The sequence below is a fragment of the Mesorhizobium loti genome, from assembly GCF_003148495.1.
GTDB classification, from domain to species: domain Bacteria; phylum Pseudomonadota; class Alphaproteobacteria; order Rhizobiales; family Rhizobiaceae; genus Mesorhizobium; species Mesorhizobium loti.
Genome location: NZ_QGGH01000011.1, coordinates 110,053 through 161,590 on the forward strand (window position 1 = coordinate 110,053; position 51,538 = coordinate 161,590).

79 protein-coding genes and 1 pseudogene (1 of these 80 cut by a window edge) are annotated in these 51,538 nt (G+C 62.0%); 50 read left to right on the top strand and 30 right to left on the bottom strand.

What is annotated here, in order from left to right; translation table 11 throughout:
* From C8D77_RS28290 to C8D77_RS28335, 10 genes are all read left to right on the top strand, one after another.
* Window positions 1-200 carry the 3' portion of a hypothetical protein gene (locus C8D77_RS28290; protein WP_146211822.1) on the top strand. Its footprint begins 247 nt before the window's first position, so the window shows 200 of its 447 coding nt (coding positions 248-447); the start codon falls outside the window, past its left edge; its stop codon occupies window positions 198-200.
* Between the two features lie 104 nt (window positions 201-304).
* A complete protein-coding gene (locus C8D77_RS28295; protein ID WP_146211823.1) occupies window positions 305-634 on the top strand; it encodes a hypothetical protein in 330 nt (109 codons plus the stop codon).
* A 38-nt stretch (window positions 635-672) separates the two neighbouring features.
* Window positions 673-975, top strand: coding sequence for a hypothetical protein (locus C8D77_RS28300; protein ID WP_109670444.1), 303 nt, complete (start codon window positions 673-675; stop codon window positions 973-975).
* 48 nt (window positions 976-1,023) lie between these two features.
* Window positions 1,024-1,458 carry a hypothetical protein gene (locus C8D77_RS28305; protein ID WP_109670446.1) on the top strand — a complete coding sequence of 145 codons (435 nt, stop codon included), beginning with the start codon at window positions 1,024-1,026 and terminating at the stop codon, window positions 1,456-1,458.
* A gap of 31 nt (window positions 1,459-1,489) precedes the next feature.
* Window positions 1,490-1,798 (top strand): hypothetical protein, encoded by a 309-nt coding sequence (locus C8D77_RS28310; protein ID WP_146211824.1) that lies wholly within the window; start codon window positions 1,490-1,492, stop codon window positions 1,796-1,798.
* On the top strand, window positions 1,795-2,007 hold the full coding sequence (locus C8D77_RS28315) for a hypothetical protein (RefSeq protein WP_109670450.1): 213 nt from the start codon (window positions 1,795-1,797) through the stop codon (window positions 2,005-2,007). The genes C8D77_RS28310 and C8D77_RS28315 overlap by 4 nt, the downstream gene beginning before the upstream one ends.
* Window positions 2,004-2,264 carry a hypothetical protein gene (locus C8D77_RS28320; RefSeq protein WP_109670452.1) on the top strand — a complete coding sequence of 87 codons (261 nt, stop codon included), beginning with the start codon at window positions 2,004-2,006 and terminating at the stop codon, window positions 2,262-2,264. Before C8D77_RS28315 ends, C8D77_RS28320 begins: the two co-directional genes overlap by 4 nt.
* Window positions 2,257-2,748, top strand: coding sequence for a hypothetical protein (locus C8D77_RS28325; protein WP_146211825.1), 492 nt, complete (start codon window positions 2,257-2,259; stop codon window positions 2,746-2,748). Before C8D77_RS28320 ends, C8D77_RS28325 begins: the two co-directional genes overlap by 8 nt.
* The gene (locus C8D77_RS28330) at window positions 2,745-3,545 is read left to right on the top strand and encodes a phage regulatory protein/antirepressor Ant (RefSeq protein WP_109670456.1); all 801 of its coding nucleotides are present in this window, start codon (window positions 2,745-2,747) and stop codon (window positions 3,543-3,545) included. Before C8D77_RS28325 ends, C8D77_RS28330 begins: the two co-directional genes overlap by 4 nt.
* Window positions 3,542-3,841: a DUF4326 domain-containing protein gene (locus C8D77_RS28335; RefSeq protein WP_109670458.1), complete on the top strand. Its 300-nt coding sequence runs from the start codon at window positions 3,542-3,544 to the stop codon at window positions 3,839-3,841. Before C8D77_RS28330 ends, C8D77_RS28335 begins: the two co-directional genes overlap by 4 nt.
* An 18-nt stretch (window positions 3,842-3,859) precedes the next feature.
* Here the strand turns inward: C8D77_RS28335 and C8D77_RS28340 are convergent, their stop codons facing one another.
* From C8D77_RS28340 to C8D77_RS28425, 19 genes are all read right to left on the bottom strand, one after another.
* Window positions 3,860-4,129: a hypothetical protein gene (locus tag C8D77_RS28340; RefSeq protein ID WP_109670460.1), complete on the bottom strand. Its 270-nt coding sequence runs from the start codon at window positions 4,127-4,129 to the stop codon at window positions 3,860-3,862.
* Window positions 4,130-4,131: 2 nt separating this feature from the next.
* On the bottom strand, window positions 4,132-4,407 hold the full coding sequence (locus C8D77_RS28345) for a hypothetical protein (RefSeq protein ID WP_109670462.1): 276 nt from the start codon (window positions 4,405-4,407) through the stop codon (window positions 4,132-4,134).
* Complete coding sequence (locus C8D77_RS28350; protein WP_109670464.1) at window positions 4,404-4,643, bottom strand: hypothetical protein; 240 nt, start codon at window positions 4,641-4,643, stop codon at window positions 4,404-4,406. Before C8D77_RS28350 ends, C8D77_RS28345 begins: the two co-directional genes overlap by 4 nt.
* A complete protein-coding gene (locus C8D77_RS28355; protein ID WP_109670466.1) occupies window positions 4,640-5,812 on the bottom strand; it encodes an MT-A70 family methyltransferase in 1,173 nt (390 codons plus the stop codon). The genes C8D77_RS28350 and C8D77_RS28355 overlap by 4 nt, the downstream gene beginning before the upstream one ends.
* Entirely contained in the window at window positions 5,809-7,116 is a 1,308-nt protein-coding gene (locus C8D77_RS28360) for a class I SAM-dependent methyltransferase (protein WP_109670468.1), read from the bottom strand. The genes C8D77_RS28355 and C8D77_RS28360 overlap by 4 nt, the downstream gene beginning before the upstream one ends.
* Window positions 7,116-7,637 (bottom strand): HNH endonuclease, encoded by a 522-nt coding sequence (locus tag C8D77_RS28365; protein ID WP_109670471.1) that lies wholly within the window; start codon window positions 7,635-7,637, stop codon window positions 7,116-7,118. The genes C8D77_RS28360 and C8D77_RS28365 overlap by 1 nt, the downstream gene beginning before the upstream one ends.
* 3 nt (window positions 7,638-7,640) lie before the next feature.
* Window positions 7,641-7,988 (bottom strand): hypothetical protein, encoded by a 348-nt coding sequence (locus tag C8D77_RS28370; RefSeq protein WP_170136839.1) that lies wholly within the window; start codon window positions 7,986-7,988, stop codon window positions 7,641-7,643.
* Complete coding sequence (locus C8D77_RS28375; protein WP_245951893.1) at window positions 7,985-8,830, bottom strand: hypothetical protein; 846 nt, start codon at window positions 8,828-8,830, stop codon at window positions 7,985-7,987. The genes C8D77_RS28370 and C8D77_RS28375 overlap by 4 nt, the downstream gene beginning before the upstream one ends.
* Window positions 8,830-9,195, bottom strand: coding sequence for a hypothetical protein (locus C8D77_RS28380; protein ID WP_146211826.1), 366 nt, complete (start codon window positions 9,193-9,195; stop codon window positions 8,830-8,832). Before C8D77_RS28380 ends, C8D77_RS28375 begins: the two co-directional genes overlap by 1 nt.
* A gap of 32 nt (window positions 9,196-9,227) precedes the next feature.
* On the bottom strand, window positions 9,228-9,593 hold the full coding sequence (locus C8D77_RS28385; protein WP_170136840.1) for an HNH endonuclease: 366 nt from the start codon (window positions 9,591-9,593) through the stop codon (window positions 9,228-9,230).
* Entirely contained in the window at window positions 9,590-9,910 is a 321-nt protein-coding gene (locus tag C8D77_RS37745) for a hypothetical protein (RefSeq protein ID WP_170136841.1), read from the bottom strand. The genes C8D77_RS28385 and C8D77_RS37745 overlap by 4 nt, the downstream gene beginning before the upstream one ends.
* A 1-nt stretch (window position 9,911) precedes the next feature.
* Window positions 9,912-10,337, bottom strand: coding sequence for a hypothetical protein (locus tag C8D77_RS28390; RefSeq protein ID WP_109670477.1), 426 nt, complete (start codon window positions 10,335-10,337; stop codon window positions 9,912-9,914).
* Complete coding sequence (locus tag C8D77_RS28395; protein ID WP_109670479.1) at window positions 10,327-10,530, bottom strand: hypothetical protein; 204 nt, start codon at window positions 10,528-10,530, stop codon at window positions 10,327-10,329. The genes C8D77_RS28390 and C8D77_RS28395 overlap by 11 nt, the downstream gene beginning before the upstream one ends.
* A gap of 10 nt (window positions 10,531-10,540) precedes the next feature.
* The gene (locus tag C8D77_RS28400; RefSeq protein WP_109670482.1) at window positions 10,541-11,233 is read right to left on the bottom strand and encodes a hypothetical protein; all 693 of its coding nucleotides are present in this window, start codon (window positions 11,231-11,233) and stop codon (window positions 10,541-10,543) included.
* Window positions 11,234-11,301: 68 nt separating this feature from the next.
* Entirely contained in the window at window positions 11,302-11,748 is a 447-nt protein-coding gene (locus C8D77_RS28405) for a hypothetical protein (protein ID WP_146211827.1), read from the bottom strand.
* A complete protein-coding gene (locus C8D77_RS28410; RefSeq protein WP_109670486.1) occupies window positions 11,654-12,577 on the bottom strand; it encodes a DUF1376 domain-containing protein in 924 nt (307 codons plus the stop codon). The genes C8D77_RS28405 and C8D77_RS28410 overlap by 95 nt, the downstream gene beginning before the upstream one ends.
* Window positions 12,578-12,662: 85 nt before the next feature.
* Window positions 12,663-12,890, bottom strand: a complete 228-nt coding sequence (locus C8D77_RS28415) for a hypothetical protein (RefSeq protein WP_109670488.1) — start codon at window positions 12,888-12,890, stop codon at window positions 12,663-12,665.
* 120 nt (window positions 12,891-13,010) lie between these two features.
* Window positions 13,011-13,577, bottom strand: a complete 567-nt coding sequence (locus tag C8D77_RS37325; protein ID WP_146211828.1) for a hypothetical protein — start codon at window positions 13,575-13,577, stop codon at window positions 13,011-13,013.
* On the bottom strand, window positions 13,546-13,785 hold the full coding sequence (locus C8D77_RS28425) for a helix-turn-helix domain-containing protein (protein ID WP_109670492.1): 240 nt from the start codon (window positions 13,783-13,785) through the stop codon (window positions 13,546-13,548). Before C8D77_RS28425 ends, C8D77_RS37325 begins: the two co-directional genes overlap by 32 nt.
* 75 nt (window positions 13,786-13,860) lie before the next feature.
* On the opposite strand from C8D77_RS28425, the gene C8D77_RS28430 reads away from it, so the two are divergent.
* From C8D77_RS28430 to yacG, 38 genes and pseudogenes are all read left to right on the top strand, one after another.
* Window positions 13,861-14,475 (top strand): helix-turn-helix domain-containing protein, encoded by a 615-nt coding sequence (locus C8D77_RS28430; protein ID WP_146211829.1) that lies wholly within the window; start codon window positions 13,861-13,863, stop codon window positions 14,473-14,475.
* Window positions 14,476-14,791: 316 nt separating this feature from the next.
* Window positions 14,792-15,889, top strand: coding sequence for a hypothetical protein (locus tag C8D77_RS28435; protein ID WP_109670496.1), 1,098 nt, complete (start codon window positions 14,792-14,794; stop codon window positions 15,887-15,889).
* A complete protein-coding gene (locus C8D77_RS28440; RefSeq protein ID WP_109670499.1) occupies window positions 15,879-16,223 on the top strand; it encodes a hypothetical protein in 345 nt (114 codons plus the stop codon). Before C8D77_RS28435 ends, C8D77_RS28440 begins: the two co-directional genes overlap by 11 nt.
* Before the next feature lie 9 nt (window positions 16,224-16,232).
* Entirely contained in the window at window positions 16,233-17,348 is a 1,116-nt protein-coding gene (locus C8D77_RS28445; RefSeq protein ID WP_109670501.1) for a hypothetical protein, read from the top strand.
* A 110-nt stretch (window positions 17,349-17,458) separates the two neighbouring features.
* A complete protein-coding gene (locus tag C8D77_RS28450) occupies window positions 17,459-17,779 on the top strand; it encodes a hypothetical protein (RefSeq protein WP_146211830.1) in 321 nt (106 codons plus the stop codon).
* The gene (locus C8D77_RS28455; RefSeq protein ID WP_109670505.1) at window positions 17,776-18,048 is read left to right on the top strand and encodes a hypothetical protein; all 273 of its coding nucleotides are present in this window, start codon (window positions 17,776-17,778) and stop codon (window positions 18,046-18,048) included. Before C8D77_RS28450 ends, C8D77_RS28455 begins: the two co-directional genes overlap by 4 nt.
* A complete protein-coding gene (locus C8D77_RS28460; protein ID WP_109670508.1) occupies window positions 18,045-18,302 on the top strand; it encodes a hypothetical protein in 258 nt (85 codons plus the stop codon). Before C8D77_RS28455 ends, C8D77_RS28460 begins: the two co-directional genes overlap by 4 nt.
* The gene (locus C8D77_RS28465) at window positions 18,299-18,679 is read left to right on the top strand and encodes a VVA0879 family protein (RefSeq protein WP_109670510.1); all 381 of its coding nucleotides are present in this window, start codon (window positions 18,299-18,301) and stop codon (window positions 18,677-18,679) included. Before C8D77_RS28460 ends, C8D77_RS28465 begins: the two co-directional genes overlap by 4 nt.
* Window positions 18,676-19,017 carry a hypothetical protein gene (locus C8D77_RS28470; RefSeq protein ID WP_109670512.1) on the top strand — a complete coding sequence of 114 codons (342 nt, stop codon included), beginning with the start codon at window positions 18,676-18,678 and terminating at the stop codon, window positions 19,015-19,017. The genes C8D77_RS28465 and C8D77_RS28470 overlap by 4 nt, the downstream gene beginning before the upstream one ends.
* Window positions 19,017-19,199, top strand: a complete 183-nt coding sequence (locus C8D77_RS28475; RefSeq protein ID WP_109670514.1) for a hypothetical protein — start codon at window positions 19,017-19,019, stop codon at window positions 19,197-19,199. Before C8D77_RS28470 ends, C8D77_RS28475 begins: the two co-directional genes overlap by 1 nt.
* Window positions 19,192-19,431, top strand: a complete 240-nt coding sequence (locus C8D77_RS28480; protein ID WP_109670516.1) for a hypothetical protein — start codon at window positions 19,192-19,194, stop codon at window positions 19,429-19,431. Before C8D77_RS28475 ends, C8D77_RS28480 begins: the two co-directional genes overlap by 8 nt.
* A 113-nt stretch (window positions 19,432-19,544) precedes the next feature.
* Window positions 19,545-19,673, top strand: coding sequence for a hypothetical protein (locus tag C8D77_RS38865; RefSeq protein ID WP_281277048.1), 129 nt, complete (start codon window positions 19,545-19,547; stop codon window positions 19,671-19,673).
* Between the two features lie 14 nt (window positions 19,674-19,687).
* Entirely contained in the window at window positions 19,688-20,092 is a 405-nt protein-coding gene (locus tag C8D77_RS28485) for a hypothetical protein (RefSeq protein WP_146211831.1), read from the top strand.
* 15 nt (window positions 20,093-20,107) lie between these two features.
* Window positions 20,108-20,470: a hypothetical protein gene (locus C8D77_RS28490; protein ID WP_146211832.1), complete on the top strand. Its 363-nt coding sequence runs from the start codon at window positions 20,108-20,110 to the stop codon at window positions 20,468-20,470.
* Complete coding sequence (locus C8D77_RS28495) at window positions 20,467-21,012, top strand: hypothetical protein (RefSeq protein ID WP_109670523.1); 546 nt, start codon at window positions 20,467-20,469, stop codon at window positions 21,010-21,012. Before C8D77_RS28490 ends, C8D77_RS28495 begins: the two co-directional genes overlap by 4 nt.
* Complete coding sequence (locus tag C8D77_RS28500) at window positions 21,009-21,629, top strand: hypothetical protein (protein WP_109670525.1); 621 nt, start codon at window positions 21,009-21,011, stop codon at window positions 21,627-21,629. Before C8D77_RS28495 ends, C8D77_RS28500 begins: the two co-directional genes overlap by 4 nt.
* A complete protein-coding gene (locus C8D77_RS28505; protein ID WP_109670527.1) occupies window positions 21,626-21,976 on the top strand; it encodes a hypothetical protein in 351 nt (116 codons plus the stop codon). The genes C8D77_RS28500 and C8D77_RS28505 overlap by 4 nt, the downstream gene beginning before the upstream one ends.
* A complete protein-coding gene (locus C8D77_RS28510) occupies window positions 21,973-22,275 on the top strand; it encodes a hypothetical protein (RefSeq protein WP_109670529.1) in 303 nt (100 codons plus the stop codon). The genes C8D77_RS28505 and C8D77_RS28510 overlap by 4 nt, the downstream gene beginning before the upstream one ends.
* Entirely contained in the window at window positions 22,276-22,545 is a 270-nt protein-coding gene (locus tag C8D77_RS28515; protein WP_109670531.1) for a Y16D family protein, read from the top strand. It begins immediately after the preceding gene.
* Between the two features lie 92 nt (window positions 22,546-22,637).
* A pseudogene (locus C8D77_RS28520) lies at window positions 22,638-23,086 on the top strand (Ros/MucR family transcriptional regulator).
* Window positions 23,087-23,287: 201 nt separating this feature from the next.
* Complete coding sequence (locus C8D77_RS28525; protein ID WP_109670533.1) at window positions 23,288-23,569, top strand: hypothetical protein; 282 nt, start codon at window positions 23,288-23,290, stop codon at window positions 23,567-23,569.
* The gene (locus tag C8D77_RS28530) at window positions 23,569-24,270 is read left to right on the top strand and encodes a hypothetical protein (protein WP_109670535.1); all 702 of its coding nucleotides are present in this window, start codon (window positions 23,569-23,571) and stop codon (window positions 24,268-24,270) included. The genes C8D77_RS28525 and C8D77_RS28530 overlap by 1 nt, the downstream gene beginning before the upstream one ends.
* The gene (locus tag C8D77_RS28535) at window positions 24,267-24,887 is read left to right on the top strand and encodes a hypothetical protein (RefSeq protein WP_109670537.1); all 621 of its coding nucleotides are present in this window, start codon (window positions 24,267-24,269) and stop codon (window positions 24,885-24,887) included. Before C8D77_RS28530 ends, C8D77_RS28535 begins: the two co-directional genes overlap by 4 nt.
* Window positions 24,884-25,069, top strand: a complete 186-nt coding sequence (locus tag C8D77_RS28540; RefSeq protein WP_109670539.1) for a hypothetical protein — start codon at window positions 24,884-24,886, stop codon at window positions 25,067-25,069. Before C8D77_RS28535 ends, C8D77_RS28540 begins: the two co-directional genes overlap by 4 nt.
* A 12-nt stretch (window positions 25,070-25,081) precedes the next feature.
* Window positions 25,082-25,384: a hypothetical protein gene (locus tag C8D77_RS28545; protein ID WP_109670541.1), complete on the top strand. Its 303-nt coding sequence runs from the start codon at window positions 25,082-25,084 to the stop codon at window positions 25,382-25,384.
* On the top strand, window positions 25,381-25,851 hold the full coding sequence (locus C8D77_RS28550) for a hypothetical protein (protein ID WP_109670544.1): 471 nt from the start codon (window positions 25,381-25,383) through the stop codon (window positions 25,849-25,851). The genes C8D77_RS28545 and C8D77_RS28550 overlap by 4 nt, the downstream gene beginning before the upstream one ends.
* A gap of 196 nt (window positions 25,852-26,047) precedes the next feature.
* Entirely contained in the window at window positions 26,048-27,166 is a 1,119-nt protein-coding gene (locus C8D77_RS28555) for a site-specific integrase (RefSeq protein ID WP_109670546.1), read from the top strand.
* Window positions 27,167-27,260: 94 nt separating this feature from the next.
* Window positions 27,261-27,710 carry a hypothetical protein gene (locus C8D77_RS28560; RefSeq protein WP_245951894.1) on the top strand — a complete coding sequence of 150 codons (450 nt, stop codon included), beginning with the start codon at window positions 27,261-27,263 and terminating at the stop codon, window positions 27,708-27,710.
* On the top strand, window positions 27,707-28,024 hold the full coding sequence (locus C8D77_RS28565) for a hypothetical protein (RefSeq protein ID WP_109670549.1): 318 nt from the start codon (window positions 27,707-27,709) through the stop codon (window positions 28,022-28,024). The genes C8D77_RS28560 and C8D77_RS28565 overlap by 4 nt, the downstream gene beginning before the upstream one ends.
* A gap of 240 nt (window positions 28,025-28,264) precedes the next feature.
* Window positions 28,265-28,459, top strand: a complete 195-nt coding sequence (locus C8D77_RS28570; protein WP_109670614.1) for a hypothetical protein — start codon at window positions 28,265-28,267, stop codon at window positions 28,457-28,459.
* Window positions 28,460-28,587: 128 nt separating this feature from the next.
* On the top strand, window positions 28,588-29,880 hold the full coding sequence (murA, locus tag C8D77_RS28575) for a UDP-N-acetylglucosamine 1-carboxyvinyltransferase (RefSeq protein ID WP_109670551.1): 1,293 nt from the start codon (window positions 28,588-28,590) through the stop codon (window positions 29,878-29,880).
* Between the two features lie 205 nt (window positions 29,881-30,085).
* Window positions 30,086-30,520, top strand: coding sequence for a DUF2948 family protein (locus tag C8D77_RS28580; protein WP_109670553.1), 435 nt, complete (start codon window positions 30,086-30,088; stop codon window positions 30,518-30,520).
* A gap of 7 nt (window positions 30,521-30,527) precedes the next feature.
* The gene (gene hisD, locus C8D77_RS28585) at window positions 30,528-31,820 is read left to right on the top strand and encodes a histidinol dehydrogenase (protein WP_109670556.1); all 1,293 of its coding nucleotides are present in this window, start codon (window positions 30,528-30,530) and stop codon (window positions 31,818-31,820) included.
* 6 nt (window positions 31,821-31,826) lie between these two features.
* A complete protein-coding gene (locus tag C8D77_RS28590) occupies window positions 31,827-32,312 on the top strand; it encodes a UPF0262 family protein (RefSeq protein ID WP_109670558.1) in 486 nt (161 codons plus the stop codon).
* Window positions 32,300-32,770, top strand: coding sequence for an arsenate-mycothiol transferase ArsC (locus C8D77_RS28595; protein ID WP_109670560.1), 471 nt, complete (start codon window positions 32,300-32,302; stop codon window positions 32,768-32,770). Before C8D77_RS28590 ends, C8D77_RS28595 begins: the two co-directional genes overlap by 13 nt.
* A gap of 199 nt (window positions 32,771-32,969) precedes the next feature.
* Window positions 32,970-33,188 (top strand): translation initiation factor IF-1, encoded by a 219-nt coding sequence (infA, locus tag C8D77_RS28600; protein ID WP_006200926.1) that lies wholly within the window; start codon window positions 32,970-32,972, stop codon window positions 33,186-33,188.
* Window positions 33,189-33,209: 21 nt separating this feature from the next.
* On the top strand, window positions 33,210-33,839 hold the full coding sequence (locus C8D77_RS28605; protein WP_023809261.1) for a Maf-like protein: 630 nt from the start codon (window positions 33,210-33,212) through the stop codon (window positions 33,837-33,839).
* Window positions 33,836-34,033 carry a DNA gyrase inhibitor YacG gene (gene yacG, locus C8D77_RS28610; RefSeq protein WP_023809262.1) on the top strand — a complete coding sequence of 66 codons (198 nt, stop codon included), beginning with the start codon at window positions 33,836-33,838 and terminating at the stop codon, window positions 34,031-34,033. Before C8D77_RS28605 ends, yacG begins: the two co-directional genes overlap by 4 nt.
* A gap of 16 nt (window positions 34,034-34,049) precedes the next feature.
* Here yacG and melA (C8D77_RS28615) read toward each other — a convergent pair whose 3' ends face one another.
* The 6 genes from melA (C8D77_RS28615) to melA (C8D77_RS28640) form a co-directional block, all read right to left on the bottom strand.
* On the bottom strand, window positions 34,050-35,423 hold the full coding sequence (gene melA / locus C8D77_RS28615) for an alpha-glucosidase/alpha-galactosidase (RefSeq protein ID WP_109670562.1): 1,374 nt from the start codon (window positions 35,421-35,423) through the stop codon (window positions 34,050-34,052).
* Between the two features lie 19 nt (window positions 35,424-35,442).
* Entirely contained in the window at window positions 35,443-37,110 is a 1,668-nt protein-coding gene (locus C8D77_RS28620) for an ABC transporter ATP-binding protein (protein ID WP_109670616.1), read from the bottom strand.
* 10 nt (window positions 37,111-37,120) lie between these two features.
* On the bottom strand, window positions 37,121-38,260 hold the full coding sequence (locus C8D77_RS28625) for an ABC transporter permease (RefSeq protein ID WP_109670564.1): 1,140 nt from the start codon (window positions 38,258-38,260) through the stop codon (window positions 37,121-37,123).
* A complete protein-coding gene (locus C8D77_RS28630; RefSeq protein WP_109670566.1) occupies window positions 38,261-39,268 on the bottom strand; it encodes an ABC transporter permease in 1,008 nt (335 codons plus the stop codon). It abuts the gene before it with no gap.
* A 134-nt stretch (window positions 39,269-39,402) separates the two neighbouring features.
* Window positions 39,403-41,487: an ABC transporter substrate-binding protein gene (locus tag C8D77_RS28635; RefSeq protein WP_109670568.1), complete on the bottom strand. Its 2,085-nt coding sequence runs from the start codon at window positions 41,485-41,487 to the stop codon at window positions 39,403-39,405.
* A gap of 135 nt (window positions 41,488-41,622) precedes the next feature.
* On the bottom strand, window positions 41,623-43,089 hold the full coding sequence (gene melA / locus C8D77_RS28640; RefSeq protein WP_109670570.1) for an alpha-glucosidase/alpha-galactosidase: 1,467 nt from the start codon (window positions 43,087-43,089) through the stop codon (window positions 41,623-41,625).
* 75 nt (window positions 43,090-43,164) lie between these two features.
* Here melA (C8D77_RS28640) and C8D77_RS28645 point away from each other — a divergent pair, with 75 nt between their 5' ends.
* Window positions 43,165-44,211 carry an AraC family transcriptional regulator gene (locus C8D77_RS28645; RefSeq protein ID WP_215732087.1) on the top strand — a complete coding sequence of 349 codons (1,047 nt, stop codon included), beginning with the start codon at window positions 43,165-43,167 and terminating at the stop codon, window positions 44,209-44,211.
* A gap of 27 nt (window positions 44,212-44,238) precedes the next feature.
* On the opposite strand, the gene C8D77_RS28650 is transcribed toward C8D77_RS28645, so the two are convergent.
* The 5 genes from C8D77_RS28650 to C8D77_RS28670 form a co-directional block, all read right to left on the bottom strand.
* A complete protein-coding gene (locus tag C8D77_RS28650) occupies window positions 44,239-46,266 on the bottom strand; it encodes an aldo/keto reductase (protein WP_109670572.1) in 2,028 nt (675 codons plus the stop codon).
* 35 nt (window positions 46,267-46,301) lie between these two features.
* Window positions 46,302-47,396 (bottom strand): ABC transporter ATP-binding protein, encoded by a 1,095-nt coding sequence (locus tag C8D77_RS28655; protein ID WP_109670574.1) that lies wholly within the window; start codon window positions 47,394-47,396, stop codon window positions 46,302-46,304.
* 11 nt (window positions 47,397-47,407) lie between these two features.
* Entirely contained in the window at window positions 47,408-48,244 is an 837-nt protein-coding gene (locus C8D77_RS28660; RefSeq protein ID WP_109670621.1) for a carbohydrate ABC transporter permease, read from the bottom strand.
* Entirely contained in the window at window positions 48,241-49,101 is an 861-nt protein-coding gene (locus C8D77_RS28665) for a carbohydrate ABC transporter permease (RefSeq protein ID WP_109670576.1), read from the bottom strand. Before C8D77_RS28665 ends, C8D77_RS28660 begins: the two co-directional genes overlap by 4 nt.
* Before the next feature lie 157 nt (window positions 49,102-49,258).
* Entirely contained in the window at window positions 49,259-50,530 is a 1,272-nt protein-coding gene (locus C8D77_RS28670) for an ABC transporter substrate-binding protein (RefSeq protein ID WP_109670578.1), read from the bottom strand.
* 85 nt (window positions 50,531-50,615) lie between these two features.
* Between C8D77_RS28670 and C8D77_RS28675 the strand changes: the two genes are divergently transcribed.
* Window positions 50,616-51,509: a helix-turn-helix domain-containing protein gene (locus C8D77_RS28675; RefSeq protein ID WP_206438773.1), complete on the top strand. Its 894-nt coding sequence runs from the start codon at window positions 50,616-50,618 to the stop codon at window positions 51,507-51,509.
* The last annotated feature ends 29 nt before the right edge of the window (window positions 51,510-51,538 follow it).

A 51,538-nucleotide genomic window follows, 5' to 3' on the forward strand; every position in this document is an offset into this window, starting at 1 on the left:
AGAGCCTGCCGCGCTGGCTGACCTTCGAGGCGATATCAGGCTGGGTTGTCTGGCCGAGGAGCTACGATGCGCCGCAGCCGCGCCGGAAGATCGCGAGGCCGACCGGGTTTCCCGCGATCGGCCTTCCTCTCGAAACCTCCCACGGAATCGGGTGCCGAAGCGCCAGAGAGGCTTCTTACGTAGCGCCGATGTATGGCTGACGAAAGAAGCCGAGTGGCGTCAGCACAGGTATTTTCGTTGGTGCCACTTGTAACCATTTTGGTTACACGCTATGTTCCTCTCAACACCAGATGAGGACACGGACATGAACGCCACTGCAATGATCGCACCTTGGGCCGACAAAACCAGCCACGCCTATGCGCATGGCTTTGACCAGGGCTTCAAGGGCCGCACGTTCCGCAATCCCTGCGCCGGCAACCCTGCCGGGACCGACAACCACTATTTCGGGTTCCTTGCTGGCGAGACCGCCAAGGCCAAGGGCTTCCTGACCCGCGAGGATTACGAGGCCCACGAAGCCGCCGACGATGAGCCGGGCGAAACGGTTCGCGCGTCCGAAGTCCACACCTATGGCCCCGGCTCGACCTGTTCGCACGGCATCCGCTGGCCGTGGGCTTGCAACGATTGCGACGCCTGAGCCCTTCCCCACCCCCTTGCATCTGGAGAACGACGACAATGGCTAGCGACGAATTCGAAAGCCGACAGGTGCGCAGGCAGTTTGAGCGCAAGGCGAAGTTGAATGGGCTTGGTCTGTTGGTCTTGCTCGATGCGCCCCTGACTTACGACTGGAACGGCCACAAGGGCATGGAAGTCCAGAGCGCCGGCATGTCGGACATCGAGGTTGCTGGCCGTGTCCGCATGCTGATGCGTGACGACTGGAACCACGAGGAAATCTGCACCCTCGCTCGGGACCGTATCATGGGCTTGTCCAAGCGCCTCGCGGAGTTGCGCGCAGCCATCGCCAAAGCCACGTCCTAGCACCCCTCTCACGCAACCAAGAACACACCGCAGACCGGAGACAGGGCAATGACGACAGGAAACCTTGGATACGCTGATGGCGACACGTGCAACCGCGAAGGTTGCATGGGAACGATCGCGTTCCACGCCTCGGAGAATTGCTCCTGCCATATCAACCCGCCGTGCTTTTCCTGCACGTCAGTCACCGCTTTCTGCCCGGTCTGCGAGTGGGAAGAAAAGGACGATCCGCTGGTCGTTCAGGAGATCGCGTCCATCCATTTCGGATCGGGCTTTGCCTACGTCGAGCGCAAGAAGCGCGTCCTTGATCCGACCAAGATTGATTACCTGATCGAGATGCACAGCAGCGCCTCACAGAAGGTGATCGGCGTCTATCCCGAAGGCACCAGCCGACAGGAAGTCGAAGCCCGCGTCAAGGGCACCTTCGGCGGGCGCTTCAACTCATTCAAGGACGGGCGGTTCGAATACATCGCCTACACCGACTGAACCACACCGCAGACCGAGAAGGAACGAGACGATGACGACGGCAGATGACGACAAGTTCCCACTCACCGCTGAGGAAGCTGAGAGCCTTTTGGCTGAAGGCGAGTACGTTCACAATTTCATGCAAGCTGGTTTTGCGATCCTTGGTTGCGACTATGGCCGCGCCGAAGCAATCGCCGCCTTCAAGGCTGCAAAGTCCATCGAGATTGGGGGCGACGGCTGCAAGGGCATGAAGCATCCGATCGTGGTGTTTGGCCCAGATGGCAGGCATTCGTTCTTCGCTGCTGACATGGCCAAGGTTGAGGCTCTTGAGGCCTCCCGAGCCGCTTCGGTGCCGGCATGAACGCCTTCCACCGTACCTCTCACTTAATGGCAGAGACACTGGCGGAAAAGCTGGAGTGTCCCTATTGCGGCGCGACGAAGGGTCTCCGCTACAAGCACCGTGGCTACGGGCCGGTGCCGCCCGAAGTGACGTGCGAAGGGTGTTTCACGCCGCGCGATGACGGCCCGACGTTCGATGATCTGCCGGAAGTCGTGGCGGTGCCAGCATGAACGCCGCCCGCTTCAACAACGCCCTCAGAATCCTCCTCTCCCTTGACACCTCCGACCTCATCAATGGAGGAGTAGTCGACCAGAACTGGGGAACGGCGGAAGCTTCATCGCGCGATCAGGTGCGCGCTTTCCTTTCAGATCCAGTCCGTGAAGCGCTCCGCATGCCGGATGCGAACTTTGATCGGCTGTTTGCGCTGGTCGAGAGCCGGCAGCCGGAGAGCAAGTCAACCCAAATCAGGAGCGTTTCCCATGTCTGATCAACAGACGCCGCCTCGCCCAACTCGCCTCACTCCCGAAATGGCGTTGCGTGCCGGGCGCGTCGTTGCCGAGCAACTGTCGAAGGACGGGCACATCGAGCCGCGCCAGTTCAACGACGCTGCGGCAGATATCGCCAGGCATGGCCGGCCCCACATGGACGGCTACAAACTGGCGAAGGCCCTCGACGATGACGAGGGCTGGGATTGTGACATGCAGATGGTCGAAGCGCTCGACGACTTTTCACACGCCGCCGACAAGGAAATCAAGGCAGCACAGAAGGCCTGGGCAGAGGCTAACGACATCAAGCCGCCGTTCCCAGTCGGCACCAGCGTCATCGCGAGGTGGGGCGGCGACGATTACCCGGGCACGATCGACCAGGTGTTCGGCTACGGCGTGGCGCAATATGCGGTGAAGGCCGACGGCGAGACTGGCACGACGCGCATGATCGTCGATTATGAAAACGTGCGGGAGGCAGTTCTATGATCGAGTCGACCGACATTGCCCAGGCGCAGCAGCCGCGCTACATGGACCCGACTCCGGTCGTGTTCGAGCGCAACGGCGAGGTCTACGCCAACAGCCGTGACGTGGCAGCATATTTCGAGAAAGAGCACCGCCACGTGCTCGACGCCATCGACAACTTGATCAAGGCCGAACCGAACTTGGGTCTGCTGAAGTTTCGGCAGACCCCATATGTTGAGGCGCAGAACGGTCAAACCTACCGCTCCTATGAAATACACCGCGACGGGTTCACCCTGCTCGCGATGGGATTCACCGGGCCGAAGGCGCTGCGCTTCAAGATCCGATACATCGACCGCTTCAACGAAATGGAGGCTTCGCTTCGCAAGAGCGCGCCACCGATTGTCGACCTGAATGATCCATCCTCCCTCCGCACCCTGCTCTTGAGCTATTCTGACCAGAATATCGAACTCAAAAAGGAGGTCGACCAGCTGCGCCCCTCGCATGAAGCGCTGGAGCGCATTTCCGAAGCCGATGGCTCGTTTTGCATCACCGATGCGGCGAAAGCGCTCCAGATGCGTCCGAAAGACCTGTTCGCGTGGTTGCGCCAGAACGGCTGGATTTACCGGCGCTCCGGCTCGGCGCACGATCTCGGCTACCAGTCCAAGACCTCATCCGGATTGCTCGAGCACAAGATCACCACGGTCTTGCGCGGCGACGGCTCGGAAAAAGTCACGGAACAGGTGCGGATCACAGCAAAGGGCATGACAAGGCTGGCGGTTTTGATCAAGCCGGCGGTGCGACTCATCGGAGAAAAGCAGTGAGCGGGCCAGTTCGCGTCCAGCTTTCGCGTGCCAAGGGCTGGCGCATGCCAGAGAACACCGTGAGCGTGGCGCGACCGCACAAATGGGGAAACCCGTACAAGGTCGGATCAATCGACCCTCGCTCGGGCGGCGTGATGGACGCCGATACGGCAGTCGAGAGGTATCTGGCCAACATTCTTCGCAACGGCCGGGAATCTGAAATCATCGGCGAACTGCGCGGCAAGAACCTCGCCTGCTTTTGCCGACTTTGCGATCCCTGCCACGCTGATGTGCTGCTCGAACTCGCAAACGTCTAGCAGCCCCGGCAGCGCGCGTCAGTCGCCGCTCTTCCCGTCACATGTCCGAGGCTTGCCGCGCTCATCCTGCCCAGGCTCTGGCGGCGTGGCGTTCGATTTCGAGGCTTCCCGCGCCAAGAGCCTGGTGCATCGCACGCAGTGCTTGAAATCACCAGGCTCAAGCAGCCAGCCAGCCGCTGCATCCTGCGCGCCACAAAGCGAGCGAGCCAGGCCGGCGCCGACGCGGCGGAAATAGTGTGCGCTGGCGCGCGGTGCCTTCGATGCCCAGCCCTCGCGAAATGCTGCCATCGCTATCTGCTCTCGACCTGGATCACTCGACCCTTTCGAAAAATGCGGTTCGCTTCGACTCGGGCGCTGGTGATCACTACGCCCTCGCGGCGCATCCTGCCGTTGAAATAGCGCAGCAAGCTAGCGGTGACAGCCCTCCATGCTTCAACTTCGGTTGGGTAGACCATAGGTTTGCCGCCGGGAGCGAGAACCGGCTCGGCCTGACCGTCCTCTGCGAAGCGCAGCATGGCAAGAAATCCGGTCGGCGTTTCGCGCGTAAACCCTGCAAAGCAGTTCATACATTCCGCCTTCCGAAATTGGCATCGAACTCTTTGAGCCAGGCCGCGCCCTTTGCTGACGCCTGATACCGCCGCGCATTCTTCGGATCACGATCGAGGAAGCCATTGTCGTGAAGCTTCAGGCAGGAGCGGATCGAACACGGCCGGATGGCGAGGAACCATGTCCCGCCGATCGATGCGCGCAGGATCGCCTTTTGCGATGGGCCGGGCGCATAGACCTTGCCGACATAGGTCATGGCTGATCGCCTTCGATGATCTCGCCCGTCTCAGGGTCATGCGGCGGCAGTTCCGCCTCCAAGCCCCATGCCGACCAATTTGGCCGCGCCGGACCGCGCCGGTTCAACTCGATCTTCGGCGTGTTCGGCCAAAGCTTGTCGATCCAGTCGAGGAACAGTTCCGGCTTGGCCGAGTGTTCGCCGCTCGGCGCCATGATCGCTTCGCCTTCGAACCAGGAAGGAAGTTTCGGATCGTACATATCGGGCGCGACCGGATTTCCGCGCGTGGCGACGAGCAGAATCTCATGCTTGCCGCGGTTCCAGTAGCCGGTGATGATGCGCTCTTTCAGCCAGGCGAACGAGGTGACGTAGCGGGCGTCGGTCTTGACCGGACGGAGATTACCTACCTCCGCATCACGCTCCAGCACCGCAAAGCCCCATGCGTCGAGGACGCAAATCGCCTCGATCAGCATCGGCGCCGTGGCCCACAGGAACAGTATGCAATCGTCGGCCGCGATCGACGCGACGTCGCGCGCCATGATCGCGTCGAGGCTGGATGTCGGGTAATGGTTGTCGGCGGCGCGATCCATGCCGGTTTCTCGGCTGTATGGCTCGAAGCGCCATTCCGGGTCGGCCAGGATCAGCCCGAACTTTTGGGTCGGCAGCGCGCGCTGCGATGCGGCGAGCTCCGCCTCGCGCTGGTCGCGCGACATGCGTTTCTCGCCGGCCTTGAGCAGATTGACCGTGACGCGCTCGTTCTCGATTTCGATCCGATTGCGCCAGTCGCCGACCATGGCTTCGAACTCGCCTTCGGGAACCGCCGCCATCTTCTGGGCTCGCGCCGACATCTTGCGATCGACGCCGACGTCGGAAAGCGTGGGCTGCTCCGGAACCTGTCCCCTCGAGGCACTTGTTTTCGGGCGGCCTCCCGGGTTGAGGCCGATCGTGGTCTTCTGCGCCACGATCAATTCGCCCAGCCGGCGCTCGGCGCGAATCCTGATCTCGGCCGCGTCGACCTCCATCTGATGATTTTTCGCTTGCCTGGCATAGGCGCGCATCGCCTCGGCCTTGTCGTGGAAGTCCTTCACCTCATCGATAGACTTTGCGCTGGCGAGCGCCATGCAGGCTGCGTCATAGCGAACGAGCGATGAAACGGGCGAGGCGTCGCCGATTGTTTGCGTGCGGATCATGCTGCCCTCCCAAAGATCATAAGCCCGGTTGGAATATTGGTGCCTGCTTCTGCAAAGCTCCCGACCGGCAAATCCCGCCACCTGCCTTTGAGTTCGCCGTGATCGTAGTGAGCCGTCGCCGGGAGAACGGAAATAAGCTTGCCGCCAGGCTTCAGAAAATCCGTAGCGTGACGAACGTGCTTGACGTAGTGGCGCCCATAGAATGGCGGGTTCATCACCACGAAATCGAACTCTGGCTTTGCCGGGCATTCCAGGAAGTTGGCTGTCAGGACGTTGTGACCCTTGGCCCTCGCTTCTGCGGCGCGGCCGGCGTGGACTTCGATTCCGAGCGACAGGCAACCCCGATCGCGCAGCTCATCCAATATCCGACCATCACCGCATGATGGCTCCAGAACACGATAAGGAGGAGCTTCCCGGCGCGAATATTCGGTAGGCCGATAAATGCCCACCTCGGATAGCGCTTCGTCTATTACCGCCTTCGGCGTCCAGTAGAATTGCAGGTCTTTGGAAACAGAAGTGCCGGTGCGCTTTGGCGCATTCTCTTCCTCGGCATCCGGCAAAACCTCGCCATAGAACTCTGCAAGCGCGCGGTTGATGTCTACCAGCGTGTCGGGAGGGAAAATGACATGCCCGTTGCCGTTCCTGAACTTCCGCACATGCAGGCCACGAACGGTTGCATCGCCGTCAGTCTCCCGAGTGTAGGAGTGCAGGCCGTCAACCTCGGCGAAGTCGACATGCTCTGCCATCGGCTCGCCGCGATAGGCCGCGAGGGCGTTCACGATGTCGCGAAGCTTGTTTCTGCCATAACTGCCGTAGCCGGACACATTCGACAGGATAATCCGCTTCGGCAAACCCTTGACGCCGATCTTCACCTTGGAGTGAGACTTGTAGGCCGGGTCGAGATCGGAGAAGACTTCGGCCAGACCGCGCAAGATATGATGGCGAGGCCGCTCCAGATAATCGCCGAACGTCGCCTTGGCGTTGTCGAAGGTTAGATCCGGCGGGTTCTCAACCGTCTGGTCGAACAGCTTGCGGTCGCGGGCGCTGGCAATGCGGTCAATTTGGAGGCGATCGTAAATCGCCTTCCACCCCGATTTACAGAGGTTCCGCTTCAGGCTTTCAGCGCTGACATGCGGGCGATGCTGCGAGACAGGGCCAACGAACTTGCCCTGAATGCATGCTGCCATTTCCAGTCGCGTGTAAGCCGCCTCGAAGGCCTTCACCTCAGCCTCCATGGCGTCACGTTTCTGATCGTATTCCTCGATCAGGTCGGTGACGGTGCTTTGGCGCGCAAGCGCGTTCATCACACGCCTCGCCCGGGAACGAACAAACAAATGGTCCGGCTGTCATCCAGCCCGCCAACGGGATTGGCGAATGCTCCGTGGGCAGCGCGGGCTGCTTCGGCATACGCCTTGGCGGCATCCTCTTTTTCGACATAGCGGCCGAGACTGTGCGTCTTTCCGAATACAGTGATATCAGCCTTCCATTTGCCTCTGGAGGCATCCCAAACAACGCCCTTTATGCCGCTCTTATTGCGACGACTCAGCCCTGAGTTGGCGCCGTTGAGGCTCTTGTTGGCCCTACGCAGATTTGAGCGTCGATTGTTGAGGCCATCGTTGTCCCTATGGTCGACAAGAATCCCAGGCTTAGCGACGAAGATTAGGCGATGAAGGTAGACCGACCGTCCGTTTCGGGTTGAGACCGCATACCACTTCGATCCACATTGCGACGCTCGCCATTTGGAGCCTACGATCAGCGGAAGATCTACGGCATCAATGATGGCGAACATGCCTTTGGTGAGCGGAATTTCGAGGATATCGTCCATCGGTCAAAAGCCTCTTGAGGGAGCAAAAAGACAGATCGTCCTGCTGTCGTCCAACCCACCCACCGTGCAAAGATGAAACCGGCCGTCAGGGCTCATCTTCACCTTGGGATCGGTCATCGGGATCAGTTCATGCGTGTTGCGGATTTCGTAGCCGCGAGCGCCTTCGATGATGTCGGCGTCGGGAACTTCGCGGCAGTCGATTCCGCTGCAGCAATTTTGTGGATAGCTCCAACCCGTCGGCGCGTCGTGGCTATGCGCCTTCCCGCCGAACAGCGTGTTGAGGAAAAGTACCGATGCGGCTATAGCCAGCACCCACTGCAGGAAGAGGAAGCGCTTGCGCTCGGCGGTCATGGGGCACGGTCCACGATGCCGACGAACGTCATCTTGTGTTCACGACAATAACGGCGGAACGCGGCACCGTGCAGTTCGCCGGGAAGCATGTCGATGGAGTGGCCGGTCGTGCCTCCCTTCCATGATCCCTTGCGCTCGCCGGTCTCGCCGGAAAACTGGAGGTCGAGCGAGCGGCGGATTTTCGGCTTGCGGAACAGGGAGAGCCACTTGAACCAGCCGGTTCCGAACTTCCACTCCCATTCCTCAATCATGGTGGTGACAGTCAGGCGCTCGTCGTCGAAGTCATCGAAGGCAAACGAGACCGTCGGCGTTGCCTTTTCGATGGCGCGCTCGCGCTCCCATCGGCCGGAATCGAGCGTGTAGCTTTTTCCGGTATCGGGCATGGTCGCGACATGCTCGCCGTTGATGCCGTAGAAGCTCTTGCGGACATGCCGCCATTGCGTCCACGGGAGGAACTTCCCCCAGCGCTGTTCGGTGCTGCTGTCGTTGGTCTGGCGGCCGAGCATGACGCTCAGATGGCCTTCGGAGTAGGTGAATCCGTATTCCCGTTCGTGCGTGTCCCAATACCAGTCGCGGCCGAGCCGTTCGATGGTTTCGGCATCCCAAAATTTGGCAGTGACCTTCCGGCGCCAGGGCTTCAGCACTTGAGGCAGAGCCAAGATGAGCGTGTGGCCGAATCCGCTCAGGCGAAGGTCGCAGCCGGGGTATTCGTCATCACCGGAGCCGAGCACGATGGCCAACGGCCGGTAATGGCCGCGCTTTTCATGCGCGTAGGTGAACGGGCCGAAGTAGTGGTCGTGATCGCTCCAGCGGCGGTGATAGTGTCTGCTGAACATGCCCATCACTCGCGCCCCAGTTCAGTCAGTGCTGCCTTGCACGACGCCACCAGCTTGCGATCCGCTGACATGTCACGCTCTGCCTTGATCCTCGCTTCGGTGATGCGCTCACCAAGGATTGCCATCTCGACATCATGGCGCGCCTTTTCGGCCTTGCGGTCAGCATCGAGCCTTGCGACATCGGCCTTCATGGCGATCCTGGTGTCTGAGATCCGTTGATCGTATTTCGCAATCGCGAGGCGATGCGCCTTAGCGAGCCGCTCCAGTTCTGTCTCCGGGTCCATCGCCTTGAACGAGACGACCTTGAGGCCTGGATTGAGCGCAGTATCCATCGCGCCTGCGAGGTCTGCGGTGAGTGCTTCTGCGTTCATGCTGGAGGGTTCCTTCTGTTGCCTGTTGAAAATCATGCTGCGACGCCCAAGCGTTTTTCCATGAGCCGGAGCCGCCGGTTGATCCTGCGGCGCGACCACGCCAGCCAGAACGCCAAGGGGCGGCCAGAGACGGGCGCTTCAAGCGCCTTGCGGAACTGCTGCTCGGGCATGTGACCCTTGAGCTTGTTGCAGGGGTCGCAGGCCGCCACGATGTTGTTGCGGTGATCGAGGCCGAACGCGGCGCGCGGTTGGCGATGATCTGCCGTTGCGGTCCTGGCTGTCAGCGGCTCGTCGCAGTAGGCGCAAAAGCTCTTTTGCTCGCGGCGCGCGTCCTCGCGAAATGAGCGGCGGAACGCTGCGTCCAGTTTCCCTTGCTGGTAGCGGTTGAGCGGCCTCATTCCGCGGCCTCGCCGTACTGGTCGGCTACGAGGGCACCGACGATCTCGTCGATCCAATCCTCTCGCCACCATGAGGACTTTCGGAACGTGCCAAGGTTGCTTGGCGCTGCCGCCATCCCCTTGCCGTAGCCGCAGCATCGGGCAACGCCCATCTTGCGCGCTTCGGGAAAGGCTTCGATCAATGCAGCAAACGCGAGGTGCCGGCCGCGCGCTTCCAGGTTCGAGGCCCGCCCGAGTGCGGTCAGCATAGGATTCGTGCCCGTCAGCCGGCAGGCGGTGACGAGCGCAAGGGCGACGGAGTCTGCGGAGGGGAACATCTCAGATCACCCCAGCCGCAAATCGATCCGCTTCCCGGTCGGACTGTGCTTTCAGGCGCGCGACGATCTCGGCTTGCGTCCACGTTGCAGCCTTGAGGCTCATCGCTTCAGCAGCAATGGCTATATCGAGGACTTCAAGACTGGCGCGGAACCAATGGCTCCCAAGGGCCGCACTGGCGAGAAACCGCTCCACGCCCATGACGATGGTGCGCGCCACGGCTGGGCCTTGGGTCCAGATGATGCGTTCGAAGCGCAGCGCTTGCCATGTGCCTGGCTGCAGCGTGGAGAGGTGCGCTTCGAGATTTTCTGCGGAGGCCAGCCGGAAGACGCCGACATCACCTGCGAAGCCGACAGCCACGACAGCGGCATAGCCAGCGTTGCGCCTCCGCCGGATCAAGTCCCTAGACATGGTGGCGTCAAGCGGCATCGACTGCCTTCCGCTTGGCCGTGACGAATGGCGGCAAAGTCGCTGCGCCTAGCATCAGCCGATATCGGCTCATGGCCAGCATGCCGCTTGAGACCTTCGCGCGGACCTGCTCGGCAATGTTGTTCGCTACAATCCAGCGCACCTTCATTTCGGCGGCTTGGCGGGCTCGTTCGGCGGCGTGAGGGTCTTCCATCGGCTCGCTCCTATTGTTCCGTTGCTTCGGCTTCCTCACGGCGCCGACGCTTCTCGTCGCTCTTCCGGTCCCGCCGCCGCCGGTCGATTTCCTTGAGGCTCAACCGGCGGAAACCACGCGACGTGCGGACCAGTCCGAACTCGGTCTCAATGCCCTTGAGGATCTGCCCCAGCACCCGGTTGCGGATGTCCCACATGGCCCGCCTGTCGAAGCCAAGCCGGTGCTTGTCGTAGATCCTGCCGCATTGCTCGATGGAGAGGCCGGCGGCGCGCGCCACCACCGTCCGCTTCATGCGCAGAACGTCCTTGCCGTTGTGGCCTCCAACGACGAAACGAAGCAGGTCCAGCACATCGACCATGCGGTCCGATGCATCCTCGTGGACCACGACGCGCACTTCCGTGTCGTCGTACTGGGGCATTCCGTCGGCCAGGCGTGACAACTCGCGGATGCGGGCCTCTAGCTCGGTCTCGCGCGCCGAGGGCATCGCCGAGCCCATGCGGGAAACCATGCGCCGTTCGACATCGGGCAAGAGGCGCGCGGTGTGAACCGCGTCTGCGATCAGCAGCCAAAGCAAATCCCGCGGTGTCGGCAGTCCCTTCGCGTTCTTGATGAAGAACCACGTCTCAGCCAGGCGGAAGTGCTCGACCAGGCGGTCGACCCTCTTGTCGAAGTCATTCGGCTTGTCGAGGAAAAGACTGCTCATTCGTTCAAATCCGCCATGTCGAATCAGCAACCACTTTGATTGCCTATGGTGCCATTTTGGTTACATCGTCAGCAAATAGAATTTGCCTCGACTGGCCCATAAATTACCCCCGCAACCCACTTCGCACCGACCGGCAATTGCCTGGCAGCGCTGAACGACCGGAATTGCTCCACCGAGACATCCTCGTGCAGAACGGGCCGATTCGCATTCTCGGCCTTGCGCTTGTTCGACATGATCTCGAACGGCGCTAGGTTGCCGCGGTGATATTCGAGAGCCGGCCGCTTCGGCGCGTTGAGCAGGCGAAGGTATTCCTCGCTGGCCCTGGCCTCGCGAACGAACTCGGGAACCGACGGGGCGAATGTCATGTGCTGCTCTGGAACGTCGCCTGACAGGTAGCGCCGCACCGCGCGGACGACTGCCTCAGTCGATAGGCTCGCCAATTGCTGCATGTATGAATCCAGCAATAGATCGTAGTTTTCCGTCGTCTGAGGAAACCCGTTCAGCATCCGGATCATTTCCTTCGCCTTGATTTCTCTCTCGCTCATGCTCTTTCTCCATAAATCGCCCAAGTGCTGCTACCGGCCCGTCCTTGCGACCGCGCGTTGCTGGCGGCGGCCGTGACTTCGGGTCTGGAGGTGGTTCGATGCGCCTGTCTCTTTGCTCGAACACAGCGTCGGAACAGTATGACCAGCTTCGCGGAGCCTTGCCGCGCGCGGCGATGACGCGGAGCGCCGGAATGATATCGGCATCGACATCGCAACCCGCTTCGACCCAGCGGATCGGATCGGACAGCGAAAGCAAGCCGGGCGATCTCGTCTCGTCGGTCACACCCAGGGCTGCATAGAGTTCGCCTCGCCTGGCCTCGACCACGTCGAGCCCCGCACCGCCATAGCTATGCTGCGAAGCAGGATAGCTATCTATGTGTATGTGGTTGTGGTTGGTAGCGCTTTGCTCTGGCATTGATGTAGCATTGCTAGAGCTTTGCTTATTGACGGCTTTGGCATTGCCGCCCGCTCGACCGGCCGCAGCCCGCTTTTCATATGCTTTGCGGGCTTTCTCCAGTTCATCATCGACGCGCTCATGGCGCCATCCCGGCGCAAAGAACCCTTCGATGTTCGGTCGGATGTCAGCCCATTGCTCTGGCGATGCCCTAGCAATGCTAGCTAATTTCTTGTTGTCGTCCGGAAGAGATCCGCGCTGCCAATAATGCATGATGAGCAAGAGGTAGGCGCCGTGCTCAAGCGTCGACAAATCGCCCGTGTCGGCGAGATAGTCGCGCACGTAGAATGGCATCCAAGGACGGCTCACGCGAGCGCATCCGCGGTATCGGCTGTCGCCAGCCATCTATGAAATTGGCAGACAAGTCCCATGTCGCTCTCTCAAACCCTTGAGGAGCGGCAACCCTACACACTACAAAATGAATTGCCGTTCAGTGTTTTTCGTTCGATCCCGATCCCATCGAAGCAATGGTTGCCCGCAGGATATTCGTTGTTTTTTCGACCCCGACTTCTTGGTCGAGATAAGCTGCCGCCGCAACAAGATGAACTGTCGCTTCGCGCTGCGCGGCCTTTGGTCCGGCCGTCCTGGCCTTCATGCAGAAACTGGCAAGGACGGCGCGTACCGCGCAGTCTTGGAGCGATCCGTAATCCTGCTTCATGTTGTTGCCTCCCCGTGCGCGTCTCCCAAAATGGACGCACGAATTTTGTACGATTTCAGACAAAGCACGCGGATGCAAAACACATTTAGCCGGCACAAAGACTAAATTTTTAGAGCACCGTCATTGTTCACCGACTTTGCTCAAGATGGTTATGGGATCGTTCGCAGGTACACGCGATTCCGCGGTTGTATCGGCGATGACCCCATGCTTTCGCACGTAGCGATTGTATCGATCGAGCAGATCGAAGACCGCCCGGGCCGTCCAGTTGTCAGCGTAACCGTACCAGGCACGCCTCACGCGCCAGTGACCGCGGGGATAACCCAGATTGTCGCAGGCACTATTCTGCTGGCTTTTGATCGACATCCCGGCCGAGATCGGGCCGGCAGCACGCCTGACGACGTTCTGTAGCTCACTTCCAAGGTCGTGCATTTGTTCCTCACGAAATACAGGAGAAGGAACGACAAATTTCAAATTCGGAACGACCTGTTCCGCACGCGAAACCCTTTCCGCGCCATTGTCGCCGCCGTGGCAAGGAGGCTTCAAATGGCGCTTGACGATGATACCTGGATACCGCTTGGCCTCGCGGTTTGGGGAGTTGTGGAGCGCGCCGACCGGCTTCGGACGGAGCGGGGAACCTTGTTGATCGTACCCCGGGTCAAGCCGAAGCCTGTCGCTTTGCAACGACATCAGCAGCCTCCTTGCCCAGCCAATCGGATGCCGTCACTTCGCCGTCGGTCATGACGACGATGCGGTCGAGGTAAGGCTGCTTGGGGCGCCGGCCGGACTCGTAGCGCGACACCGCCTGGCGCGTGCTCCTGATCTTGGCCGCAACGTCGGCAGCCTTCAGCCCGCGCTCGATGCGCCATCTCTTCAACGGATGATCAAATTCTTCCATGCCCCGCAAATCGCACCATTTTGGTTACGCGTCAAGGGTTGTAACCACTTTGGCGCTGTTTCGTTGTGAGTTGTTTTGCGCTACCGCCGTCTCATGAATAACGGAATCAAGCTTTTCCGCGAGAAAGCCGGGCTCACCAAGGCCGAGCTTTCGCGCCGCATTGGCACCACGCGGCAACAGATGGGCAAGCTCGAAGAGGGCAAGCGCAAGCTCACCACGGAATGGGCGCAGAAGATCGCCGCGGTTCTCAACTGCACGGCACAGGATCTCATGTTTCCTGAGATGTCGCGCATCGATACCAAGCGCTTCCACAACGTTTTCGAAATCCTCAACGGCAAGGAAGCACCGGCCGATTCGCCGGGGATGGCGCTGGAGACCGAGTTTTTGGCCCGGCTCCTGCCCAGCGCCCGGCGCCACAATCTCCGCTTCATGATGGTCGAGCCGTCGCAATCAAACGCGTTGGTGAGCAAGGGTGATGCCCTGGTCATCGACATCGACGACAACAAGCCCTCCGTTCCCGGCCTCTATGCGCTGGAGATCGCCGGCGTGATCCAGTGGCGCTATCTCGCCCCCACGACTTCCGGCGCCGTCCAGGTCCACAGCGACAACCCCAATATTGCGTCTGAAACGGTCAAACCCGACGATCTGACCATCATTGGTCGAGCGCGGCTGCGGATATCCACACTCTAGCGCACTATTTTTTTGCTTTTCGCGTAACCAAATCGGCTACGCCTCTTGCAAAGCGCACCAAATTGGTTACATTCCCTCTCGTGCAGAAGGATTGCGAACCGATGACCCCAGCGCCCCTGGTCGTTTTTCCCCCTCATCGTTCAATTTCCGGTGTCGAGTATCTGCGCGTTTCCGGCCGGGCTGGTGAAACCCCCAACCCCTCACCCCGCACCAGTTCGGCCGGACTCCTCCCAAGGTAGAATCGCCATTTGAGCCCGCACGGTCGCGCGGTTCGTGGTGCCAGACTGGTTTCACGTGGAACGTTGAGGATACGCAGATGACGGATCAATACGCCAAATGGCGACAGCTTTTGAAACTGGCCGGTGGCGATTGCCGCGAGTTGACCCGCGATCAACTCGCGCTGGTGGGTGTGTCGGTCGACAGTCCGGAATCGGGCTTCTATCGCAATCGCGCTTTCAAGGGCGGCGAGTTGCTGCCCGTCGCCATTTGGCGCGACGCTGCCGGCGCAACGATCTGCCTGCAGGGCGGCAAGGAAGCCGATGCCGACAAGGTCTGGAATTACGCCTGCCGCAACCCGATCACGGAAGCGCTCTATCATTCGGTGCTGGCCGGCGGCGCATGGCCGGATGAGCCGCCGACAGTGGCAAAGGATCACAACCAGCCATCCAAGACCGGCGACGTGCACAAGGATCTCACAGCGGAACTCGCCGCCGAAAAGGAAATGGCGGAAGCCTTCCTGAAAAAGCCGATCACGACGCAGGAGCAGGCGGATCAATCTGCCATCTGGAGCAAGCGGCTCGCCGCGATCGCCAAGAAGGCAACTGATCTTCATCGCGTCGAAAAGCAGCCGTCGCTTGATGAAGGCCGGAAGGTCGACGACAAATGGCGCGACCTCAAAGAGCAACCCGCCGAACTCTCCAAGCGCCTCAAGCGGCACATGGACGCCTTCCTGCAAGAGCAGGACCGGATCGAGCAGGAGCGCCAGCGCAAGGCGCGCGAGGAAGCCGACAAGATCAGGCGCGAGGCCGAGGACGCCGCGCGCAAGGTTGCCGAGGCCGAGCGGGCGGCGATCGATGCGGCTACCGCCGGTGGCGTTGCCGCCTCGTTCGAAGCCGAGGCCGCGCTCGAAGCCGACCGGCAGGCGAAGCAGCGCGAGGCCGAAAAGCTCGCCCAGCAGGCCGCCGACGCCGAACGGGAAACCCAGGCGCGCAACGCCAATGCCGGAAGGACGGGCGCCCGCGTGGCTCTGCGCACCTTCGTATCGGCGCGCGTCGTCGATTACGAAAAGGCGCTCCTGGCGCTCAAAGATCACCCCGAAATGAAAACGCTGGTCGAGCAACTCGCCAACCGGGCCGTCAAGGCTGGTCTGGAAGTGGCCGGTGTCGAGCGCATGGAGGAAAAACGTGCTGCCTGAGACCCGCAAGATCGTCGCCGTCAAATTCGGCAACAGCGAACGGACCTATGACTATGACGCCACCGGCTTCGAAGTCTCTGTCGGCCAGAAGGTCATCATCCCCATGCGTGGCAGGGAAGTTTCAGTCGAAGTGGTTGAGATCAAGGCCGAGTCCGAACTGGCGAAGGTTGCGATCCTGCGCATTGCCGAGCCTGAGAACCCTCCGGTTGTCGACGTGCGCACCGAGGAGCAGCGCGCCGACAAGCATCCGAACGGCCAGCCCATGTGGGCACCAAGCGGCACGCTGCTCGACGAGCGCGGCAACCGCTCGATTTTCGATGACGTGGACCAGTAGGAGATCACCATGAACGACCGTCCCAACCTTACGGCACTGGTCGCTGGCGCTTCGATCAGCGCCATCATCCCGACCAATTTGGAAGAAACCTGGCGCCTCTCGACAATGATCGTTGAGGCAGGCGTCGCGCCTCAAGCCCTCGTCGGGCGCGAACCAGCCGAGACCGCCGCTCCGGAAGTCTGGCAGCGCTGGGGAAAGAAGGCGACGAGCGCGGTTGCAATCGTGATCATGTCCGGTGCTGAGCTCGGCCTGCCGCCGATGGTAGCGCTCCGGTCCTTCACCGTGATCGGCGGAAAGCCAGCGCTTTATGGCGATGGTCTGATCAACGTCGTTCGGAAGTCGGGCAGGGCGAAATCGCTGGAGCTTGGCTATCTGCGCGATGCGTCGAAGGAAGCGCTGATCAATCTCGGCCTGCACAAGGATGTCGTCGCTGGGATGAACACCGTCGACGAGCGGACCATCGGCTGGTGCAAGGCCGTGCGCATCGACACAGGCGAGATGAAGGTCGAGGCTTATTCGGTCGCGGATGCCAAGACAGCCGGCCTTTGGGACGATCGGGCCACGCGCCGCGGCAAGGTCTGGAAGAACAATCAACAGGTGTGGGATGACGTCCCAAACGACACGTCATGGCATCGCCACCCCAAGCGGATGCTGCAATGGCGCGCCGCTGGCTTCGGCCTTCGTGAGCTTTTCGGCGACGTTCTTGGCGGCATCCGTGATGAATTCGAGGCGAGCGAAAGCATCGGCGGAGGGGTGATCGAGCACCATGAGGAAGCAGCACCGGCCAGGCTATCGCCACCGTCGCCGCCAAGCCCGCCGAGTCCTGACGCGCCGGCAACTGCAGAGCAGCATGCCGACGAACGCGCCGAACAGGGTCAGCACGACGACGGCGCCGAAGTTTCCGAGAACGAGGGAGAGGGCGATGGCGAGCCCTTCGACTTTGGTGCGTTCTTCGAATCCTTCCAGATCGCGCTCGCCGGCGCAAAGAACGAAGTTCAAGTCGAGGAAATCTGGACCGAGTTTGACGTGGAAGCCCGGTTCCAGGACGACGCAGACAGCCGCCAGTTGGCGGACCGGATTAAAGAACGGCGGCTGTCTGCGCTCAACCCGCTGTCGAGCGGCTGACCATGGCCGGGCGCGTAGCATTCCTCCCTGATCATGGCGCGACAGTGCTTGGCCCGCCCGTGAAATGGCGGCCGCGCCCGCTGACGATCAAGGAAAAGCTGGAAATTGTGGTGCGCCAGATGGGCAAGGAGCCAGGTGGCGACCGCCTCAACCCGCTGGATGGCATCGATTTTCACCATGATCCGGCTTTGCAGCGCCGCCGCTGGGATCCTGTGGCTTTGGATACGGTGCCTCCCAGCTGTTCGCTGGAAAATCTGGTGGCGCTCAACAAGCCGACGCATCGGGTACAGACCGCCAAGCGGGACGCGCCCGAGATCGCAAAATTGAAGCGCCTTGAAGGTCGAACCGGCCAGGGCAAGGTCAAACGCAAGATCCCGGGCCGCAAGCTCCAGTCGCGCCCGTTCCCGAAGCTCAATAAGGGGTTCCGATGAGGTTCGACGGAAAGCGCTATCGCGATTGCCGGTTCTGCCAAGGTCGCGGTTGCCTCTACTGCGAGGCCGAAGCCGATCGCGCATACAAGCGGGCGTTTCCAGACGGTCCGAAGCCAATGGCCACGTTCGACATGACGACGCCAGAGGGTGCCGCGGCCGCCCGGCAAGCAATAGGCCGCGAAGCCATCGAGAAGGCGTTCGGCGCTGGAGGCGGTGGCATCGGCGAGATCGTCGCCAACATCGCTAAGGTGCAGGGAGAGCAGAAATGAAACGAGCAAGCTACTGCGAAATAGCCGTGCTTTCGGGGTACGTGTTTATCGCCGATCGCTTCCGGCCTGATCTGCCGACCGTTGCCACAGATGCCGAGCGCGTCGTGGTCGATCTCCTCTCGCAATATGGCGAGCGTCGTTTCGTCTACCGCGACAGGGAAGGCGGATGGACGGAGCTTTTGCATACCGGCATCCAGTTTCGTGGCTTTGCGCCGTTTGTTGGTGAGATACCGGGCGAGGAGCGGGCGGCATGAAAACGATGACGATTCCAGAATTCCACGCCGCGCTCAAAGAGCAGGGCGTAGAAGCTCGCGAAGACCTGGCGTTCAAATGCCCGCTCTGCGGCACGATTCAGTCGGCGCGCTCGCTCATCGGCGCCGGTGCCGGCAAGACCATGGATGAGGTCGAACGCTTTCTAGCGTTCAGTTGCGTCGGCCGCTTCAACAATGCCGGCCCGCATAAGAAGGGCGCTCCTGCCGGCAAGGGCTGCGACTGGACGCTCGGCGGATTCTTTCGCCTGCACTGCTTGGAGATCATCGACGAGGACGGCAAGGCGCATCCCCGGTTTGAAATTGCCTCACCTGCCGAGGCGGTTGAGTTGGCGCAACGCAACCTCGTGGTGCCGGCATGAGCGACAGCTTTTTCACCACGCGCACAGCGGCGGATATGCAATTCGAGCAGGTCAACATCGCCACCTGCGAACTGTTCATGGACGCCGCCGTTCGGCGCATCGCTAAGGTGGAAGGCCCATTCGAAGCCGCCAAGCGCCTCCAGCGCCTGGCTGACATCTGCTCCGGCGCCTACGTGCTGCCAATCGAGCATTGGGCACAACTCGGCAAGGTCGAGCAGCAGAAGGTCGAGGCGCCGCCGCGTGTGAGCACCAGGAAGCGCATCTTCGATTTCATTGGCAGTCCGACCGCAGCTTGGCTGGCGGGTTTGGCGACAGGCTTTCTCATGGGGAGTTCGTGATGGCGGCCTTCACCAACGAACGGTTCGCGCAGCATTGCATTCGGATGGCGGCCAAGGCTGCCGGATGGGCTGGCGACATTCTCGACAGCCCGGATGAGCCTGCCCGGCGGGATGCCGTAGAACGTTTCATCACCGAAATGCGCGACCGCTTGACCTTCATGGAGGAGAAACTGAATGGCTGACCAAGTACCGCACCCCCAGCGCGTTTCCGACCTGCAGGAGCGCATCGCTCGCGCCCAGGTCGACGCCAAGATGACAGTCCTGGAGCAGATGATCGATCGCATGCATTGTCAGTTGCAATCGATCTTCGACGGCATCGGCCGCAACGAACAGGTCGAGCTCGTCTACCCCGATGGAGAGGTCGTACTGATCACCAAGGCGCGACCGCGCAAGGCCGGCGAGGGCGGTGAGTGATGGTCGACAGCGTCGTTGAAGCCGTTCGCGCCGATCTGCTGCGCCGGTCCGAACTCGGCATCGCCAAATATGGCGTCACGCTAGATCGGACCGACCTCAACCTGCGCGCCTAGTTGCAGCACGCCTACGAGGAGACGCTCGACCAAGCGAACTACCTCAAGCGCGCGATCATCGAGATCGACAACCGCGCCGACAGCATCGCCGCCATCGTCATGAAGCACACAAACATCGCGGGGCAGTGATGCACGGCGCCGATTTGGACAAGTCAAAAGCAAACGAAGTCGATCCGCGCGACGTGGCGCTGATGAAGCTTCACGACCTGCTCGCAGGGAGGAACGCGCCAAAGCCCGGTAGCTTTACCGCCCTCGATCAGGACCAGAAGCGGGAATACTTCCGGCTCTCGCGCCGCCGCAGCCGGGAGAAGGTGCGCGCCGCGGCATCTGTTCCAGCCACGGCAGCCAACATCAACCAGGCTCTCGCCGACGCGGCGCTGATGATCCTTGCCACGGGCGCTCCTGGTGCCGATCAGGTGCGCAAGGTTCTGGAGACGATCTTCGCCGATCGCGCCGGCGTCCCTCTCTCCGTCGAGACCAAGGCCAAACGCGGCAAACTGAAACCGAAACTGATCGCGACAAGCCCCGCCCCTCTCGCCCGTTCATGAATGGAGAAGACAGCAATGAGTGAACCGAAGCATACGCCCGCGCCGTGGTCTCTGCCGCATTTCGCGCGGCCAGCGGTCGGTTGCAGATGCGGTTACGTACTTGCAGATGGCTACATGGGGGCCGTGGCAACCGTCCATTGCAGCGGTGAAGGCGATGGAAGCGATTGGCGGCAAGGCGACAACCCGAAGTTCGATGAGGCTGTTGCCAATGCTCATCTAATCGCCACCGCTCCCGCCCTCCTTGCCGCTCTTATCAAGGCGACCACCAAGCTTGAACACGCCATGATCCATCTCGGCTCCGATCCCGAGTTCGCGGCGGCTGGAGTCGAAGAGTTCCGTGAAGTCATCGCCCGCGCGAATGGAGGCAACCAGCCATGAACAGGGTAGAGACGCCCGCACAGGAATTTTCGCGCCTAGTGATAGAATACAACGAGGGCAAGAAGGATTCGCCGACGCGGCAAGAGGCATGGAACCTCATAGCCGACTTCGCGCTCGAACACTGCGACACCATCATTCGCTCCCTCAGCACCCCTATAGCAGCGGGGGGCGGAGAGGCAATCGAGCCGCCGATCTCGCAATTGATGCGCGACGATGGCGAGCCCGAGTGGAAGCAGATCAACGCCTTGTTTCTCAGGAACGACATCAACGCTTTTCCGATCAGGCTTCGCGACGAGTTGTCCACAATGCTGGCATGGGCGCGATACGGCGAACGCGCCACTCTCAGTACAGCCGGGGCAGCGGAGCCATCTTGGCGAGCGTCTGCGAAAAGCGCCCTCGCCTGCGTTGTCCATGCGCTGATGGTTCTGCCGGTGCCGATCGATGGGCAGGGCAAGCGCGCGTGGGCGTCCTTGAAGGAAGCGCAAGAAACCCTCGAAGCGCTCGCCTCCCCACCTTCCGATACCGAGGAGAAACGCTCATGACCGGCGAAACCCAACCCGCCGCAGAGGGTGTGACAGAGGCGATGGTCGGCACCGTCGCGGAAAATATCCTGCTGACAGTCAAGGAACTCATCAAGGCCGAGCGCGCTCATGCTCGCAAAACTGGTGACCAGATCGACCCAACCAACACGACGCGCGATGAAGCCGACCATTGGCACGCCGCACTACTCGATTTCAGCATTGAAGACTTCGACGCCGCATTGAAGCTTGTCCGCCGTCGCATCGCAGCCCTATCGCTACCCACCCCAGGGGAGGGAGCGCCTACACTCGACACATCGATTTCCGCTGAGACCCAAGCCGCGCTCGACGCGATAGATGACAACATCCGGGCTGCTGCGGTTCAGGCTCCCACCACGTTCTTCGGTTCCACCCCCGCAGATCCAGAACTGGGAGCGGTGAAGGCGCTGCCGTGGAAAGATGGAGAGACGCGAACCGCATTCGGCAGCGCCTACGCCGTGCACCAGCAAGCGGATGGCCTATTCGTGGCGGTGGGCTGCGGATCATTTGTCGGCGGCACTCATCCGACGCGTGAAGCCGCGCAAGCAGCCGCGCAAGCCGATTACGAGGCCCGCATCCTGTCTGCCTTGGTGCGCCCATGAGCATCGACAAGCTGATCGAGCGGCTGCGCATCAAAGCCGGCATGATCGAGATGGGTGAGAAAATCGCATGGGGCAGCGATAGCGCCTTGATGTACGAAGCCGCATCCGCCCTCGCCTCCACCCAGGCCGAGATACTTCGCTTGCGCCAGAGGGTAGCCGCTCTTGAGTATGTGCTGGAGCCGTTCGCGGCACAGGCCGCTACGCACGGGACACAGATCCCAGACGAAATGTTCATAGATGACTACGAACAGCCCACCGACCGCCCATGGAAATCCGCAGCGGGCATCACCGTGGGCCAACTCCGCCGCGCCGCCCGTTCCCTATCTCAAGATGGGCCGGCAGCATGACCCAGCCCTCCCCTAGCAAGGCGGTGAAGAGCGGGACAGATGCCAACGGCTGGCTCGGTATCGAGAGCGCGCCGAAGGATGGAAACGAGGTTCTTGGCTTCTGGTCGTATCTCTACGTTGACGACAAGACGCCGACGACCGGCATGGACATCATCCGCTGGGAGCGAACTGCCATCCCCGGCCTTGATGCTGAGGGCTGGGTCGACAGTGAGGGGCTATGCTCGCCCGGCGTTTTCACGCACTGGCAACCGCTTCCTGGACCGCCTGTCGCCCCTCCCTCTATCGATGGGGAAGACTAAATGACGAGGGCCGAGCGCATCGTCTCCGCTGCGATCCAGCATCAAGGCGTTACGATCAGCCTGCCTATGCCGGCAAGGCACGCACAGGTGCTTCACTGCGCCGAACAGTTCTTGCCAGACTATGCCCTGCCGGCGTTCTGCCAAGGCTTCCTGACGAGCGAGGGCCGCTTCGTGAACCGGGTGCAGGCCCGGCAGATCGGTTATATCGCGGGACAGGAGCCCAAGACGACGGGCAACGAACGCGACCTCTATTCGGAGGATCTGTGGTGAAATCTCCAGATTCTTTGCTTGCGCATCTTGTAACCATTTTGGTTACGGCGTAGCTTCCCCATGCAAAGTATTCAACCCGAGGAAACCCTACCATGGAAGACAACGAAGCCCGTTTCATTGAACTGACAGCCGATATCGTCTCAGCCTACGTGGCCAACAATCCAGTCCTGGCGGCGCAGCTGCCGGACCTCATCGCGAGCGTCAACGCAGCGTGCGCGGCCTCGGCGGTGCGCTCGTCCAGTCTGTTGCGGCCGAACCTCTCGTGCCGGCGGTCAACCCGAAGAAGTCTATCTTCCCCGACTACATCATCTGCCTGGAGGATGGCCGCAAGTTCAAATCCTTGAAGCGCCACCTCCGCACCGACTTCGGCCTGACGCCGGAGCAATACCGGGAAAAATGGAACCTGCCAGGCGACTATCCGATGGTGGCACCGAGCTATTCGGAAAAGCGCTCTGCGCTGGCGAAGGCGTCTGGGCTCGGCCGCCATGCCAAGCTGGCAGCGGTTCGCGGCGCGCGCAACGGCCGTCACGCGGTCCAGTAGGAGCAGCGCCATGATCCGACGGGGCGCAAGCGGCAAATATTACTGCGACGGGCGAGAGTGCGGCTATCCGCTCGCTTGGTTCGCTTGTGACCCTGAGGATGGCGCAGACGGGGAATGGGTGTGCCTCGATTGCGGTGCCTCCATGTTCGCATCGGCCCCCGTTCGGAATGAAGATCCGGCGCTTGCCGTGGAGATCGCACAATGACGACGCTGCATATCATGGACGAATGGGGCCAGAGCAACCGCACCCGTCGGTTCGTCTGCGGCATCGTTGGCGCCCTTCCCGATGGAGACCAGTGGGTTGAGGACGAGGTGCGCGCCGCTGCTCATCTGGGTGCGCACCCCGAGAAAACGCATTGCGTCGGCTGTCTTGGCGAAAAGCGGCCGACGCTCGGCACGCCGATATCGCAACTCTCGGGGCGGCCGGGCGAGCCTGGTTTCGATGAGTTCTGCCGCATTGCCAGATCATGGGGATACGACTGATGAGCGCGCTTCGAGCCTTTGCCGTCACCGAGAACGATGAGAGCACCGGCGCGATCTATTTCGCGAAGCACGACATCGTTGCGAAGAAGTGGGGCGCCAACGAGTTCGCCGACGGCGAGATCGGCTATGTCTCCTGCCGGCGCGCGCCGTGGGCTGACGCCTATGTCGGGAAGCCGCTCCCTGTTTCGGTGATGATCGAGAACGGCTGGCATTTCGGGTGCCACGGCTGCGGCATGCGCATGGACGAGGACGAGTTGCGCGAGCGCCATCTTCCTGTCGATGGCGTGATTGGCAGCCAGCACAGCGCGGTCTACTGCTGCGCGCGCTGTCGCCGCAAGCATCTCAGCCGTCAGCGGCGCAAGGAGGCTGAGCAGCAACTCGCGATCGAAAGTTTCAAGGCAATCGTACGGAAGCGCTTTCCCGAAGTCGAGTTCATCAACGAGCATCCGAATTGGCAAAACTACGCCCGGGCGGATTTTTTCCACGGCCAGAAAGGCTGGATTTGGCAGCGCGTAACCGTCGCCTTCACCTTCCCTGGCATGAAGATCGCTCCCGCATGGCTTGAGCTTCCCGAGCGGCCTTGGCGCGGCTACGGCGAGGGCAATCGATCCATCGGCCCGCTCCAGCCTGCCTACACATGCTGCAACGGCGACCGTGAGGCGTTCGAAACTTATGCGGCTGCGACGAGGACACAACCATGACCGGCTGGATCGTTGGAAGCGGCGACGAGACGCGCTGGCGCTGCTGGACTGCTCTAGGACCCGAGTGGACCGAGGATCGATCGAAGGCGACGCGATACGCTCGCCGCGAAGACGCCGAGGCCGTTCATGCTGGCGATGAGGACGCATGGACGGTCGTGCCTTATGACGACGCCGCGCATGCCTGGCGCTGCTTCCATTGCGATGAGGTGTTCACCGACGAGCGGTGCGCGCGTGACCATTTCGGCCGCGATGAGACTTGCGAGCCGGCCTGTCAGATCAAGATGGGCGCCGAACGCAGCCTTCTGACGGCTCTGCGCCGAGCGGAGAACGACGCGGCAGACGCATGGGCGGCAATCCACAGTGAATCGACGGACGCCGCCAAGGCATATCATGCACAGCTCGCCCGACACCAAGAGCAGCTTCGGATCACGGAAGAGCTAGGGTTTGAGCGCGGCATGCGTGAGGCCGTCCCGGCTGCAGTGATCGCGCTCGCCGAGGCGATGGCCTACCTTGAAGGCGAGGATCCGCTCCATGTTTCAGGCGGTTTTCGGAACGTCGCCATTCGCGAAAAGATCAGGACGATTCTTTTCATAAGGTCGGATGGGGCTCCGGCATGATCGAGCGCCTCGACGACAAGATCGAGCTCTGCTGCGACGAGTGTAGCAACAGCGCCGGCCGCGTGTTCGGCAAGGACGACTTCGATATCATGATCCAGCACGCGAAGGACGAGGGCTGGCGCATCTTCAGGGTGGGCCGGGATTGGAAGCACAACTGCGCTGATTGCCGCGATGACCGTTGAGAGGAAGCACCCATGAGCCCGCGCAACAGCCGCGTCACCAGCGCCGAGGTCATCTACGGGTTCTGGCTGATATTCGAGGAGGCCGGCGGCCTCCGGCTCACGCGCACCGAGCCGAGCCTCGATCGATCGGAACGTTCGATGTTCATCCAGGCCACGTTGCCTCGCAGCCTATGGCGCACGCCGACGCTACGGGCAACCATCGGCGTCAAGGCTGATCCATCCGGCAGCTACACGGCTGACATCGAGGCCGCCGCCGACGCTGTGCGCAGCGCCCTCGGCGTCGACATCGACCTGAAGGTGATCCCGCCGGCATGAACCTACGCATCCTCAAAAAGCTCTCGAAGCGCGCCGCGCCGCTCCTGCCGCTGATCGGCGACAAGCGTGAGCAGTTCCGCGCCGAGCATCACAACACCGGCAACAATTTCATTGGCGGAACGCTGATCATGGCGCGCAAGCATTGGGAGCGCGGCCGGTCGGTGCACGACGAGTGCATCAGCCAGTGCGAGATCAAGAGGCCGGCGCCCAAGGGCAAGGGCTGGCTCTGGATGGCTCCGCCAGATCACCCGCGGAAGGGCACCGTGATGGTTGGCGCGATGAGCGGCTATTACGAGCCCGAATGGGACGAGGAATGCGCATGGTCGGCGCTGGAAAACTTGGTTCGCTGCCATTTCACCGACTGGAATCCAAGCCATCAAGACACGCCGAAGGTGCTACGGCGACTGGACACGCCGAGCGAGGTCTTTGGCGCCGCGCGCGAGATGGTCGCGGAACTGTCCGCATGAACGATCAGCCGCCCGAACTCCTGACACTCGCCCAAACCCCCGACTACTGGTCCGAGCGTTTCCGCGACAAAGGGTTGCGCATGTCCGCCAGATCGTTGCGCGCCAAGGCGATCAAGGCTGGCCTCTGCTACCATGTCGACAAGCAGGTGCTGATCTCGCCGCGCCAGATCGACGCGTTGTTTTTGTGGAGTAAGTCATGCCGCTCACCATCTACAAGCGCGGCCGGTTCTACTGGCTCACCGGCACCGTCCCGACAAGGGAAGGCGAGCAGCGCATACACGAGAGCACGGGCGAAACTGACGAAGCGGCAGCGGACCGGAAGCGGCTGAATGTCGAGAACAAGGCGCGCGCCGACGTCGCTCTCGATCCCAAAGACCGCTTCACCTTCGCGGAGGCAGTTGAAGCCTACCTCGATGACGGCAAGGACAAGCGCTTCATCCTGCCGCTGCTCGACCATTTCGCCGATACCAGGATCTCGGCCATGACGGGCTCGACGGTGCGCGCCGCGGCGAAGGTGCTTTATCCCAAGGCGGTTTATACGACATGGAACCGGCAGGTGATCATCCCGACGCGGGCGGTGATCAACCACAGCGCCAATGATGGCAAATGTCGGACGGTGCTGATCAAGGGCTTTTCGAAGAATGAGCGCGACGTGAAGCGCTCCGAGGCGCCGGCGAAGCGCGCCGTCGACCGCTCCTACATTGACACCTTTCGCGAGCACAGCGACGATCCGCGCTTGAGCGCCTTGATGCTATTCCTGTTCCAGACCGGCGCCCGCATTTCCGACGCGCTCGACCTGGTGGACGATTCCCCCGACATCGACCTGGTGAACCGCAAGGTCATCTTCCGGGACATGAAGAACGGCGAGGATGGGGAAGCAGACCTCACCATCGAGATGGTCTATGAAATCCAGCAGTTGCGCGAGTGGAGGCGGGAGCGCATGGCCGCGTGGGAGGTGCGCATCCCTTGGGACCAGAAACGTTCCGGCGAGCGCCACAGCGGGCGCGGTGCCAAGAAGCCGAACGACAGGCTGTTCGGCTATATCGGCCGCGCCTCGATCTACCGGGACATCAAGCGCATTTGCAAACTGGCAGGGCTGCCCTATCTCGGCACGCACCAGCCGGGCCGCCACAGCTTCGCCACCGAGATGATCGTGAAAAACCGGATCGACGTTGCGACCACAGCCGTCAAGGGCCGGTGGAAAACCAAGAAGCTCCTGATGGACAACTACGCCCATGGAGAGACAGGCAAGGGCGTGATCGATAAGGTGTTCGGGAAGAAAAGGCCAAAGAAGGCCGCAAACGGAGAACGATGATGGATCCGCGCCTTGACGCAGCTATCGCCATAGCCATGCAGTGGAGCGTGATCGCTGGATGCATCTGGTATCTGTACAGGAAGGGTAGCACGTGATGGCCAATGATGATCTGCCGCTGAAAGACACATTCGCCCGGTTCACCGGCGGCGAGGCTGACGTCACAATCGCCGGCATGACCTTCAAGGCGCAAGTCGGGATGATCGGCGACGGCTACGGCACGCCTATCCTAGCTGGCGTCATGGTGTTGGCGGTCACGAGCGAGATCAGCCCCACAGCGCCGCCACCTCTCATCTTCCCCGAGCACAAGGCGTCGCTCACGCTGCACCACGACGACCACAAGAGCGTCTACCAGCCTGTGGCGGAATGGATCGCCGAGCAGGAGGAAGGCGGAAACTGCTGGTTCGAATGGGTGAGCTCCGAGCAGCGCCAGAAGGCGATCGATACCGACAGCGTGTGGACGCTCCAGTGGTATCCGAACACACCTGTCGGATTCAACGCGCTGGCGGCTGCTGATCTCGATGTTCTGCTGGAGGCGGCAAAGTGACAGATGAACGATGGACACCGCATGTCGACGGCTTCATCAAGGGCCATGTCGGCATCTTCCCCGGCTATTTCGGCTCGTGGGAAGTCTGGGACAACTTCGCTGGAGAGTGGAACCGGTCCGAACCCTTCACGGCGGCAGCGCAGCGTGGTCGCGATTTTGAAAAGGACTGCGACCCGCCATATCGCGAGTGGGAGCGGACGCGCGAAGAAACGATAGAGGAAGCTAAGCGCCTCGCAGAATCGTGGTTACATCAGAACCAATCTGGCACCGAGACCTTACACCAGTCGAAAACAGACGACCATGCAAGCGATTGATTTTGTTATGGAAAACGGCGTGGTGCCAGTTTGGTTACTCCCTTACCAAGGGAGTGCTCTACCACTGAGCTACCGCAGCCGCTGATGGCGGGGCTTCTGCCATATCGAACCGGCAAGCGCAAGGCCAAGTGCAACGCTTCTGTGAAAGGCTTTGCCGGATAGCTTTTAATGACATGGCGGCGCCACAATGTTGGCTATCCCTGAATGGCGGGCTGGCTGGTCGCCAGCCAGGGCGGGACGATGAACGACAAGGTAATTCCACTGAAAAAGGATGGTCCAGCGAAAAAGGGCGGTACCAACCGCAAGGATCGGCTGGCCGAGCAATTGCGCGCCAATCTGCAGAAGCGCAAGGCGCAGTCGCGCTCGCGCCGCACCGGAGAAGCCGACCAGCGACCGGACGGGCTCGCTGCTTCGAAGGAAATGCGGAAAGATTAACTCAAATCGGCCACTCTTGGTTCGGATAGCAGGAAATCCTATTTCTTGAACCAAGCCGGCCAATGGTCTAGACGGGCCGCTACTCAAACGATTGAACCGGCCTTTTTGGCCGAGAGGGACGTTCTTCCATGGATCGCATCAGAATTGTCGGGGGCAACAAGCTCTCCGGAAGCATTCCGATCTCGGGCGCGAAAAACGCGGCGCTGCCCCTGATGATCGCCTCGCTTTTGACCGACGACACGCTGACGCTGGAAAACGTCCCGCATCTGGCCGATGTCGAGCAGCTGATCCGCATTCTGGGCAATCACGGCGTCGATTATTCGGTCAATGGCCGCCGCGAGAAGCAGAATGAGGGCTATTCGCGCACCATCAACTTCTCCGCCCGCAACATCGTCGACACGACGGCCCCTTACGAGCTGGTGTCGAAGATGCGCGCATCGTTCTGGGTGATCGGCCCGCTGCTGGCCCGCATGGGCGAAGCCAAGGTGTCGCTGCCGGGTGGTTGCGCCATCGGCACGCGCCCGGTCGATCTGTTCCTCGAAGGCCTGCAAGCGCTGGGCGCCGATATCGACGTCGACACCGGCTATGTCATCGCCAAGACCCGGAATGGCCGCCTTGTCGGCAACCGCTACATCTTCCCGAAAGTCTCGGTCGGAGCCACCCATGTGCTGATGATGGCGGCGGCGCTGGCCAAGGGCGAGACGGTGCTGGAAAATGCCGCCTGCGAGCCGGAAATCGTCAACCTCGCCGAATGCCTCAATGCCATGGGCGCGAAGATTTATGGCGCCGGCACGCCAACCATCACCATCGACGGCGTCGAATCGCTGTCGGGTGCGCGCGTGCGCGTCATTCCCGACCGCATCGAGACCGGCACCTATGCCATGGCCGTTGCCATGACCGGCGGCGATGTCGTGCTCGAAGGCGCGCGGCCGGAGCTGCTGCAGACAGCACTGGACGTGATCGCCCAGACCGGCGCCGAAATCACGCCGACCAATTCGGGCATTCGCGTGAAGCGCAATGGCGCCGGCATTTCGCCGGTCGACGTGACGACCGCACCCTTCCCGGCCTTCCCGACCGATTTACAGGCGCAGTTCATGGGCCTGATGACGATGGCCAAGGGCAAGTCGCGCATCACCGAGACGATTTTCGAAAACCGCTTCATGCATGTGCAGGAGCTGGCGCGGCTCGGCGCCCACATCACGCTTTCGGGCCAGACGGCGATCGTCGACGGCGTGCCGAAGCTGAAGGGCGCGCCGGTCATGGCGACCGATCTTCGTGCCTCCGTGTCGCTGGTCATTGCCGGCCTGGCGGCGGAAGGCGAAACCACGGTCAACCGGGTCTACCATCTCGACCGCGGCTTCGAGCGGCTGGAAGAAAAGCTGTCCAACTGCGGCGCGGTGATCGAGCGGATTTCGGCGTAGCTCGCGACCTCGGCTCCTCTCCAGCAACGGCAGGAGATTGGCGAAATCCTTCACGGCAGCGTCCTTCTCCCCGTCACTATACGGGGAGAAGTGCCCGGCAAGGCGATGAGGGGCAGCACAGACCTGGGCTGTTGGCGCGGTTGCACGGATCGCCAAGACCGCCTAACAGAAGGCTGAACAATCAACCTTCAGGTGCGAAATCCGTATGACCGCCCTTAAGCTTATCGCACTCGACGACCAGGACCTGAGCATTGTTTCGGCCCATGTCCAGGACGCCGTACTGAAAGTCAGCGACCTCGAATTCCTGCCTGCGGCCAAGCGTTTCCTGCTGACTATGAACCGTTTCGTCTGGGAGGCGAAATCCGGCCTGTTTCGCCAGCACAATGAGCGGCGGCAGGCCGTGCTGCATTTCGACCGGGTGCTCGGCGCCAAGACCAGTGGCATTGACCGCGACAAGCCGAATGAGGTCCTATCACTGCTGGCGATCAGCTTCATCGAGATCAGCAAGCCCGCCGGTATCGTCGAGCTGATCTTTGCGGGCGGCGGCACGATCATGCTCGATGTCGAATGCATCGAGGCCCGCCTTGCCGATATCGGCGGGGCGTGGGAAGCCACCTCGCGCCCCATCCACAAGGCCTGAGCGTCCGATGGCCATCACGCTTCGTCAGTCCGACGCCGATTTCGAGCAGCGTTTCGCCGCCTTCCTGCTGACCAAGCGGGAAGTGTCGGCCGATGTCGATGCCGCGGTCCGCGATATTATCGCGCGCGTGCGCGCCGAAGGAGACGCGGCGCTGATCGACTATTCGCAGAAGTTCGATCGCGCCGATCTGGCTGGGCTAGGCATCGCCGTCTCGAAGGACGACATCGCGCAGGCTTACAAGGCCGCCGACCCAAAGACGATCGAGGCGCTGGAATTCGCGCGCGACCGCATCCGCTCCCATCACGAGCGGCAGCGGCCGAAGGACGACCGCTATACGGATGCCGCTGGCGTCGAACTCGGCTGGCGCTGGACGGCGGTCGAGGCGGTCGGGCTCTATGTGCCGGGCGGCACGGCGAGCTATCCAAGCTCGGTGCTGATGAACGCTGTCCCGGCCAGGGTGGCCGGCGTCGAGCGCATCGTCATGGTCGTGCCGGCGCCGGGCGGCATCATCAATCCACTGGTGCTGGTGGCCGCCGATATATCAGGCGTGTCGGAAATCTACCGCGTCGGCGGCGCGCAGGCGATCGCAGCTCTCGCCTACGGAACCGAGACGATCAGGCCAGTCGCCAAGATCGTCGGCCCGGGCAATGCTTATGTCGCGGCGGCCAAGCGCCAGGTGTTCGGCACCGTTGGCATCGACATGATCGCCGGGCCGTCGGAAGTGCTCGTCGTAGCCGACGGCAGCAACGATCCGGACTGGATCGCCGCCGATCTGCTGGCCCAGGCCGAGCACGACACATCGGCGCAGTCGATCCTGGTCACCGACGATCCGGCCTTCGGCATCGCTGTCGAACAGGCGGTCGAACGCCAGCTGCTGAGCCTGCCGCGCGCCGAGACGGCTGCGGCGAGCTGGCGCGATTTTGGTGCCGTGATCCTGGTTCCAACCATTGAATCCTCGCTGCCGCTGGTCGACCGCATCGCTGCCGAACATGTCGAACTCGCCATCGACGATGCCGAGGGTTTCCTGTCGCGGATGCGCAATGCGGGTGCCGTGTTTCTCGGCCGCCACACGCCGGAAGCCATCGGCGACTATGTCGGCGGCTCCAACCATGTGCTGCCGACGGCACGCTCGGCGCGCTTCTCGTCCGGCCTGTCGGTGCTCGATTTCGTCAAGCGCACGTCGATCCTCAAGCTTGGACCGGAGCAGCTGCGTATCTTGGCGCCGGCGGCGATTGCGCTCGCCAAGGCGGAAGGCCTCGATGCGCACGGTCGCTCCGTCGCCATACGGTTGAACATGTAGGCCGTTATGTCGGACTCCGATCAAACCCGCGCCAGGCTGATCGATGTCGAACTCGATGAATCGATCGGCCGTTCGACACCCGACGTCGAGCATGAGCGCGCGGTGGCGATCTTCGACCTGATCGAGGAAAACAGTTTTCAACCGGTCAATGACAGCGGCCCTGGGCCCTATCGGCTGAAACTGTCGCTGGCCGAGCAGCGCCTGGTGTTTGCCGTGGCGCGCGAGGATGGCGCCGCCGTCGTCACCCATATCCTGTCGCTGACGCCGCTGAGGCGCATCGTCAAGGACTACTACATGATCTGCGAAAGCTATTACGACGCCATCCGCTCCTCGACGCCGAGCCACATCGAGGCGATCGACATGGGCCGCCGCGGCCTGCACAATGAGGGTTCGCAAACGCTGATGGACCGGCTCTCCGGCAAGATCGACATCGATTTCGATACGGCGCGCCGGCTGTTCACGCTGGTCTGCGTGCTGCACTGGCGGGGTTAGCCCTGGCACCCGGCGCCCTGCCCCGTTCGATCCTGTTCCTCTGCGGCATGAATGCCGTGCGCTCGCCAATGGCAGAGCAACTGGCGCGGCGGATGCTGCCTGCCACCATCTTTGTCGCTTCGGCCGGCGTTCGCGCCGGCGAACGCGATCCGTTCGTCGATGCGGTGCTGGCCGAAGAGGGCCTCACGCTAGGCGAACGTCACCCAAGGACGATGGACGATCTCGAGGACGACTATTTCGACCTCATCGTCACGCTAGCGCCGGAGGCGCACCACGCGGCACTCGAACTCACCCGCTCGCTCGCCGTCGAGGTCGAATACTGGCCGACGCCGGACCCGACCGATGCCGGCGGCACGCGCGAACAGATCATGGCTAGTTATCGCGACGTGCGCGAGCGCCTGAAGTTGCGCATAGGCCGACGTTTCTTGCTTCCAGAGGCAAAAAACGCGACGGATTAAGCGTGTTCACAAGCGGGCGATTATCATATAGGTTCCGCCGAAATTCCGGCTAGAGTCGGATGATTTCAGGTCTGTTCGACCTGAAATCTGAATCCGCCTCTAAACCAAGAAGTAGAGCATGATGTCGTCCGAAAACCGCTTTACACTTTTCGGCATCATGCTCTAAGCGCCGGAACTGCCATCCAAGCAAAGGTATCGAATGCCGAAGGAAGAAGTCCTCGAGTTTCCGGGTGTCGTGACGGAATTGTTGCCCAACGCGATGTTCCGGGTAAAGCTCGAAAACGAACACGAAATCATCGCCCATACGGCCGGCCGCATGCGCAAGAACCGCATCCGCGTGCTGACCGGCGACAAGGTTCTGGTCGAGATGACGCCATACGACCTGACCAAGGGCCGCATCACCTATCGTTTCAAGTAAGCAAAGCCCGATTGGTCCGCGATGAGCATTTTGCAGAAGCTGGTGCTTGCCTCGGGTTCGCCGCGCCGGATCGAGCTCTTGCAACAGGCCGGCATCGAGCCGGACCGTGTGCTGCCGGCCGATGTCGACGAAACGCCGTTGCGTGCCGAGCATCCGCGCTCGCTGGCCAAGCGGCTGTCGAAGGAAAAGGCCGAAAAGGCGTTCGCGTCGCTGAAGACCGAAGCCGACTATGCGCCGGGCTTCGTGCTGGCCGCCGACACGGTGGTTGCCGTCGGGCGGCGCATCCTGCCCAAGGCAGAAACCCTTGACGACGCCGCCAACTGCCTCGGGCTGTTGTCGGGCCGTTCGCACCGGGTCTATTCCGGCATCTGCCTGATCACGCCGGGCGGTAAGCTGCGCCAGCGGCTGGTCGAGACGCGGGTGCGCTTCAAGCGGCTGCCGCGCGAGGAGATCGACGCCTATGTCGCCTCAGGTGAATGGCGCGGCAAGGCCGGCGGCTACGCCGTCCAGGGTCTCGCCGGCGCCTTCGTCGTCAAGCTGGTCGGCTCCTACACCAACATCGTCGGGCTGCCTCTGTATGAGACCGTCGCGCTGTTGAGCGGCGAAGGCTTCAAGGTGCATGGCGGCTGGCTGGCGGGAACCCGGCTGTGAATTCCGACTCCAAGGTCACGCCCTTGCGCCCGAAGCGCCCCTGCCCCGAATGCGGCAAGCCCTCGGCGCGCGACACCTTTCCGTTCTGCTCGACGCGCTGCAAGGACATCGACCTCAACCGCTGGCTGAAGGGCGCCTATGTCATCAAGGCCCGCGACGACGAGGAAGAGACGGACCCCGACGCTCCAAATTAAGGCCGAGCGCCGCCGATCAGGCGGCGGCTTCGTTCTTGCGGTTTTTGCGCGCCCAGCCCGGCAGCCAGTCACCATGAGCAGCCAGGAGATCATCGACCAGTGACCAGATCTGGTCGAGATCGAGCTCGGCCGCGGTGTGCGGGTCCATCATCGCCGCATGATAGATATGCTCGCGGTTCTCGCTCATCAGCGCCCGCACCGTCAGTTCCTGCACGTTGATGTTGGTGCGGATCAGCGCGGTCAATTGCGGCGGCAAGTCGCCGATATAGGTCGGCTGGATGCCGGAGGCATCGACCAGGCACGGCACTTCGGCGGCACAATCCCGGGGCAGCGAGGTGATGCAGCCATTGTTGCGGACATTGCCGTAGATCACCGAGGGTTCGCCCGTCCACACCGAATTCATGATCGATGAGGCGTACTCCTTCGACTCCTCGACCTCGATGCGCTGGGCCGAGCGGTAGGCCTGCGCCTGGTCTTTCCAGCGCTCGATCTGCTCAATGCAGCGCTTGGGATATTCGTCCAGCGGGATGCCGTATTTCTCGATCAGGTCCGGGCGGCCTTCCTTGATGAAATAGGGCGTGTATTCGGCGAAATGTTCCGAGCTTTCGGTGACGAAATAGCCGAGCCTGGTCAGCATCTCGTAGCGCACCTTGTTAGGGCAGCGCGGATTCCAGCCGGGCTTGGGCGCGCGGCCCTCACGATAGGCACGTACGAGATCGGGATAGAGGTCGCGGTAGGAGCCGTCCGGCTGGCGATGCTCGAAGTTGAGATAAAAGGCCATGTGGTTGATGCCGGCCGAGCGATAGCGGATCTCTTCGTAGGGAAGGTCGAGGTCGTGGGCCAGTTCCATTGCCGTGCCCTGCACCGAATGGCAGAGGCCGACCTGCCTGATCTCGGGATATTTCTCTGATATCGCCCAGGTGTTGATCGCCATCGGGTTGACATATTGCAGCATGATCGCCTGCGGGCAGACGGCGAGCATGTCCTCGCAGACCTTCCACAGATGCGGCACGGTCCTCAGGCCCCGCATGATGCCGCCGACGCCGAGCGTGTCGGCGATCGTCTGACGCAGGCCGTATTTCTTCGGCACTTCGAAGTCGGTGACCGTGCAGGGCTCGTAGCCGCCGATCTGGAAGGCGACAACGACGAAATCGGCGTCGGCCAGCGCCTTGCGCTGGTCCGAATGGGTCTCGGTCTTCGCCTTGACGCCGAGCGTCGCGATCAGCTTGTTGACGACGATGGCGCTCTCTTCCAGCCGCTGCGGATTGACGTCCATCAGTGCGATGGTCGCGCCAGAAAGCGACGGGCGCTGCAGCACGTCGCCGACAATGTTCTTCATGAACACCGTGGAGCCGGCGCCGATGAAAGTGATCTTGGGATTTCTTGCCATGCTAACCTCCGGCATATGTTCAGGCCACGTCGAAAGCGGCCCTAACGAGCCGTTCGGTGTAGGCGGTCTTGGGATTGGACAGGACGTCGTCGACGGGGCCCCGCTCGACGATCTTGCCGTTCTGCATGACGATGACGCGGTGGCATAGCGCACGCACCACCTTGAGGTCATGCGAGATGAAGAGGTAGCTGAGGCCGCGCTCGTCCTGCAGCTTGCGCAGCAGGTCGATGATCTGCGCCTGGACCGAAAGGTCGAGCGCCGATGTCGGCTCGTCGAGCAGGATGAATTCGGGTTCCAATGCGATGGCGCGGGCGATCGCGATGCGTTGCCGCTGTCCGCCGGAGAATTCGTGCGGAAACCGCGACAGTATATCGCCCGGCATGCCAGCGCTGACCAGCGCATCGCGCACCCGTTCGACCCGCTCGCGCCGCGTCGCCCCTATGCTGTTGACGATCAGCCCTTCCTCGATGATCTGGCCGATCGTCATGCGCGGGTTGAGCGAGGAGAACGGATCCTGGAAGACGATCTGCATGCGCGAGCGCAACGGCCGCATCTCGGCCCGCGACAGGCCGTGGATCGGCTTGCCGTCGAAACGGATCTCGCCGCGCTTGGCGTCTATCAATCTAAGCAGGGCCTGACCGAAGGTGGTCTTGCCGGAGCCGGATTCGCCGACCAGCCCCAGCGTCTCATGGCGGCACAGGCTGAGGCTGAGATCGTCGACGGCGACCAGCTCTCGCCAATCCGGCTTCAGGAAAGTGCCATGGCGCAGCATGAACGAGACGCGCACGCCGCTGGCCTCGAGAATGGTGCCGCAGCCCTCCGGCAGCGGCTTCGGCTGCCCGTGCGGCTCGGAAGCGAGAAGCCGCCTTGTATAGGGATGCTGCGGATCGGCGAAAAGCCGTTCGGTGACGTTGTGCTCGCACATTTCGCCATGCTGCATGACATAGACGTAGTCGGAGAACTGGCGCACCACGGTCAGGTCGTGGGTGATCAGGATCACCGCCATGCGCAGCTCTTTCTGCAGGCTGCGGATCAGGTTCAGGATCTGCGCCTGGACGGTGACATCGAGCGCCGTGGTCGGCTCATCGGCTATCAGCACATCGGGATTGTTGGCCAGCGCCATGGCGATCATCACCCGCTGGCGTTGCCCGCCCGATAGCTGGTGCGGATACTGCTTGAGCCGCGCGACAGGATCGGGAATCTGCACGTGCTGCAGAAGTTCGAGTGCGCGCGCCCACGCATGCTTGCGGCTGACCCTGCGATGCACCCTGATCGCCTCGACGATCTGGCTGCCGACCGTATAGATCGGGTTGAGCGAGCTCATCGGCTCCTGGAAGATCATCGAGATGCGGTTGCCGCGCAGCTTGCGGCGGGCGTTCTCAGGAAATTTCAGGATGTTTTGCCCGTCATAGCAAACGCTCGATCCGGGCGACACCGTGGCGCGTCGCGACAGCAGTCCCATTACGGTGCGCGCCGTCACCGACTTGCCGGAACCGGATTCGCCGACGATCGCTATCGTCTCGCCGCGATAGAGCTGGAACGAGATGTCCTTGACCGCCTCAACGACGCCATGCTCGACCTTGAAGGCCACCGCGACATTGCGGGCGTCGATGATGGGCTGGTCCTGGCGCCCGTCATGGTCGTGGCGGACGATCGGTGCGAAGGATTCGGCGAGCGCGACGGACATCTGTGCCACCTCAATAGGGATCGACGGCGTCGCGCAGGCCGTCGCCCAGCGCGTTGAAGGCAAAGACGGTGACGAGCACGAAGCCGACTGGCGACAGTATCCAGGGATAGGTGCCGATGACGGAATAGGTCGCGGTGTCCTGCAGCATGAGGCCCCACGAGATCAGCGGCGGCTTGACGGCGAAGCCGAGGAAACCGAGGAAGGATTCGAGCAGCACCACCGTCGGGATCGCCAGCGTCACGGCGACTATCACATGGCTCATCACATTGGGGAAGATGTGCTGCATGATGATGCGCCGGTCGGTGGCGCCGACCGCCATGGCGGCGCGCACATACTCGATCCGCGCCAGCGCCAGCGTCTTGCCGCGCACCTCGCGTGACATCTGCGCCCAGCCCAACGCCGACATGACGATGATGACGAAAGCCAGGAAGACGTTGGTGGGAGCGGTGACCGGGATCAGCGTCGTCAGCGCCAGATAGAGCGGCAGCTGCGGGAAGGCGAGCACCAGTTCGACGAAGCGTTGCATCCAGACATCGAACCTGCCGCCGAAATAACCGGAGACCATGCCGACGGTGGTGCCGATGACGGTGATGATGAAGACGACCGTCAGCGCGATCATCAGCGAGACGCGCGAGCCGTGGATGGCGCGCGACAGCACGTCACGGCCGAACTTGTCGGTGCCGAGGAAATGCACAGGCTGGCCGTCCAGCGAGCCGAACAGATGCAAGTCCGCCGGCAAGAGCCCGAAGAGCTTGTAGGGCGCGCCATGGACGAAGAAACCGAGCAGCCTTGGATGGTCATAGTCGGGGCCAACGACCGGCTGGAAGGTGACCGGATCGAGGTCCGCCGAATCGGCCAGCGCATAGACCCTCGGCCGCGCGACGAAACCGCCGTCCTTGTCATGGAAAACAGGCAACTGCGGCGGAGCGAAACCGACATCCGTGACCTTGGGGTCCATTGGCGCCATGAACTCGGCAAATACGGCCATGACCAGCAGCAGCACGACGAGCCAAAGCCCAGCCATGCCAGTCCAGGAGCGCTTCAGCCGGCGCCAGACCAGCGCGATGTAGCTCTCATTGCCGCGCGCCGGTTTGGCTACGATGGGACCTTCGGCCGGCAGCGGTGGCGGTGATGGATCGCGCGCCAACATCTAACCCTCCCCGAACTGGCGCACTCGCGGATCGAGCAGGACGAGCAGCATGTCGGCGATGATGTTGCCGACGATCAGCGTCGCCGACAGGACCATCATGAAGGTGGCGGTGACATAGACGTCGCCGACAGCCATGGAACCGACGATTGCCGGGCCGACGGTCGGCAGCGCGAAGATGATCGCCGTCTCGATCTCGCCGGTGAGCATGTAGGGCAGCACCACGCCCTGATACATGACGAGCGGGTGCAGCGCGTTGGGCACGGCATGGCGCATGACGACGGCGGCGCCGGTCAGCCCCTTGGCCCTGGCCGTCTCGACATATTGCGCGTTCAGCGTGTCGAGCAGATTGCCGCGCATGACGCGCATATTGTAGGCAAGCCCGCCGAAGGTGGCGATCGCCACGACCGGCCAGACATGCCTGACCAGGTCGACGAATTTGGCCCACGACCACGGAGCGCCGCCATATTGCGGCGAGAAGAAGCTGCCTATCTCCGACACGTTGAACTGGAAGACCATGAGATAGACGATGATCAGCGCCATCAGGAAGCGCGGCACCGTCATGCCGAGGAAGGAGATGGCCGACAGCGTCGAGTCGATCCAGGTGTATTGCCGGGTCGCCGCCCATATGCCGAATGTGATGCCGAGCACCGAGGCCAGCAGATGGCAGACGAGCGCCAGAATGAGCGTGCGCGGCAGGCGCTCGCCGACCACATCGGCGACCGGCTTGTTGTAGTAAAGGCTGTAGCCGAAATCGCCGCGGTTGATGATGCCGCCGATCCAGTTGAGATACTGCACGGGCAGTGGCTTATCGAGGCCATGCTCGATGCGATAGGCCTTGGCCTGCGCGTCGGCCTCGGCGAAGGAGGCTCCACCCTGGTTGATCAGCTGCGAGCGGATGTAGTCGGCATAGTCGCCCGGCGGCGCCTGGATGATGGCAAAGGTGACCAGGCTCAGAATGGCGAGGACCGGTATTGCCGACGCTATGCGCGTGAGCAGGAATCGCAGCATGGACGGTCCGCTTCCTTGTCTCGCCGATCGCGCCTTTTGGTTGCGTCCGGAGGTTGGTTTTGTCCGACCGCGCCAGCGGCGCGGCCGGAGTTCTCTTGGTCAGGGAGGTAAACCTAATTCATCTCATCGGGCTCCTAGTCCATCGGGCCTTTGTCTCCGGGTTTGCCGGGAAGCTCCTCAGGGAACAATTCGTATTTCGCCTGCTTGTCGGCGGCGACAAAGACCCGTTCGCGGATGATTGAATCCTCGGCCCAGTTGAACATGAAGATCGGCGTGCCTTGCGGAATGTTCGAGAAGCGCTTGTTGATGATCAGCGCGCCAGGATATTCCGTCAGGCCGACATTGTAGACGTGTTCCGTCGAAATCTTCTGGAACTGCTTCATCAAGCTCGCGCGCTGGTCATTGTCCTCGGACGAGACGAACTTGTTGACGATATCGACGAGGTCCTTTTCGAAAGGCATCAAGTCTACCTCGCCGCTTTCGGGCGCGCGGTGGTTCCAGCTGGTCTTCGGACCAACGGGAGCGAGTTGCTCGGTGTTCTGCACCACCGATGTCAGTTCCTGGTCGTTGCGCCGGACCAGCCAGTCGAAGCGGCCGGAATATTGCGAGGCGTCGCGCTGGGTGCCGTTGAGCCCGTTGAGCACGACCCGAATTCCGAGCTTTTCCATCTGGGCGACGACGCCTTCGGCAAGGCTCTTGTCGGTTGTGTAGTCGTTGTTGACCAGCATCACGACCTCGACGTTCTTGCCGCCGGCGGTGCCGGCCGGGAAGTTCACGAAACCGTCGCCGTCCGTATCCTTGAGGCCGGCCTTGGCGAGCTCCGCCTTGGCGCCCTCGAGGTCGAAGGGGTAGTAGACGGTCGAATCGCGGTCATAGAAACTGGTGCCTGACGACAGGCCGCCGGCATAGATGGCGGTGAACGGACCCTTGACCAGCGAGTCGCCGAGCGCCTTGCGGTCGAGCGCCATGGTGACGGCCTTGCGGAAGTCCTCGTTGCGGTTCAGCTCGCGCACAGCTTGCCCGCGTTCGTCCGGGTTGCCCCAGCCATTGGCGGAAAAATTCATGCGCAGATTGTAACCGATGAGCCGCGGGCCAAAGGCCAGGCGTGCGGGCGCATTTGCCTCCGCAGCGCGCTTCAGCGAGGCGACGAAGTTTTCCGGCTGCTCCAGATTGGAGAAGTCGGCCGAGCCGGCAACCGCCTGGACGTCGCGGTCGGCCCAGGTCGACAGCTTGTATTGCAGCTCGTTGAGGTAAGGCAGCTGGTTGCCCTTCTCGTCGACCTTCCAATAGTAGGGGTTGCGGCGCATGACGATGATGTCGTCCGGCCGGTACTCGACCGGCACCCAGGCGCCCATCACCGGCATGTTCATGAATTCCGGCGGAAAGGCGTTCTTAAACTGGTCGTAGGTGTTCTTCGAATATTTCGGATGCTGCGGCTTCAATATGTGCGCGGGACCGGGACAGAAGGTGCCGTAGGCCATCGCATAGAGATATTGTTTCGGAAACGCCTCCTTGAAGGTCCACTCGACGGTGTAGTCGTCGATCTTCTTCAGCGTCGTGCCGACACCGAAGGTTTCCTGTGTGGCACCGTTCAGCGGCGAGACATTGGGATCAACGACCTCGTCGTCCCAATAGAACATGACATCGTCGGCGTTGAAGGCAACGCCGTCCGACCACTTCGCCCCTTCGACCAGATGCATGGTGAGCTTGTGGCCATCGCTCGACCAGTCCCAGCTCCTGGCCAGGTTCGGCAGCGGCTCGGTGTCCTTCGCCTCGACCTGGAACAGCGGCGCGGTGCGCGTCAGGCATTCGGAAAGGCCGATGTCGATGCCGCCCCAGCCTTGCGTCTGGCCGGCGCCGTAGTTCCAGCCTTCCGGCCGCCCGCCGATGACATGGCGCATCGTATCGCCATAGACGCCGATGCCGTCCTGCATGTTGCCCGTCTTGAAAACCAGCGGTTCTTTCGGCAGCCTGTCTTTCACCGGCGGCAGCTTGCCGGTCTTGACGTATTTCTCGGTGACCCAGTCGGGCTCGTGATATTGCGGCAGCGCCTTGAACTCCAGAATGGAATCGCGCGCGACATAGTTGATCTTGCCCTCGGCGGGGAACGGTGTCGGCGCCGGCGGAACCGTCGGCTCGGAAGCGTATGCACTGAGTGCCGAAACCGAGACGCTCAGCGCCAGTCCGGCAGCAAGGCCGATATTGCGTAAATTCCTCACTGTCTCTCTCCCTCTTGTTTGTTCCGGAGCGTTTGCACCTGCTCCGCTTCTCCTCGAACTCAAAACGGCTTCGTGGCAGTGGATCCGCCTCCCGTAGATCCACCATCACCGCATGAGGTTTCCAGCCGGCCCGTTTCAGCCGGCTTGTTTCAGCGCGGCTTTTTCGGCGCGCAATTCCTCGATCGAGCGAACGCTGCGCCGTGCGGCGCCCGCCCACTCGCGGGTCTTCACCGCCGATGTCGACAGCCGCTCCCTGGCGGCCGGAACCGCATGGGCATATTGCGGCAGCCAGGCCGCCTGGGCGACGACCATTTCATCGACCATCTGCCAGACCTCCTCCGGGGTCGAAACCGCGCCGACCAGGGGATCATGCAGCACGGCGAGCTTCAGCAGATCGATGTCGCCTGATATCGCGGCATGCACCGACATGCGCTGGACGTTGATCGAGGCGATGCAGGTGGCGGCGCAGGCTTCCGGCAGCGTGATGCCGGCGGCCATGTTGATGCCGAAGCGGTCGACGAAGCCGGGCGACTCGACGATGGCATCCTGCGGCAGGTTGGTGATCACGCCATTGTTCCTGACGTTGAAGTGGCCGCGATAGACGCGGTTGGTCTCCAGCGCCTCCAGTATGTGGCTGGCATGCTCGTTGGAGCGCTTCCCGGGATCGATCGGCTGTGACGCCGCTTGGAGGAACTGCGGATATTCCGTCTCGAACCAGTTGCGGGTTTCGGTGGAGTGGCGGAGATAGCCGCCCGTCTCGCCGTGGATCCAGTCGGACATATCGATCCAGCGCGTGATCTCGTCGGGGCGTTTGCGGTACCAGGGCAGATATTCGGAAAGATGGCCGTTGCTTTCGGTCGAATAGACGCCGAAGCGCTTCAGGACATCGATGCGCAATTTCTCCTGCTGCGAATAGACCGGATGCGCCTCGAAGGCGGCCACCAGTTCGTCCTTGCCGATGGGGCGGCCGTTGAGGCGCAGGTCGATGAACCAGGTCTGGTGGTTGATGCCGGAACAGACATAGTCGAGCTCCTGCGTGGACTTCGCGCCCAGCACCTCGGCGATCTGCTCGGCACCGTGCTGGACGCCGTGGCAGAGCCCGACAGTGTCGACCTTGCCGTATTCGATCGCTGCCCAGGTGTTCATCGCCATCGGATTGGCGTAGTTCAGGAATTTGACGTTGGTCTCGGCGACCTCGCGCATGTCCTTGCAGAAATCCAGGATCACCGGGATGTTGCGCTGGCCATAGAGGATGCCGCCGGCGCAGATCGTGTCGCCGACACACTGGTCGATGCCGTATTTCAGGGGAATGCGGATATCGTCGGCATAGGCTTCGAGACCTCCGACCCGCACGCAGCTGATGACGTAACGTGCGCCTTCAAGCGCCCTGCGGCGGTCGGTGGTCGCCGTCACCCTGGTCGGCAATCTGTTCGCTTCGACGATCCTGTCGAGGATCGCCTTGATCATCTGAAGGTTGTGCTCGCTGACGTCGGTCAGCGCGAATTCGATGTCGGTGAATTCGGGCACGCAGAGGATGTCGGTGAACAATTTCTTGGTGAAGCCGACGCTGCCGGCACCGATGATAGCGATTTTGAAACTCATCAGCCGCACCTCATTCCGTTCACATGGCAGACAAGGAATGACAATGGGAAGCTGTAGCCACATGCCGCCGCATGTATGCAGGACAAGCCGGAATCCGGCTCGCCAACCTCCCTGTCCGCTCCTCGACTGCGGATCTCTCTCGCTTTTCGACGGGGATTATGCGCTTATTCGCGAGCGCGACCAGAGAAGGATTATGCTTTCAAGGGTAATTTTATGCTGCAAGATTTGATCGCCAACGGACAGTCCATGCGCACGATCTCGCTGCCGCGCGGCCGCCAGCGCCTGCACGCCATGCCGACGAGCACGGGCTATGAAGTGCGCGAGGACGAAATCTACGACTGGGATGGGCGCAAGCGCGGCCAGACGCCGTTCACCGTGCTCCAGCACACGATCAGCGGAACCGGCCGGCTGCGCTACGAGAACCGCAACTACCGCCTGCAGAAGAACGACACCTTGCTGGTGCTGGTGCCGCACAACCACCGCTACTGGCTGGCCGGGGACGAGCGCTGGGAATATTTCTGGATTTCGATGAACGGCGAGGAGGCGCTGCGCATCCACAAGTCGATCCTCAGCGTCTCGGGTCCGGTATTTCGGCTGCAGCCGGCGACGATCGATCATCTTGCCGATTGCAGCCTGCGTCTGATCAAAGGGGCCGCTTCGCCGGGGGCTGCTTCGGCGATAGCCTACGAGGCCGCGATGGCGCTCTATGACGATGTCTTCGGCTCACATGCCTTTGCCGAAAAACAGAGCGCCATGCAGCCGGTCATCGATCACATCAATGCCAATCTCGACAGGCCGCTGCCGGTGGCGGACCTGGTTCAGATCAGTGGCCTCAGCCGGGCCCATTTCTCACGCTGCTTCGCCGAAAGCGAAGGCCTGCCGCCTGCCGAGTTCGTGCTGCAGCAGCGCCTGCAACGGGCGGCAAAGCTGCTGACCAAGGCGGATTTCCTGCCGGTGAAGGAAGTCGCCATCCTGTGCGGTTTCGAGGACGCCAACTATTTCTCGAAGGTCTTTCGCCGCTGCTACGGCATCACGCCGAGCCAATTCCGCACGACCGGCATGTATGCCAATTTGAGAACTCCGGCGCGGCGCGGCGTCAGGGCCTTCGATGACGAGACCTGACACCGGCGCCGTTAAACAGGCAGTTAACTAGGCAGCGTGCAGGCTGCCGCCGTCCAGCCATTCGAGATCGACCCGCGAAAGCGTGATGTCGAGGGCACGCAGACTGTCATCGAGTTCGTCCAGCGTGCGGGGGCCGATCAGCGGGATGGAGGGGAATGGCTGATCGAGCACATAGGCCAGCGCAATATGGATCGGGCTCTTGCCCAGTCTCGCGGCAAGTTCGATCGCCCTGTCGCGGCGGCCGAAATTCCGCTCCGAGTACCACACCCGCACCAGTTCCTCATTGTCGCGCTTGTCGCGCCCGGCGCGATCGGTGAAGAAGCCACGCCCCTGGCTTGACCAGGCGAAGTTCGGCATCTGCCGGGCGGTCAGCCAGGTCTTCCAGGCATCGCTGGACGCAGTGACGCAGCCTGCCCAGATCGGCTCCAGCATTTCGGCCAGCGAGAAATTGTTGGATAGCGCTCCAGGCTTTTGCTTGCCGGTGCGTTCGGCGTAGGCAATTGCCTCATCCATGCGTTCCATCGTCCAGTTCGAGCCGCCGAACGGGCCGCGGATACGCCCAGCCTTCACCTCGCGATCCATCGCATCGACGAATTCGCCTACCGGCACATCCGGATTGTCGCGGTGCATGAAATAGACGTCGACATGATCGGTCTGCAGGCGCTCGAGCGACTGGTCGAGCTGCTTGCCGATCACATCGGGGTAGCAGAGCGGCGAATGCGCGCCCTTGGCGATGACCACCGATTGCGCGCGCACGCCGCGGTTTTTCAACCACTCGCCAAGCAGCTTCTCGGTGTAACCGGCGCCGTAGACATAGCCGGTATCGAGGAGATTGCCGCCGGCCTCGAAAAAGGCATCGAGCAGGATCGAGCCTGAGGAGAAGGTGCGGAAATCCTCAAAGCCGAGCGCCACCACCGACGCCGGCTTCGACAGGCCAGGGATCGTGCGCTTGGCGATCGCCGTGCCGCCCGATTGCAAAGGCCGGCCGGAGATGGTGTTGACGCGTTGTTGGGCCTTCTCGATCCCGTATTCGAGGCCGGCTGCCGCCCGCCATCTGTCCAGCACACGCAAGGTGCCGAGGCTTTCCGCCCACGCCATGCCCGGCCAGGCGAATTCCTGCCGCCCGGCGCGGATGGCCTCACCGGCTGCATCGACCTCGAAGGAATAGACATGGCGCTTCTCGTTGACGCTGATGGTCTCGCGCGCGCCATCGGATGCGATCACGTCGATCTGGCCGAGGCCGACATCACGGTTGCCGCCGGCGAACCAGAAGTCCGGCACTTCGATGCGGCCTTTGGTGCCCAGGATGCGCAAGACATTGTCCTGGTTGAGCGAGATGCTGCAGGAGACCTCGGCGACGATGCCGCCGGGAAAATGCAGCAGCGCCGAGGCCCATTCGTCGACGCCGGACTGGCCAAGGTGGGCGGTGCCGACCACCTTGTCCGGCTCGGCGAAGGGAAGTCCCACAGCCGCCCCGGCAATAAGCCGGACCATCGAAACCGGATAGCCGCCGACGTCCAGGATGCCGCCACCGGCGAGATCGTTGGCATAGAGCCGGTGCTCCGGCATGAAGCGCGGCATGGCGAAGCCGAAGCTCGACTTGATCATGTGGACCTCGCCAATGACGCCCGATCTGATCAGTTCCACCAGCTTCAGCGTCTGCGGATGCAGCCGGTACATGAAGGCTTCGCCGAGGAACGTGCCGGCCTTGCGCGCGGCATGGATCATGGCGTCGGCCTCGAAGGCGGTCAGCGCAAGCGGCTTTTCGCACAGCACATGCTTTCCCGCTTCCGCCGCCTTGATCGCCCATTGCGCATGACCGGGATGCGGTATCGAAATGTAGACGGCGTCGATGTCGGGATCGGCGAGTAGCGCGTCGTAGCCGTCGAGGATGCGGGCACCGGGAAAACTCTCGGCGAGGCCGGGCTTGCCGGGATTTCGCGCGCCGATGGCGACCAGTTTTCCAGTGCGCGAAGCGGCCACGCCACCGGCAAAGGACTGGGCGATGCTGCCCGGGCCGAGAATGCCCCAGCGAATGGGCGTGGTTGCGTTCATTGTCATTCTCCTTGAAGGCTGGAAAGGGCCGGCGGTCAGCGCAGCCGCAGCCCTTTTTCGTCGAACAGGTAGGATTTGCGGATGGAAACGGTAATCTCGGGCGTGTCAGGGACCTTTGCCGCGTCGCGCTGGATCACCACGTCGTCGCCGTTGGCCGTTCTGGCATAGAGGAAACTTGTGCCGCCCAGGTGCTCAACCACGTCGATGGCAACCACAAGGTCGGTGTCGCCCTCTCCGGCATTGCCGAAATGTTCAGGCCGCACACCGACAATGACCTTGCTTCCGATTTTTGGGCCGCCTGCTTCGGGTGCGGCGCCCGTCAGCGGTTGCACGATACGGGTCTTCTCCTGACCCGCCAGCTCGACCACGACACCACGCGCATCGTGCCCGACAATACGGCCGTTGATGAAGTTCATCTTCGGCGAACCGACAAAGCCCGCCACGAACTGATTGTCGGGATTGTCGTAGAGATCGAGCGGCCGGCCGATCTGCTCGACATGGCCGGCGCGCAGCACGACGATCCTGTCGGCTAGCGTCATCGCCTCGGTCTGGTCGTGCGTGACATAGATCATTGTCGTGCCGAGCTCCTTGTGGAGGCGCGATATCTCGACGCGCATCTGCACCCTGAGCTCAGCGTCGAGATTGCTCAGTGGCTCGTCGAACAGGAAGACCTGCGGCTCGCGCACGATGGCGCGACCTATGGCGACGCGCTGGCGCTGGCCACCCGACAATTGCTTGGGGCGACGCTTCATCAACTCGTCGATGCGCAGAATTTCGGAGGCCCGCTTGACACGCCGGTCGGTGTTGGCCTTCGGGTTGCCGGTCATTCGCAGCCCGAAGCTCAGATTCTGTTCGACGGTCATGTGCGGATAGAGTGCGTAGGACTGGAAGACCATGGCGATGCCGCGGTCGGCCGGCTCGACATCGTTCACCACCTTGCCGCCGATGGCGAGCTCACCGCCGCTGATGTCCTCAAGCCCGGCGATCATCCTGAGCAGCGTCGATTTTCCGCAGCCGGAAGGGCCGACGAAGACAACGAATTCGCCGTCCTTGATGTCGATGCTGGCACCGTGGACGACCTCGAAGACACCGAAGCGCTTGACGACATTGTTGAGCGTGACAGTTGCCATGCTGATCCTGTTTACTTGACCGCGCCGGCGGCGATGCCGGCGATGAAATGGCGCTGCAGCAGCACGAAGACGACGAGCATCGGCACCGTCAGCATCACCGCGCCCGCCATGATGCCGCCCCATGACACCTTGGTGAGGCCGATCAGCGTGCCTAGCGCCACCGGCGCTGTCATCGAACCGGGCTGGCTGTTGATCAAAAGCGGCCACAGATAATTGTTCCAGGAGGCGAGGAACAGGATGATGGCAAGTGCGGCAAGCATCGGCCGCGCCAAAGGCAGCGCGACGAAAAGGAAGATGCGCCATTCCTTGACGCCTTCGACGCGCGCCGCGTCGAAGAGGTCGTCCGGCATCATCGAAAAACTCTGCCGCATGAACAGCACGCCGAGCGAGTTGAACAGCGGCGGCACGATCAGCGCCACCCAGGTGTTGGCGAGCTTGAAGTCGCGCGCCACCATGATGAATTGCGGGATCAGCACGACCGCATAGGGGAGCGTGATGGTGCCCAGGATGATGGCGACAACCACGCCCTTGCCGAAAAACTGGTAGCGGGCCAGCGCCCAGCCGGCCATCGACGTCAGCAGCACCGACAGGACAGTGTAGGTCACCGCCACCGAGACCGAAATGCCGATGGCGCCGACGAAATTGGTGTCACGCTGCAGATTGTTGAAATTGTCGACGAAATTGCCGTGCGGCAAAAGCTCGATGCCGGGGCTGAAGATGCCGTTGTCCGGCATGGTGGAGAACACCACCATCATCCACAGCGGAAACAGCCAGATCAGCGCCAGCGGCGTCAGGAACAGATGCAGCGCGATGCTGCGTCCCAGCCGGGCGGAGGAGCGCGAACTCATTTCGGTTCCCTCGTCAGCCACAGCTGCGCCAGCGTGATGGCGATCGCCAGCCCGGCCATGGTGTAGGCGACGGCCGAAGCGTAGCCGAAGTTGAGCGACCGAAAACCCTGGCGGTAAAGCAGCAGGCCAAGCGTCTCCGTGCCGCCGCCCGGCCCGCCGCGTTCGGTGATCAGGAACGGCTCGGTGAACAGCTGCATGGTGCCGATGATCGACAGCACGAGGCAGAACACGATGACCGGCTTCAGCAGCGGCAGGGTGATGTAGAAGAACTGCTTGAGCTTGCTGACACGGTCGAGCGTCGCCGCCTCGTAGACATCTTCGGGAATGGACTGCATGCCGGCGAGCAGGATGATGGCGTTGTAACCGGCCCAGCGCCAGGTCACCGCGATCATGATCAGCGCCATGGCCGGCGTGACGTTGGAAAACCAGTCGATCTTGGGCAGGCCGACGCTGTTCAGGAGCTTGTTGATGATGCCGAAATCGAGGTTGAACATCAGCCGGAACACCGCCGAGTAGGCAACTTCGCCGACCACCACCGGGGCGAAGAAGGCAAAGCGATAGAGGCCGCGCGCCTTGAGCAACGGCGAGTTCAAAAGCACTGCCATGACGAGCGCCAGCGAGATCATCACCGGCACCTGGATGACTAGGATGAGCAGCGTGTTCTTCAGCGCGTTGAAGAAGGCCGGATCGCCGATCAATCGCCCCCAGTTGAAGCCTGGCGCGAACCGCCACGGCACGGTGCGCGTCGCCTGGAAGGAGATCATGAAGGAGCTGATGATCGGCCACACCCAGAAGACTGCAAAGATCAGCAGATAGGGCGTGAGGAAGCGATAGGCCGTGGCGTTGCGGTTGCGCATCTTCCTCCTCCTCCTTTATCCGTCGACGTTTCATTCTATGCCCCCGCAGCAGCGGAGCCGGTTTGTCAGAAAATGCAAGCCATCACACGCCCCGCAAGGAGCGCGCGAGATCGGGTCCGGGCGGCGCAAGCGCCTGCCCCGGACCCGGCTTGGGAGGTCATGACTTGACGGGCAATCCGGTCGCCGCCGCGATCTGGCTTGCGGCGTCGTCGAGCGCCGCCTTGGCGTCCGGATAGCCGCCGCCCAGATATTTGGTCTGCACGGCACGGACGATGATTTCGGCATCGCTCTGGAACGGCGTGCCGCGGCTCGGAACAACCTTGGGCAAGGTGCCCAGAATGTCCTTCCACACCGCCTGGCCGCCCCAGTAGGGCAAGCCTTGCGAGACATAGGGGTCATTGAGCGCCGACACCAGCGACGGCACCAGGCCGAACTCCTTCAGCATCGTGATCTGGCCTTCATTGGTTCCGAGCGTGTATTTCAGATAGGCGTAGGCAGCCTCCTTGTTCTTGGACGCCGATGTAATGGCCAGCGAAGAACCACCGAGATTGGCGGCGCGCGGACCGTCGGCAGTGAGACTCGGCATCAGATAGACGCCCCATTTGCCGTTTTCACCGGCCGATTCGGTGCGGATGGTGCCTTCATACCAGCCACCATAGATCTGGGTGGCGACGGTGCCGGCGGTGTTGTTGGTGATCTTGGTGCCCCAGTCCGCCGACGAGATGATGCCGGCGTCCTTCATCTCCTTGACCTTGGTCATGGCGTCGACGCATTTGGGCTGGTTGACCGTGATCGACTGGCCATCGGCGGCGAAATAGGCGCAGCCCTGCTCGTTGGAGATCATGCGGAAGAATTCCGAGTCGCCGTTGAAATCGGCGTTGGTCATCGTGACGCCCGGGTTGGCGGCCTGGATCTTCTTGCCGGCGGCGATGAAATCATCCCAGGTCTTGATCGACGCCGGATCGACGCCAGCCTTTTCGTAGAAGTCGCGGCGATAGAAGGCGGCGACCGGGCCCGAATCCCACGGCATCGAGTAGGCCTTGTCGCCGACTTCGAGTTCGGTGCGTTTGAAGTCGGGGAATTTCGCCTGGTCCTCGGCAGTGTAGCCCAGCGTATGCAGGTCGACGAAACAGTCGGGGAACTGGCTCCAGTAATTCTCGGCCTCACCGTTCTCGATGGTGACTATGTCCGGCAGGCCGACGCCGCCGGCGGCGCAGCCGGCAATCGACTTGTCGTAGGTCGGCTGGTTGCCGAGATCCTGGACCGTGACCTTGACGTCGGGAAATTGCTTGTTGAAGCCGGCAATGGTCGCCTTCAGCGACGAAGCCGCGACGTTCCAGCTCCAGATGGTGATTTCGCCGGATTGCGCAAAGGCCGGGGCTGAGCCCAGGGCAAGCGCGAGCGCGGCGCAGGTCATTGTGATGCGCATAGAAATCCTCCCATTTCATTTGCTCTCTCACTGTGAGCGTGGCTAGACTATGCAGTGGGCAGGGCCTGTCGCCGTCAAAGGGAATATGAAATTGGCGGAAAGTAAGATGCCTGAGCGGCCGTTTTACCAGCCTGGCGCCAGCAGCGTGGAAGGCCTGCCACTGCTCCTGCAGATGTTTCACACCAATCCCCTGGTGATGCTCAAGCCACATTGGCACGCCCAGGTCGAGGTGAATTTCATCGTGCGCGGCAGCGTGCATTACCGCATGAACGACCACGAGATTTCGCTTTCGGCCGGCGAGATGTGCCTGTTCTGGGGTGGCCTGCCGCACCAGATGGACGATTTGTCCGACGACGCCATCTATGCCGGAGCGCATCTGCCGCTGGTGCATTTTTTTCGCCTGCACCTGCCAACGGACATAAGGCACCGGCTGATGACGGGCGCCACGCTGGTGACCGGCGCCACCGACCAGTCCGACAACCATAATTTCGAGCGCTGGAACCGCTACGCACGGTCCGGCGACCAGGCCAAGGCGGAACACGCCGTCAACGAATTGCTGCTCAGGTTGGAGCGGGTGCGGTTCGAGCCCTACCGGCTCGTGCCCGAAACCGCGCCCGGGCAGGAGGCGGGCAGCCCCTTCGACCAGCAATCGTCGCGCAATGTCGGGCGCATGTGCGATTTCATCGCCGAGAACTTCCTCTACGACATCGATTGCGTGAACATCGCTGCCGCCGCCGACATTCACCCCAAATACGCCATGAGCCTGTTCAAGAAATCCACCGGCATGACGCTCAACGAATATGTCAACCTGCTGCGGTTGAGCTACGCGCAGGCGCTTTTGATGCATCAGGACGCCAATGTGCTGCGCGTCGCCATGGATTCCGGCTTCGGTTCGCTCAGCGCCTTCAACAAGTCGTTCCGCAAGCTGGCTGGCATGTCGCCCTCCGATTTTCGCAGAGGCGTGACCGGCGCCAGATAGGCGATGACTACTTGCGGCGCGCCTGGTGC

Bases quoted from the DNA above. Each gene is read 5' to 3' on its own strand.
- C8D77_RS28295 (WP_146211823.1), top strand. From the start codon at position 305: ATGAACGCCACTGCAATGATCGCACCTTGGGCCGACAAAACCAGCCAC.
- C8D77_RS28300 (WP_109670444.1), top strand. From the start codon at position 673: ATGGCTAGCGACGAATTCGAAAGCCGACAGGTGCGCAGGCAGTTTGAG.
- C8D77_RS28305 (WP_109670446.1), top strand. From the start codon at position 1,024: ATGACGACAGGAAACCTTGGATACGCTGATGGCGACACGTGCAACCGC.
- C8D77_RS28310 (WP_146211824.1), top strand. From the start codon at position 1,490: ATGACGACGGCAGATGACGACAAGTTCCCACTCACCGCTGAGGAAGCT.
- C8D77_RS28315 (WP_109670450.1), top strand. From the start codon at position 1,795: ATGAACGCCTTCCACCGTACCTCTCACTTAATGGCAGAGACACTGGCG.
- C8D77_RS28320 (WP_109670452.1), top strand. From the start codon at position 2,004: ATGAACGCCGCCCGCTTCAACAACGCCCTCAGAATCCTCCTCTCCCTT.
- C8D77_RS28325 (WP_146211825.1), top strand. From the start codon at position 2,257: ATGTCTGATCAACAGACGCCGCCTCGCCCAACTCGCCTCACTCCCGAA.
- C8D77_RS28330 (WP_109670456.1), top strand. From the start codon at position 2,745: ATGATCGAGTCGACCGACATTGCCCAGGCGCAGCAGCCGCGCTACATG.
- C8D77_RS28340 (WP_109670460.1), bottom strand. From the start codon at position 4,129: ATGGCAGCATTTCGCGAGGGCTGGGCATCGAAGGCACCGCGCGCCAGC.
- C8D77_RS28345 (WP_109670462.1), bottom strand. From the start codon at position 4,407: ATGAACTGCTTTGCAGGGTTTACGCGCGAAACGCCGACCGGATTTCTT.
- C8D77_RS28350 (WP_109670464.1), bottom strand. From the start codon at position 4,643: ATGACCTATGTCGGCAAGGTCTATGCGCCCGGCCCATCGCAAAAGGCG.
- C8D77_RS28355 (WP_109670466.1), bottom strand. From the start codon at position 5,812: ATGATCCGCACGCAAACAATCGGCGACGCCTCGCCCGTTTCATCGCTC.
- C8D77_RS28360 (WP_109670468.1), bottom strand. From the start codon at position 7,116: ATGAACGCGCTTGCGCGCCAAAGCACCGTCACCGACCTGATCGAGGAA.
- C8D77_RS28365 (WP_109670471.1), bottom strand. From the start codon at position 7,637: ATGGACGATATCCTCGAAATTCCGCTCACCAAAGGCATGTTCGCCATC.
- C8D77_RS28370 (WP_170136839.1), bottom strand. From the start codon at position 7,988: ATGACCGCCGAGCGCAAGCGCTTCCTCTTCCTGCAGTGGGTGCTGGCT.
- C8D77_RS28375 (WP_245951893.1), bottom strand. From the start codon at position 8,830: ATGGGCATGTTCAGCAGACACTATCACCGCCGCTGGAGCGATCACGAC.
- C8D77_RS28380 (WP_146211826.1), bottom strand. From the start codon at position 9,195: ATGAACGCAGAAGCACTCACCGCAGACCTCGCAGGCGCGATGGATACT.
- C8D77_RS28385 (WP_170136840.1), bottom strand. From the start codon at position 9,593: ATGAGGCCGCTCAACCGCTACCAGCAAGGGAAACTGGACGCAGCGTTC.
- C8D77_RS37745 (WP_170136841.1), bottom strand. From the start codon at position 9,910: ATGTTCCCCTCCGCAGACTCCGTCGCCCTTGCGCTCGTCACCGCCTGC.
- C8D77_RS28390 (WP_109670477.1), bottom strand. From the start codon at position 10,337: ATGCCGCTTGACGCCACCATGTCTAGGGACTTGATCCGGCGGAGGCGC.
- C8D77_RS28395 (WP_109670479.1), bottom strand. From the start codon at position 10,530: ATGGAAGACCCTCACGCCGCCGAACGAGCCCGCCAAGCCGCCGAAATG.
- C8D77_RS28400 (WP_109670482.1), bottom strand. From the start codon at position 11,233: ATGAGCAGTCTTTTCCTCGACAAGCCGAATGACTTCGACAAGAGGGTC.
- C8D77_RS28405 (WP_146211827.1), bottom strand. From the start codon at position 11,748: ATGATCCGGATGCTGAACGGGTTTCCTCAGACGACGGAAAACTACGAT.
- C8D77_RS28410 (WP_109670486.1), bottom strand. From the start codon at position 12,577: ATGGCTGGCGACAGCCGATACCGCGGATGCGCTCGCGTGAGCCGTCCT.
- C8D77_RS28415 (WP_109670488.1), bottom strand. From the start codon at position 12,890: ATGAAGCAGGATTACGGATCGCTCCAAGACTGCGCGGTACGCGCCGTC.
- C8D77_RS37325 (WP_146211828.1), bottom strand. From the start codon at position 13,577: ATGTCGTTGCAAAGCGACAGGCTTCGGCTTGACCCGGGGTACGATCAA.
- C8D77_RS28425 (WP_109670492.1), bottom strand. From the start codon at position 13,785: ATGGAAGAATTTGATCATCCGTTGAAGAGATGGCGCATCGAGCGCGGG.
- C8D77_RS28435 (WP_109670496.1), top strand. From the start codon at position 14,792: ATGACGGATCAATACGCCAAATGGCGACAGCTTTTGAAACTGGCCGGT.
- C8D77_RS28445 (WP_109670501.1), top strand. From the start codon at position 16,233: ATGAACGACCGTCCCAACCTTACGGCACTGGTCGCTGGCGCTTCGATC.
- C8D77_RS28455 (WP_109670505.1), top strand. From the start codon at position 17,776: ATGAGGTTCGACGGAAAGCGCTATCGCGATTGCCGGTTCTGCCAAGGT.
- C8D77_RS28460 (WP_109670508.1), top strand. From the start codon at position 18,045: ATGAAACGAGCAAGCTACTGCGAAATAGCCGTGCTTTCGGGGTACGTG.
- C8D77_RS28465 (WP_109670510.1), top strand. From the start codon at position 18,299: ATGAAAACGATGACGATTCCAGAATTCCACGCCGCGCTCAAAGAGCAG.
- C8D77_RS28470 (WP_109670512.1), top strand. From the start codon at position 18,676: ATGAGCGACAGCTTTTTCACCACGCGCACAGCGGCGGATATGCAATTC.
- C8D77_RS28475 (WP_109670514.1), top strand. From the start codon at position 19,017: ATGGCGGCCTTCACCAACGAACGGTTCGCGCAGCATTGCATTCGGATG.
- C8D77_RS28480 (WP_109670516.1), top strand. From the start codon at position 19,192: ATGGCTGACCAAGTACCGCACCCCCAGCGCGTTTCCGACCTGCAGGAG.
- C8D77_RS28490 (WP_146211832.1), top strand. From the start codon at position 20,108: ATGAGTGAACCGAAGCATACGCCCGCGCCGTGGTCTCTGCCGCATTTC.
- C8D77_RS28495 (WP_109670523.1), top strand. From the start codon at position 20,467: ATGAACAGGGTAGAGACGCCCGCACAGGAATTTTCGCGCCTAGTGATA.
- C8D77_RS28500 (WP_109670525.1), top strand. From the start codon at position 21,009: ATGACCGGCGAAACCCAACCCGCCGCAGAGGGTGTGACAGAGGCGATG.
- C8D77_RS28505 (WP_109670527.1), top strand. From the start codon at position 21,626: ATGAGCATCGACAAGCTGATCGAGCGGCTGCGCATCAAAGCCGGCATG.
- C8D77_RS28510 (WP_109670529.1), top strand. From the start codon at position 21,973: ATGACCCAGCCCTCCCCTAGCAAGGCGGTGAAGAGCGGGACAGATGCC.
- C8D77_RS28515 (WP_109670531.1), top strand. From the start codon at position 22,276: ATGACGAGGGCCGAGCGCATCGTCTCCGCTGCGATCCAGCATCAAGGC.
- C8D77_RS28525 (WP_109670533.1), top strand. From the start codon at position 23,288: ATGACGACGCTGCATATCATGGACGAATGGGGCCAGAGCAACCGCACC.
- C8D77_RS28530 (WP_109670535.1), top strand. From the start codon at position 23,569: ATGAGCGCGCTTCGAGCCTTTGCCGTCACCGAGAACGATGAGAGCACC.
- C8D77_RS28535 (WP_109670537.1), top strand. From the start codon at position 24,267: ATGACCGGCTGGATCGTTGGAAGCGGCGACGAGACGCGCTGGCGCTGC.
- C8D77_RS28540 (WP_109670539.1), top strand. From the start codon at position 24,884: ATGATCGAGCGCCTCGACGACAAGATCGAGCTCTGCTGCGACGAGTGT.
- C8D77_RS28545 (WP_109670541.1), top strand. From the start codon at position 25,082: ATGAGCCCGCGCAACAGCCGCGTCACCAGCGCCGAGGTCATCTACGGG.
- C8D77_RS28550 (WP_109670544.1), top strand. From the start codon at position 25,381: ATGAACCTACGCATCCTCAAAAAGCTCTCGAAGCGCGCCGCGCCGCTC.
- C8D77_RS28555 (WP_109670546.1), top strand. From the start codon at position 26,048: ATGCCGCTCACCATCTACAAGCGCGGCCGGTTCTACTGGCTCACCGGC.
- C8D77_RS28560 (WP_245951894.1), top strand. From the start codon at position 27,261: ATGGCCAATGATGATCTGCCGCTGAAAGACACATTCGCCCGGTTCACC.
- C8D77_RS28570 (WP_109670614.1), top strand. From the start codon at position 28,265: ATGAACGACAAGGTAATTCCACTGAAAAAGGATGGTCCAGCGAAAAAG.
- murA (WP_109670551.1), top strand. From the start codon at position 28,588: ATGGATCGCATCAGAATTGTCGGGGGCAACAAGCTCTCCGGAAGCATT.
- C8D77_RS28580 (WP_109670553.1), top strand. From the start codon at position 30,086: ATGACCGCCCTTAAGCTTATCGCACTCGACGACCAGGACCTGAGCATT.
- hisD (WP_109670556.1), top strand. From the start codon at position 30,528: ATGGCCATCACGCTTCGTCAGTCCGACGCCGATTTCGAGCAGCGTTTC.
- C8D77_RS28590 (WP_109670558.1), top strand. From the start codon at position 31,827: ATGTCGGACTCCGATCAAACCCGCGCCAGGCTGATCGATGTCGAACTC.
- infA (WP_006200926.1), top strand. From the start codon at position 32,970: ATGCCGAAGGAAGAAGTCCTCGAGTTTCCGGGTGTCGTGACGGAATTG.
- C8D77_RS28605 (WP_023809261.1), top strand. From the start codon at position 33,210: ATGAGCATTTTGCAGAAGCTGGTGCTTGCCTCGGGTTCGCCGCGCCGG.
- melA (WP_109670562.1), bottom strand. From the start codon at position 35,423: ATGGCAAGAAATCCCAAGATCACTTTCATCGGCGCCGGCTCCACGGTG.
- C8D77_RS28620 (WP_109670616.1), bottom strand. From the start codon at position 37,110: ATGTCCGTCGCGCTCGCCGAATCCTTCGCACCGATCGTCCGCCACGAC.
- C8D77_RS28625 (WP_109670564.1), bottom strand. From the start codon at position 38,260: ATGTTGGCGCGCGATCCATCACCGCCACCGCTGCCGGCCGAAGGTCCC.
- C8D77_RS28630 (WP_109670566.1), bottom strand. From the start codon at position 39,268: ATGCTGCGATTCCTGCTCACGCGCATAGCGTCGGCAATACCGGTCCTC.
- melA (WP_109670570.1), bottom strand. From the start codon at position 43,089: ATGAGTTTCAAAATCGCTATCATCGGTGCCGGCAGCGTCGGCTTCACC.
- C8D77_RS28645 (WP_215732087.1), top strand. From the start codon at position 43,165: ATGCAGGACAAGCCGGAATCCGGCTCGCCAACCTCCCTGTCCGCTCCT.
- C8D77_RS28650 (WP_109670572.1), bottom strand. From the start codon at position 46,266: ATGAACGCAACCACGCCCATTCGCTGGGGCATTCTCGGCCCGGGCAGC.
- C8D77_RS28655 (WP_109670574.1), bottom strand. From the start codon at position 47,396: ATGGCAACTGTCACGCTCAACAATGTCGTCAAGCGCTTCGGTGTCTTC.
- C8D77_RS28660 (WP_109670621.1), bottom strand. From the start codon at position 48,244: ATGAGTTCGCGCTCCTCCGCCCGGCTGGGACGCAGCATCGCGCTGCAT.
- C8D77_RS28665 (WP_109670576.1), bottom strand. From the start codon at position 49,101: ATGCGCAACCGCAACGCCACGGCCTATCGCTTCCTCACGCCCTATCTG.
- C8D77_RS28670 (WP_109670578.1), bottom strand. From the start codon at position 50,530: ATGCGCATCACAATGACCTGCGCCGCGCTCGCGCTTGCCCTGGGCTCA.
- C8D77_RS28675 (WP_206438773.1), top strand. From the start codon at position 50,616: ATGAAATTGGCGGAAAGTAAGATGCCTGAGCGGCCGTTTTACCAGCCT.